The following is a 57,671-nucleotide window of genomic DNA, read 5'->3' as shown; positions in this document are numbered from 1 at the left end:
AGTATTGTTTATTTTGTGTTGGCATTTATTTTTGTAATGAATCGGAATAAAGCACTAAGCATACTTGGTACATACTTAACGCCGATAATTGTTTTAATCGTATTATCGATTATTGTTATTGGTGTTTTTTCTGCTGAAACAACAATAAATCCTTCAAATTTTGAACTTCCAATAATAAGCGGTTTGTTAGAAGGCTACCAAACCTACGACGCTATGGCAGGAATGGTTATGGGTGGTGTTGTGCTGGTTTCAATAAACAGCTCTAAAAATAATTTATCCTTTTTAGAAAAAAGAAAAATGGTTGCTAAATCAGGTTTGATTGCCATGACCGGCTTGTTTACTATTTACGCAGGTTTAATTGCCATTGGCGCATTTTACAATGGGCAATTTGATGCTGATATTTCTAGAACGGATTTACTTTCTGGTTTAGCCACCAAAACCTTAGGAAACATTGGGTCTACTTTTTTAAGTGTATTGGTAGCTTTAGCTTGCTTTACCACAGCCGTAGCCATAATTGTAAGCATTGCCGATTTTTTTAAAGCCTATTTTAAAGCCTCTAAAAACGCCTATTTAATTACAAGTATTATATGTTGTTTAGTGGGCATATTGGTTGGGCAAATGGAAGTTAAGTATATTATAGATGTGGCACTTCCTGCCTTAATGTTTATTTATCCGTTGTGTATCGTACTTATTTTGTTGAATGTAATTCCAGAAAAAATGGCAACAACACAAGTTTTTAGAGGCGTTGTTCTCATCACTTTTGTTTTTAGCATACCGGACTTTTTAGGATTTATTATTGATCCCATTTATCTTGAAGGTATTAAAAGCAGCCTGCCGTTAGCCAATCAAAATTTGGCTTGGGTGCTACCCGCATTAATTACATTTTTAGTGTTAAATATTAAAATTTTTACGACTAAAGGCCCAACTAATTAATTTGATAAATGGCTGTTCAAGAAATTTCAACCTATTCATATAAAGACATTTTTTCTTTAAGCATCATCCAATTTGAAGAGGCTTGTGTATTTAATAAGCCCGAACAAATAAACGCTTACAATATCTATTGGATTAAGGAAGGTAAGGGCGTTTATAATATCGATTTTGAAAGCTATGCCTTTAACGATAATGTATTGTTTTTTTTATCGCCGGGGCAGGTGTTTTCGGTTGAATCGGAAGAAATAAAAGAAGCTTACAAACTAACTTTTGTTCGCGATTTTTACTGCATTCAAACGCACGACCAAGAAGTGGCGTGCAACGGAATACTCTTTAACAATGTATACGAAACCCCTTTTGTAAGCCCTTGCGAAAGCGACACAAATAAGCTCAATTTTATTTTAGAAAGTTTGATAGATGAGTTTAAACGCGATGACGTTGCAGCGCAATACGATATGCTTCAGTCTTATTTAAAACAGTTTATCATTCATTCTGTTCGCATAAAAAAAGAAAACCATATTATAAAAGATGATGCCGAAACAAAACTCTTTAAAGATTTTAGTGTTTTGGTTGAGCAGAATTACAAAACCCTACATACGGTAACCGATTATGCCAATCGTTTGGGGCTTTCTCCAAAATCGTTAGCCAAACATTTTCAAAAAACAGGAAATCAAACACCAAGCGATTTTATAAAACAACGAATCATTCTTGAAGCTAAGCGTAAATTAATTTACAGCACGTTTTCTGTAAAACAAATCGCTTATACATTGGGTTTTAACGATCCTGCATATTTTACACGTTTCTTCAAAAAAGCGACTACAAAATCGCCTCTTCAATTTAAAAAAGACTATTAATTTTATTTGGACGTGCCCTTGCAGGTTAGCTGTAAGTTTATCTTGAGCGTAGCCGAAAGGTCGCATCTCATTCTCGTGCCTCAAAAAAAGGACGTCACTTCCATCCTTTTCGTAAAAAACCAGTGCTAAAGCGCAACAGTCCAAGCATAAGGAACCTTTGTCCATTTTTTCAGCCTACTATCGGTTGCATCTTTGCATTGTAATCAAAACAACGCATTATGAAACCAATACAAAACGAACAATGTCCAAATTGTTGGGGCTATCAAGAGTATGATGAAAACCATCCAGAGCGCCAATTGTGCGAATGCAAAAACATGAATAAATAAATTTAATAATAATTAATATATAGAAATTATGAAAACAAGAATTGAAACATTAAACCCAGAAACCACAACAGGTAAATCGAAAGAATTATTTAACGCCGTTCAAGACAAATTAGGCTTTATTCCAAATTTGGTTAAAGTATTTGGCAACTCACCGGCAACCCTTCAATCTTATTTAAGTTTAGGCGAGTTAACCGCAAGCGGGAACTTTAGCAACAAATTCAGAGAGCAATTGGCACTGGCCATTGCCGAAGAAAACGCTTGTAACTACTGTTTATCTGCGCACACTGCCATTGGTAAAATGAATGGTTTAACCATTGAGGAAACCGAACAAAACAGACAAGGTAACGCTGCCGATACTAAAACCCAAGCAGGCTTGCAATTTGCACAAGCGGTTACAAAAAACAGAGGACAAGTATCTACCGAAGCTATCCAAGCTGTTAAAGAAGCAGGTTACAACGATGGTGACATTTTAGAAATCATATTAAACGTGGTGTCTAATACCCTAACAAATTATGTTAACCATATTGCGGAAACCGAAGTGGATTTCCCAAGTGTTGAAGCTGGAAAATTTACAGTTACAACAAGCTAATATTCCAATAAAACAATAATTAAAATTGAATTAAAAATGAAGACAATGAAAAATTTAATAGTAGGATTATTTTTAGTCGCCTTTACGTTTACCGCTACGGCGCAAGACAAAATGTCAAAAGCTGATGCTGTAAAAACAATATCGTTAGAGCAAACAAAAGGTGAGTTTACCCAAAAAACATTAACACTTTCTGAAGGGACTTATATTTTTGAAGTATCAAATAACAATGCTGCCCCTGAAGTAGGTTTGGTTTTAATTGAAGATGGGAAAGATGGCACAAAACCAGAAAACCATATTACCGAGGCTTACGTGTCGCAAATGGTGAAACATGGCAAAACAGAATCTTCAAAAGAGGTCACTCTAAAAAAAGGAACGTATAAATATTTCTGTCCTTTTAACGAAACACCCGAATACACTTTAATTGTAAAGTAGGTTATTGACTGTGACTAATTTACTACCCAAAAGGCGTGCTGATTATTTAGCACGCCTTTTCTAGTTTTTAACTCTTTTTATGGCCGTAAATGCTTTATCGACATATTCATCTTCAACCAAAATGGTAAACTCGTTTGTGGTAGAAATTACCTCGTAAAGCACCACACCTTCCCAAGCCAATCGCTTAAAAAAGTGATAATATAAACCAGCAATTTTAGAGTTATCCTGTGGTAAGTTTATGGTTATTGCCGATAAATTATCCTGTACCGCAAGAAATGTTTCAAGTTGCAATTGTGTGGTAATGTAATCTTTTAAACTGCTCGAAATAATCATATTGCTTTCGTGGATACCCCTTGTAAAGGTGTAAAACAATTTAGATTCATCATCTATTTTTTCCAAAACCTTAGCGTGGTTGTGTATTAATGTATTCGAGTTTTTTACGGTAAAATCGGTTAGGTTGGAACGCACGGTAATATCGCCTAAATTCTGTAGCATCCGTTTCATTTTTACAGAATTTGACAAGGTTACCGGCGGATTGTAACGCCTTAACGCCATCATAATCGCACCAGGTTTTACTTCTTTTTTTAGCATCTCGCTAATGGGTTGGGTGAGCTCGATAGCCAACGCACTAAAATTTATAATGTTTCTCGACAGAGCTTCCTCTAAGTAAGGTTGCGAAATTAAAATGTCTTCTACACAGTTTGATACAGTTTTCATGTGATAGCTTTTATAGTCTTTTTTTAAGAACGCATGTAACATCAATATTATAAGTTTCCAAAAAGTAAACTTTCTATTTTTGATGCATCATGTTAATTATATAACAATTTGTGTAAATATAAACATTTTTTTCAAAAAATATCTTTATTGCAAGAATGAATTATAATTTTACACCATAAATAAATGAACAATGAAAGTATTAAAGTTTGGTGGTACATCGGTTGGGTCTATAAAAAACATGATAAATGTTAAGAATATAATAAACGACGGTAATAAAAAAATCGTGGTTTTATCTGCCATGTCCGGAACCACAAACGAGTTGGTTGCCATCGCCAATCATATCAAAGAAAGAAACTCGAACGAAGCGATTGATAAAATACATAAGCTTCAAGAAAAATACAGCCTTACCATTGATGAGCTTTTAACTAACAAAACTCTAAATAAAGAGGCCAAACTATATGCTTCAGATATTTTTAGTTTGTTAATTGGCTCAACGTACAAAGCGTTTTCGAAAGTGTTGGAAAACAAAATTTTAGCTCAAGGCGAATTGCTTTCAACCTTTATGTTTAATAGTTATTTGCAACAAGAAGGGATTCGTTCTACTTTATTGCCAGCATTAAGTTTTATGCGTATTGATGCTACTCACGAACCCGATTTGCCTTATATAAAAACCCGTTTTGAAACTGTTTTCAATTCCGCTGAAGCGTCAGATATTTATATCACCCAAGGTTTTATTTGTTTAGATGCCAATGGAGACATATCGAACTTACAGCGCGGTGGCAGCGATTACACAGCAACCATAATAGGCGCTACGATTAAAGCTGAAGAAGTACAGATTTGGACCGATATTGACGGCATGCACAACAACGACCCAAGGTATGTTGAAAACACCAAGCCCATTTCAAATTTATCTTATGATGAAGCCGCGGAATTAGCCTATTTTGGCGCTAAGATACTGCATCCGCAAACGGTTACTCCCGTAAGGGCAGATCATATTCCCGTGAGCTTGAAAAACACCATGAATCCTAATGCTCACGGTACTTTAATCTCTAGCCTCACATCAGAAAACGGCATAAAAGCCATTGCGGCAAAAGACAATATTACGGCCATAAAAATTAAATCAGGGCGCATGCTGCAAGCCCATGGCTTTTTAAAGAAAGTTTTTGAGGTTTTTGAGATTTACGAAACGGCTATCGACATGATTACAACCTCTGAAGTTGCGGTGTCGCTTACCATTGACGATGATAGAAATCTGGATAAAATTGTTGCGGAACTCGAAAAATTCGCATTAATTGAAGTCGACAAAAACCAGAGTATTGTTTGTTTAGTTGGACATTCGGTTGTAAATCATCAATATACGTATAAGCTATTCAAAATTTTAAAAGATGTAAAAATCAGGATGATCTCTTATGGCGGCAGTAACAATAACATCTCCCTTTTGATACATTCCAATGATAAAATTGAAACCCTAAAACGACTTAATAATTATTTATTTGAGTTGGTAACGGTATAAAAAAAGAGATACGGCTGTATAAAAAGTTGATTTCTACTTTAAATGTCACATTGAACGCAGTCGAAATGCTTTGGTTTTCACAATATTAAAACTTCGACTGCGCTCAGTTTGACACAGGATAATCACTATTATATAGCCTCATCCCATTTGTTTTACGAGTTCATTAAATCTTCAATTTCATCGGCCTCAATAGGAATGTTTCGCATTAAATTAAAAGGGGCACCAGTTTCTTGGATAACCACATCGTCTTCTAATCGAATACCAAAACCTTCATCCGGAATGTAAATCCCAGGCTCTACCGTAAACACCATATTGGCTTGCATTGGTTCTGTTAAAATGCCGTAATCGTGTGTATCTAATCCCATGTGGTGGCTTGTTCCGTGCATAAAATATTTTTTATAAGCGGGCCAATTTGGGTCTTCGTTTTGCACATCGGCTTTGTCGAGCAAACCCAACCCTAGCAATTCGCTCGTCATTAATCTACCTACCTCAACATGGTAATCTTCCCAAATGGTTCCGGGAACCAGCATTTTAGTCGCTTCATTTTTAACGCGATTAACAGCGTTATAAACGGTTTTTTGCCTTTCGGAAAATGTACCGGAAACCGGAATGGTTCGCGTCATATCGCTTGAATAGTTTGCATATTCGGCACCAACATCCATCAAAATTAAATCGCCCGCGTTACAAGGTTGATTGTTTTCTATGTAATGTAACACATTGGCGTTATTTCCGGAAGCCACAATGGGCGTATAGGCAAATCCTTTTGAGCGATTATTTAAAAACTCGTGCATAAATTCGGCCTCAATATTAAACTCATAAACCCCGGGTTTTACAAAGTTTAAAACACGTCTGAACCCTTTTTCGGTAATGTTACAAGCCTGTTGGATTAAATCAATTTCTACTTGATCTTTAACCGATCGAAGCCGTTGTAAAATTGGATTGCTTTTGGCTACCGCATGCGCGGGATATTTATCCTTTAACCATTTTGTAAAGCGCGCTTCTCGGGTTTCGGTTTCTATGGATGCGCGGTAATGCTCGTTCGTATTTATATAAACGGTGTCGCATTGTGTCATGATTTCAAACAGGATTTTTTCTAGGTCTTGCAACCAATAAACCGTTTTTATTCCACTGGTTTCAAAGGCTTTTTCTTTGGTCAATTTTTCGCCTTCCCAAACCGCAATATGTTCGTTGGTTTCTTTTAAAAACAGAATTTCACGATGCTTTTCCTTTGGGCAATCGGGGAACAAAACCAAAATGCTTTCTTCTTGATCGACACCGCTTAAATAAAAGATATCGCGATGTTGCTCAAAAGGCATGGTGCTGTCCGCCCCTATTGGATAGATGTCGTTGGAATTGAAAACGGCCAAGCTATCGGGCTTCATCTGAGCGGCGAAATTTTTTCTGTTTTTTATAAAAAGGTTTGAGTTAATTGGATGATATTTCATAATAAGTATTGAATTAAGTGGATAAATGTAGTAATTCTAAGCAAATTATTGGCTGTAATTTGCTATATTTGGTATTCTCCCCAGATTTTATTTTAAAATCTATTAGCTTGATTTTGAAGCCATAAGATTTAATTTACAGCATTTATATTAACACTAAAACTTAAGATGATGAAGAAAATTACTTTATTTATGGCATTGTTGTTTTGTTTAATAACTACCGGTCCATTATTGGCACAAGCCAGCCTCAGAGAAATACCGTTACAACAGCAAGTAGAAGCATCTGGTTTAATAGTGGAAGGAAAAGTTATATCACAAAAATCTTTTTGGGATTTAAAAAGTAAAAATATTTATACCTCTAACATTATTGAAGTATATAAAGTTTTTAAAGGAGAGAAAGTTGAATATGTTGATGTGATTACCTTAGGTGGCGTTGTAGGGCTCACTGCTCAAATTTCATCTCATAGTTTGCAATTATCAATTGGCAGACAAGGTGTTTTTATGCTCAATCCAACAAATAAAGTGGATTTAGCAGACAAAGGGACTACTAAAAGATATGAAGCCTACAGCGGAATTCAAGGGTTTTACAAATATAACATTAGGGCTAATTCCGCTAATAATGTGTTTAAATCTTATAAAAAGATAGAAAAAGGATTTTATACACATGTAGAAAATTTGACCCAACAGAAAATGGTTGAAGTAAAACCGAACGCTATTGTACTACACAATGGCAATAAAAACAATTCTGGTTTAGCAGTAGCGATTTCAAACATATCTCCTACTTCAATAGTAGCAGGAGAAAAAGCGATTTTAACAATCACGGGCACTGGATTTGGCACAGCTAAAGGAACAATTGGGTTTCCAAATGCAGATGATGGTGGCGCAACATTGACCAGTGAATTATTAGCTCCAGATAATTCGCCAGCACCTATACCAATAGCATCACAAATAATAACATGGAATGATACAACAATTGAGGTCGAGGTGCCTACTGAAGCCGGAACAGGCCCTGTGACTGTATTTCATAATTCCAATGCTACCCAAGCTACTTCTTCTCAAACGTTAACGGTAACTCACGCAGAATTAAATGTGGTTTCTGCCGGAAATGCCTATCAAGTACAGCATGTAAACGACAACGGAAGCGGAGGCTATACATGGGAAATGTTTACGGATTTTTTTAATGATACCGAACACCCTGGAGCAAAAGCGGCATTTGAAGCGGCTTTAGATAATTGGAGATGTGAAACCAAGGTAAATTGGATTGTTAGCGGCGTTGCTACCACCGTAGATGTAATTGGTGTTGATGGCGATATGCCACCAGACGGCAACCTTGATGCCGATGGGACCAACGTGGTAAGATTTGACAATGGAAGTGAACTAGAAGTTGGTGTTTTAGGGCGCTGTACGTCTTGGTACTCCGGTTGCGCAACTGGAGGAACACCTGATGCTAATTGGTTTGTAAGCGAAATAGATGTTGTTTTTGACGATGCAACCGATTGGTATTTTGGCAGTGGTTTTCCTGGGTTTTTTCAGTACGATTTCCATAGTGTAGCACTTCACGAGCTAGGGCATGCGCATCAATTAGGACATGTTATAGATAATTCTGCTCAAGTAGATAATAATAATGATGTTATGATTTATGCATTGCAAAACAGCGAACAACAGCGGGTTTTAAGTAATGACAATATAGCAGGAGGAAATAGTGTACAAGATAGAAGCACTTCTCTTGTACCTTGCGGAGGAACATCTGTTATGGTAGACTCTTCTATTTGTAACTTAAGTATTGAAGAAGATGAATTAAACAATGCCATAAGCCTGTACCCGAACCCAGCAAAAAATCAATTTTATATTAACAAAGCGTCTTATATCAATTTAGAAAAAGCCGTGATTTACGATATTAGCGGTCGATTGATTTCCGAACACGATATTTCAAATCAATCAAACACAAAAACCATTAAAATGAATGGTGCTTCAAAAGGTGTTTATTTTGTGAATATTCATTCTGATTTGGCAGTAATCACAAAAAAGATGGTGCTAGATTAATTCACGTTATTACATTGAAGAATTAACAAAAAAACTAGCATATGCTAGTTTTTTTGTTATTTTTGATAAAAAAATCTACTAAATTATGAATAAAACTACGCTGACAAGCATTGTTTTTACAATGCTTTTTTTTCTACCCTACACGTCCAAATTAATGGCTCAAGGCGCTTTAATTGAAATGCCTTTAAATGATCAAATTGAAAACACCCAAATAATTGTTGAAGGTAAAATTATTGCTCAAAAATCATTTTGGAATACCGATTACACAAATATTTTCACGAGCAATACAATCGAAGTTTACAAAGTGTTTAAAGGTGATGCACCTGGTCAAATAGAACTGATTACCAAAGGTGGTTGGGTAGGAGATATGGGGGAAACAGTGACACCCAGTTTGCAAGTAAAATTAGGAGAAACTGGTGTGTTTTTTCTGTATAATTCCAAAACGCAACTTGTAAACCACAACAGCCTGTTAAAAAAATACAACCCATATAGCGGGGCACAAGCATTTTACAAATACAACACACAATCAAATACGGTAAATAATGTTTTTAAATCGTTTAAAGGCATTGAGGATAATTTTTACACCTCCATTACCTCAAAAACCAAAACCAATTATAAGGAATTAGCAAGCAAAAGTTTTAAGCCTAAAGCAAACTCAACAAGTAAAGCAAAAGGGCCTACCATTGAAATTACCGGTGTATCTCCTACAACCATTACGGCAGGAACATATTCCGTATTAACAATTACAGGAAATGATTTTGGAGCAACTATGGGTAAAGTATATTTTCAAGATGCCAATTCAGTTTCTGGTCAAATTACTGCATTAGATACTCAAATAGTAAGCTGGACGAATACTGAAGTGCAAGTACAAGTACCAGGAGATGCAGGAACAGGATCCATCCAAGTAGAAGACGCCGAACCAACACCAAACAAATCCAACTTTAGTGGGCTAGCATTTATTACTGTGCCATATGCTCAAATAACGATTTTAAGTGGAGGTTTTGAATATCAAACACAACATGTAGATACTAATGGTTCTGGAGGCTATACATGGCAAATGTTTACTGATTTTGATGCCAATGCTGCCGCAAAGGCATCCTTTTTAAGAGCCTTTGATACTTGGAGGTGCGAAACAGGTGTAAATTGGGATATTGGCGCAACAACTATGGTAAACTCCCAACAAAGGGACGGCACAAATATTATACGATTTGATGTAGGAAGCGAACTTGAAGCCAGCACTTTAGGTGTTTGTTATACCTATCCATCAACCTGTTCGAGCACTGGGACCACTTATGTGATAGTAGATGAATTAGATATTGTGTTTAACGATGATACAAACTGGGAGTACGGAACAAAACCGGCTGTGAGTCCAAAAACAGATTTTGAATCTGTAGCCGTGCACGAGTTAGGTCATGGACATCAATTAGGGCATGTTATAAATTCAAGTGCCATAATGCACCGTTCAATAGGTGCTGGGCAAAATAATAGAACATTGAGTAGTGATGATATTAATGGTGGAAACGATGTGCAAAGCAGAAGTATATCGATCGATGCCGGTTGCAGCAGTAACTTAATGACCAACCACTCTTGTTCTTTGAGCGTTGAGGAAGATGAGCTAAACAATGCCGTTAGCTTATACCCCAACCCAGCAAAAAATCAATTTTATATCAATAAGGCGTCGTATGTTAATTTGCAAAAAGCCGTTATTTATGATATTAGCGGACGATTGATTTCAGAGCACGATATTTCAAATTCTTCAAACACGAAAACCATTAAAATGAATGGTGCTTCAAAAGGTGTTTATTTTGTAAATATCCATTCAGATTTGGCAGTAATTACAAAAAAAATAGTGCTAGATTAGTTAAGCTTATAAAATAAGATGAAAGCCTGTGAAGTCAAATTTACAGGCTTTTTTTTATCCCAACCCATCAGAACTTTTCAATGAAATATAAATAAAAACAGTTAAATTTTGCCACAACAATTAGAATAGTTAATTTTCATAACCATAAAAACCAATCAACATGCACATTATAAAAAAGCTTACTATTTGCTTCATTTTATGTTTCTATTTTGGCTTTAGTCAACAGCCATCAACATCATCAAAAGTTTTAGAAAAAGCGATTCAACAAAAGCAGGCCTCAACCCAAAATTCATTGGTTAAAAATGTGCCATTTGAAAATATAGGGCCAACCATTATGAGCGGGAGGGTTGTAGACTTGGATGTGAATCCTGAAAACCCCATAGAGTTTTATGTAGGTTATGCTTCTGGTGGCGTTTGGCACACAACCAATAACGGGTCTACATTTGAACCGATTTTAGATACTTCAAACACTCAAAATGTTGGCGATATTGCGGTAGATTGGAAAACCAAAACCATTTGGGTTGGCACCGGTGAGAATAACGCATCCCGCTCTAGTTATGCGGGAATCGGTATTTTAAAATCTTCAGATAACGGCAAAACCTGGGTGCATGTTGGGCTACCTGATTCGCATCACATTGGCAGGATTCTTATTAACCCTAATAACGCCGATGAGGTTGTAGTAGGTGTTACGGGGCATTTATATTCTCCGAATAAGGAGCGCGGCATTTACAAAACCACCGATGGCGGTAAAACTTGGGAACAAAAACTATTTGTTGACGATGTAAGCGGCATTATTGATGTGCAGCACGCGCCAAACAACTACAATATCATGTTTGCCTCGTCGTGGACAAAAGATAGAAAAGCGTGGAATTTTAATGGGAGTGGCAACCAATCCGCAATTTATAAAAGTACCGACGCCGGCAATTCTTGGGTTAAAATAACGACTTCAGAAAGTGGGTTCCCTACAGGCGATGGCGTTGGCAGAATTGGTTTGGCAGTGTTTAACGAAAACATTATTTACGCCTTGCATGACAGTCAATTCAGAAGGGCTTCAGAAAGTAAAAACGACAAAAAAAACGGTTTGACCAAAGAAGATTTTAAAACCATGACTGTTACAACTTTCTTAAATATTGAAGACAAAAAGCTTAACGAGTTTTTAAAAACCAATGGATTTCAAGAAAAATACCGTGCCGAAAACGTAAAACAATTGGTAAGAAGCGGTAGCGTAAAGCCTATTGATTTGGCTAAATATCTTGAAGATGCCAATTCACTCCTTTTCGATACGCCAGTAATTGGCGCCGAGGTGTACAAAAGTACCGACGGTGGAAAAACATGGCAAAAAACACACGAAAACTATATAGACGATTTGTATTATAGTTACGGGTATTATTTTGGGGAAATACGCGTGGATCCGCAAGACAAAGACGGCATTTATATTATGGGCGTGCCCATTTTAAAGTCTAAGGATGGCGGTAAATCATTTACATCCATTAACAAAGAAAACGTGCATGTAGATCATCAAGCGCTTTGGGTAAACCCTAACAAACAGGGGCATTTAATTGATGGAAACGATGGTGGATTAAACATTAGTTACGATGATGGCGAAAGTTGGGAGAAGCTAAATGTAACATCCGTTGGGCAATTTTATGCTATAAATATTGATCACGAAACACCATATAACGTATACGGTGGTTTGCAAGATAACGGTGTTTGGGTCGGTGCCCATAATGCCAAAATGGACAAACAGTGGCAGCAAGAAGGCAAACACCCGTGGCAAAGACTTATGGGCGGCGACGGTATGCACATTCAAATAGATAACAGAAACGCCAATGTGGTTTACACAGGCTATCAATTCGGGAATTATTTTAGAATCAACAGAAAAACTGGCGAGCAAAAATACATTCAACCGAAGCATAAATTAGGCGAAAAACCCTATCGTTTTAATTGGCAAACCCCTATTTTATTATCGCCGCACAATCAAGATATTTTGTATTTGGGCGGCAATAAATTAATGCGCTCCATGAATCAAGGTGATGATTGGACGGCCATTAGCAACGATTTGACCAACGGCGGAAAGCCTGGAAATGTTGCCTATGGAACCTTAACAAGCATTAGCGAATCGCCTTTTCAATTCGGATTGATTTACACCGGAAGCGACGACGGCTTAATTCACGTCACAAAAAACGGAGGTGGAAGTTGGGAGCATATTTCAAACAACCTGCCAAAAGATTTATGGGTGTCGCGCATTATAGCATCGCAACATAAAAAAGAGCGTGTTTACGTGACTTTAAACGGCTACCGTTGGGACGACTTTTCGGTGTATGTTTACAGCAGCGATGATTATGGAAAAACATGGAAAGACATCGGTTCAAACATTCCACTTTCACCAGTAAACGTGATTAAAGAAGACCCTAAAAACGAGCATATTTTATATTTGGGCACCGATAATGGCGCTTACGTAACCTTTAATAATGGTGAAAACTGGGAGGCTTTTAGCAAGGGATTGCCAGCTGTTGCCGTGCACGATATTGTGGTGCAACCAGATGCCAACGATTTGCTTTTAGGCACCCACGGGAGAGGTATCTACAAAACCAATATTGCACACTTTCAAACCGTGGATGCATCTAAGATAAACCAACCTATAGTGCTTTTTGATGTTGACGATATTAAACACTCCATACGTTGGGGAAGTGCCTATAGCGCATGGTCCAATGTTTTTGAACCATCAATCGGCATTAAATTTTATGCCAATAGTACAGGTGATCAAACCATTAAAATCTTTTCTGAAAACCAGTCTGAATTGCATCAAATAAATATAAAAGCAGATAAAGGATTTAATGTTACGGAATACGATTTAACCATTTCTGAAAAAGCTAAAAAAATGCTAATGAAAGAAAATACAAGTATTAAAATAAACAAAGCCGAAAATGGAAAATATTACTTACCAAAGGGAAAATACGGGGTTCAATTAGGGTCTGAAAAAACTATTATTTCAATAAAATAAAGGGTTACAGATTAAAACCATTCTAAATAGTAAAAACATGACATTTGTTATTTGTCTATAACTCCATCCATAACTACCTTTGTAAAACTATAAACTAACTTTAAAAATAATGAGCGGATTTTTTAAATCTTCGATTGGAAGAAAAGTAGCTATGGCACTTTCGGCTTTTTTCTTAATGTTTTTTTTACTTCAACATTTTGCAATTAATATTTTATCTGTTTTTAGTGCAGATCTTTTCAATGAGGTCTCTCATTTTATGGGAACCAATTGGTTGATTCAATTTGTAATGCAACCCATTTTAATTTTTGGCGTGGTATTTCATTTTGTAATGGGGTTTGTATTGGAAATTAAGAATAAAAAAGCCCAAGGCATTGCTTACGCTAGAAATAACGGTGCTGCAAATTCTTCGTGGATGAGTAGAAACATGATTTGGAGTGGCGTTGCCATTTTAGCTTTTGTTGTTTTGCATTTTATCGATTTTTGGTTCCCAGAGATTAACACCAAATTTATACAAGGCGACTGGTCTGGAACAATGCAAGGAGTGGAAGGCCTTCGTTATCACGAAGAACTAACGCATAAATTTCATAGCCATATAAGAACCATAGCTTATGTTATTGCCTTTGTGTTTTTAATGCTTCACTTATTGCACGGTTTTACATCGGCATTTCAATCTATGGGCTCAACGGTTTGGCGTAAAAAAACGCTTCAAAATATAGGTAAGGCCTACTCAATTTTAATTCCGCTAGGATTTATCTTTATAGCACTTTATCATCACCTTAAATACGTATTATCATAGATATGGCAACACTAGATTCAAAAATACCAAAAGGTCCATTACAAGATAAATGGACAGATTATAAAAATCATATCGATTTAGTAAATCCAGCCAATAAACGTCATATCGATATTATTGTTGTTGGCACGGGTTTAGCCGGTGGTTCGGCAGCAGCAACCTTGGCCGAATTAGGCTATAACGTAAAAGCGTTTGCTTATCAAGATTCTCCTCGACGTGCGCACTCTATTGCCGCTCAAGGCGGAATAAATGCCGCTAAGAATTATCAAGGTGATGGCGATTCAACTTACAGATTGTTTTATGACACCGTAAAAGGTGGCGATTACCGTTCGCGTGAAGCCAATGTTTATCGTTTAGCCGAAGTGTCTGGAAACATTATCGACCAATGCGTTGCCCAGGGCGTACCCTTTGCTCGTGATTATGGCGGGTTATTAGATAACCGCTCGTTTGGTGGTGTTTTAGTATCACGAACGTTTTATGCCAAAGGACAAACAGGTCAGCAATTATTGTTGGGTTGTTATTCTGCAATGAACCGACAAATAGCCCGTGGTAAAATTGAAATGTTTAACCGCCACGAAATGCTCGACGTTGTTATTGTTGACGGAAAAGCGCGAGGTATTATTGCCCGTAATTTGATTACCGGTGAAATTGAAAGACACTCCGCTCACGCTGTTGTTGTGGGTTCGGGTGGCTACGGTAATGTATATTTCCTATCGACCAACGCTATGGGCTCAAACGCCACGGCAGCTTGGAAAATTCATAAAAAAGGAGCGTATTTCGCAAACCCTTGCTATACACAAATTCATCCAACATGTATTCCGCGTTCGGGTGATTACCAGTCTAAATTAACATTAATGTCCGAGTCGTTACGTAACGATGGCCGTATTTGGGTACCAAAAAACATGGACGATGTGATGGCCATACGCGAAGGCCGAAAAAAACCAACCGATTTATCGGAAGACGAACGCGATTATTACTTAGAGCGTCGTTATCCAGCCTATGGAAACTTAGTACCTCGTGATGTCGCATCACGTGCCGCAAAAGAACGTTGCGATGCCGGTTATGGTGTAAATGCAACAGGTGAAGCCGTGTATTTGGATTTTGCTTCGGCTATTGAACGCTACGGAAAAGAACAGGCTAAAATTCATAATATTTCCAATCCTTCAAAAGAAAAAATAACAGCATTAGGTGAAGGTATCATTGAGGCGAAATACGGTAACTTATTTCAAATGTATGAGAAAATCATAGCTGAAGACCCTTACAAAACGCCTATGATGATTTACCCAGCGGTACATTACACTATGGGTGGTATTTGGGTAGATTACAATTTAATGACTACCATTCCCGGGTGTTACTGTATTGGTGAGGCTAATTTCTCAGACCACGGCGCAAATCGTCTTGGAGCATCGGCATTAATGCAAGGTTTAGCCGATGGTTATTTCGTATTACCATACACCATTGGTGATTATTTAGCGGACGATATCCGTACCGGAAAAATTTCAACGGACACTAAAGAGTTTGAAGAAGCCGAAAAAGAAGTTAGTGATAGAATTAATTTCTTTGTGAATAACAAAGGCACAAAATCTGTTGATTATTTCCATAAAAAACTAGGAAATGTGATGTGGAATAAGGCAGGTATGTCCAGAAATGCTGAAGGTTTAAAAGAAGCCATGGTAGAAATTAAAGCCATTAGAGAGGAGTTTTGGAAAGATGTTTATGTTCCCGGAACAGCAAACGAAATGAATCCTGAACTTGAAAAAGCAGGTCGTGTTGCCGATTTCTTAGAATTAGGCGAGCTGTTTGCTAAAGATGCTTTAATGCGTAATGAATCTTGCGGCGGGCATTTTAGGGAAGAATCTGCCGAAGAATCCGGACCACAAAAAGGCGAAGCCAAACGCGATGATGAAAACTTTGCATTTGTAGCCGCTTGGGAATATAAAGGCGATCCGGCCAATGCCGTTTTACATAAAGAAGAATTAGAATTTAAAGATATTGAACTTAAACAACGTTCATACAAATAAGATTGACATTATGAATTTAACACTTAAAATTTGGAGACAAAAAGACTCAAATGCAAAGGGTCAAATGGTCGATTATAAAGTTGCTGATATTTCAGAGCACATGTCTTTTTTAGAAATGATGGATGTTTTGAACGAGCAGTTAGTAAACTCTGGCGAAGAACCCATAGCATTCGATCACGATTGTCGTGAAGGCATTTGCGGTACGTGCTCCATGTACATAAACGGAGAACCGCATGGCCCAGACCGAGGCATAACCACATGCCAACTGCACATGCGTTCCTTTAAAGATGGCGATACCATTACTATCGAGCCCTTTAGAGCTGCAGCATTTCCTGTGCTAAAAGATTTGGTTGTGGATCGAACAGCTTTTGAGCGCATCCAACAAGCGGGTGGTTATATTTCTGTAAATACATCTGGGAACACCCAAGACGCAAACTCGCTTCCTATTTCAAAACACGCTGCCGATGAAGCCATGGATGCTGCGGCCTGTATTGGCTGTGGTGCTTGTGTAGCTACTTGTAAAAATTCAAGTGCCATGTTATTTGTTGGCGCCAAGGTGTCTCAGTACGCTTTACTGCCTCAAGGCCAAGTTGAAGCTGCCGATCGTGTTAAAAACATGGTGGAGCAAATGGATTTGGAAGGTTTTGGAAATTGTACCAATACTGGAGCTTGTGAAATTGAATGCCCTAAAGGCATCTCGTTAGACAATATTGCGCGTATGAATAGAGAGCTGATGAAGGCTAATATTTAGTGTTTTGTCATACTGAACTTGATTCAGTATCACATTATAATAAACAAAAAACTCTTAAAATATTCTTTTTTAGGAGTTTTTTTATGGCTTAAAAGTAGGCTTTTAATTGAATGGTTCCCGTGTGGATGGTTTTGCTGTTTTCCGTTTTCCTGCCAAAATAATTTAGGTTTAAATCCAAAAAGTCGGTCAGTTTCTTTTGTACCAATAAACTCCATGTAAAGTTTTTTCCGGGTTGTAAACCTTCTAACATTTGATACGAAACGGGTGTATTCGCATTACCATTAAACGCATTCGAAAAATAATTAAACTCACCACTTATCGCATGATTTTCTTTATTTGAAAATGCAAACGACACTCCGTATTTTTGTTGCTTTAAAGTTTCAAAACCACCAATGGTATTTTCTTTTTTAGTGTTTTGGTAAAAGATATCGAAGCGCGAATTATCATTAAACAAATAAGAAATCTTTGGGCTGAAAAGCGTTTCATCAAAATTGTAATTTTTACTTGTAAAATTTTCGCTGAGGCTTTCATTTTTATCAAAAGCCGTTTGAAATGAAAGCAACCAACTTTCTTCAATTTTATGATTAAAATTAAACTGATGGCTTTTCAGGCTATTTTCAATAAAACCGATGGACAAAATATTTCTGGATTGATTGGACAAATATGTGTACGATGTGGTGTAACGCTGTTTTCCGCGATTAAAAAACAACACGTTTCTAAAGTTTAACTGTAAACCCAATTGGTTCTCCGCATCGTTTTCAAAAGGATTTAGGTTAAAACCATGCCCTTCCCTTTTAATTTTTCTGTCGATTAAATAACTGGTTTGATTGTAAAAATGCGACCAAAATTTTCTAGACTTATTCTCACTAACCGACCACTGCGACGGATTAATAGTCAGTGTTTGGCTCAGCCTATTTTGATGTGTTTTTAAATAAATACGATTGGGCAATAAAACCCGAATGTATTTGCCTTGATCTTGAAATTGCGCCAATTCAAACTCTTCCAATTCTTGAATGCCATTGGCGTTATAATCAATCCAAGTATATGTGCCTTGTCCGGGTTCAACTTCCACATAAGTAAAATCTTGTTGCGGCAACGTGCCCGAATTGGTTTCAAAAACAGTATTCCATAAAATGATTTGTTTAAAAAGTTTTTGGTTGAACTGCAATCTGGAGTTTATAGATTGTTCGTCGCCTGCGCTGAGCGGAGTCGAAGTGGCAATCGTGTCGTTTTCGTTTTTAAGTGTTCTATAATTGGCGAAAAGCGACAAATTGGTGTTGCTGTTTTGAATAAGTTTTGAGTCTAAATAAAAGGTATTGGATGTATTAACCTTTTGCAATGCGTTGTTTCGGATGCTGTCGTTTACTCGGTTTTTGTATCCAAATTCTGCAAAAACCGCAGTGCTATCGCCAACGCCAAAAAACAGTTCGTACGATTTAAATTTCTGGCTTAAAGGCGTTAAAATTTGTGTGGTATTATCTTTTTGTTCATTATTTTCAATCGCCAATTTTGTACCAATCCAACTGCTTTGCATACCGTAAGTTATGCTGTTGTACGACCTTAAAAATGTAGATGAACTCTTATCTGACTGCGCCTTTAAAAAACTGGAATTAGAATGAATGTTGAATTTATTAAGGAATACATTGATGTTGGCAACATGCCGGTTTCCGTTAAAATTTTCAGAGAATTCCAAATGCTCAAACTGATAATTTACAATGCCCTTTTTAGGGTGAATGAGCTGCAGACCTGTTTTTGTAAATTGCTGATTGCCCAAAGGATTTTCAATATTCCAATCACGCGAAAATTCAGCATTGTACAAACGTTCAATGGTTTTAAAGTTTTTTTGAATATACTCGCCATCAATAAAAGCGTTTAAATTCCAAAGACTGTCTTTTTTAATGATGTTTTGGGTAATCTTTAGTTTGCCGGCAAATCCGTCGTTGTCTTCATCATTCAAATTGGAAAACAGGTTTAAATCGTTTTTACTACCGGCAGCTTCAAAATGAATGGCCGTTTTTTCGGTGGGATTATAGCTTCCGTTAACCACCGCAATCTGTAGTTTTGTGGGCGCAACCAATTGAATAATGGGCGCGTAATTCCCTTGATTAATACCCACATATTCATAAATATTATTGATGGCATTCACACTGCTTAAAATATAATCGCCTTGATTTTGGCCAACTTGCGTAAATGTAACCCGATACAGTTCGTCGTCCGGATTGTTTGAAAACACAAAGGCTTCGTTACCGCTAATGAGTTCCTTTTTATAAAGAATTCTATTCTCGTTTAAAGCCTCTAAAACCTCAGACGGTGCTACCATTTGCGCTCTATCATCACCGACATTTGCAAGAATTTGAACTTGTTCGGTCGATAAATTTTGTTGCAAAGGCTGATTTTTTGCATCATTTTCAGAATACACCGAAACACCAAGTTTGAGCTTATCACTTTCAAAACGGCCGCCACCAAAAGCCACCAAACGCGAATAATTGCGTTCGCTTACTTGATAATCTACCGTAATACGCATTTCGGAAGTGATGGGAAATGTGGAGTTAAAAATGATTTCGCCCGCGTTATAATCGATAATATAATCTTCGTTTTCACCACGTTTTGCGGCAACGCCATTTACGTAAACCGTTTCGCTACCCGATACAATAAGCACAAACAATTCGCCATTTTGCCCTTGCAATTTATACGGGCCTTGGTTGCCTTCTTGTGCTTTAAATTCGCTTCTTGTAAATTGTCCACGTACAAAGGCACCAGCGGCAAATAGGTTGGTTTGTGCATCGTCGTTGCCCAATTTCGCATGTATATTTAATCCTTGAACACGCTTTGAAAAACTTGCAAAATAAGAATCGGTATTTACCAAATCGATATCGCCCGCGCGAATGTTCCAATTATCGCTAAACAGTTCGATAAACACTTGGTCAAACTCATCCAAACGTTGCGAATAACCACTTTCTTGTAGCGGAATATTAGCGTCTTGGATGGATGCTCGCAAGGACACTTTGTCGTTTAACTTTCCTGTAATTTGTAAATCCAATTCGCTATTTAACACCGAATTTTGGTTGTTGCCAATAGTCACACCCCTCGAAATACTCCCGGATGTTGTTAGGCCATCAAAAGGAATAAAATTTTTGGAAGCGTTGGGTTGGGATAATTTGTATAGGGTTTGAGCATTACTGTTGTTTTCAACAATAATGTTTTCGTCTAATTGTTTATAGGTTTTGGTTAAAAAATCCGGAAATTTTAAATAATTTATAATGATAGAATCGGTTTCAATCGGCTTTTTAAACGTTAAAAGTGCTTTTGCAAAATCGACACTGTAATATATGGAATCGATTACAGAGCTATCCTTCCTTTTAATTGAAAACGAATGGGGATTAATACTTACGCTGTCAATTCTAATGGTATCTTTTACAGCAACTTTTTTAGTTTTGTAATTAGAATTTTGGTCTTGGGAAAACCCGCAAACACCAATCAAAATAATAAAAATGCATGTAAAAAACTTCATCAGATACTTAAACTGCAATACGCTTAAAATATTTTGTTAATAGCTTCGTTAAAACTCCTGCTAGATTTAATAGTGTAAATGTAACGCATTATTTATTTTAGCTGAAATTCTTATTAAGTTGATGAAAATTATATCCTATAACGTAAACGGTATTCGCGCCGCCATTAACAAAGGCCTTATTGATTGGTTAAAAAGCGCTAATCCCGATGTGATTTGCCTGCAAGAAATTAAAGCGATGAAAGAGCAGTTGGATTTAAGTTTGTTTGAAGATGCTGGTTACAAATACAACTATTGGTTTAGTGCACAAAAAAAAGGCTATAGCGGCGTAGCTATTTTAAGCAAAATAAAACCTAATCATGTGGAATACGGCACAGGAATTGAGTCCATGGATTTTGAAGGCCGCAACCTTCGTGCCGATTTTAATGGGGTTTCTGTAATGAGCTTGTATTTGCCATCGGGCACAAATGACGCACGGTTAAACCATAAATTGGAATATATGGACATGTTTCAAGCCTATATAAATACGCTGAAAAAAGACATTCCGAATCTGGTAATTTGTGGCGATTACAATATTTGTCATGAAGAAATAGACATCCACAACCCTAAAATGAAAGGCGTTTCGGGATTTTTACCCGTAGAACGCGAATGGATTGGCGCCTTTATAGACAGCGGATTTATTGATTCCTTCCGTTTTTTAAACCCCGAATTACAGCAATATAGCTGGTGGAGTTACCGCGCCAATGCCCGTGCCAATAATAAAGGTTGGCGATTAGATTACGCTATGGTTTCACTTCCGTTACAAGAAAACATCAAAAGAGCCGTTATACTCTCTGATGCCGTACACAGCGACCATTGCCCCATTTTATTAGAAATTGAAATTTAATATTTAACGAACAATAAATTTAACCCATAATCATGATAAAAAAAATTCCATTAGCAGTATTAACCTTAGTGTTGGTAGCTTCTTGCGTATCGCCTAAAGTATATAAAGAATTAGAAGGCAAGTATGCCAATTTAAAACAGGAAAACAGAAAACTTTCAGATGAAAACGATGCTCTTTTAAACGCAAAAAACACAGCTGAAAACGAACTGAAACAACTCACAGCGGCCTATAATGAAGCTGTTGCAGAACGCGATAAACTACAAGCCGATTACAATGCCACAAAATCCAATTTAGATAATTTAAAAGCCTCTTATAATGCTTTAGAGAAAAACAGTTCAGCTTCAATTGCCGAAAATTCCAAGAAAAACAGAGAATTATTAGCCCAATTGGAAGCCAAGGAACAAGCTTTGGCAACCGAAAACGCACGTTTGGCTAAGCTTAAAAAAGAGCTGCAAGAACGCTCAGACCGCGTGGCGGAATTAGAAAGTGTAATCGCCTCAAAAGATGCCGCCATGACCGCCTTGAAAAATGCCATTTCAAGAGCTTTAACCGATTTTGAAGGCAAAGGATTAACCGTTGAGCAACGCGACGGAAAAGTATACGTATCCATGGAAAACAAGTTGTTATTCGGCTCAGGAAGTTGGGCAGTTGGCGCCGAAGGTCGTAGAGCCGTTCAGCAATTAGGCAGTGTTTTGGGCGTTAATCCAGACATCGCCGTTTTAATAGAAGGCCACACCGATAATGCACCCTATCAAGGCAGCGGTAACTTAAGCGGTAACTGGGATTTGTCAACCAAACGCGCCACGGCCATCGTAAATATTCTTAGAGAAAACCCGTCTATAAATGCAGAAAATTTAACCGCTGCCGGTCGAGGTGAATTTGCGCCAATTGCATCAAACGATACACCCGAAGGCAAAGCAAAAAACAGACGAATCGAAGTTATTCTAACACCAAAGTTAGATGAGCTTTCTAAATTGCTAAATGAACATTAGTATTTGGGCGTTCCCTTTCAGGTCGGGCTTTTCGTTCCCAATCTTTTTGCTCGTGCCTCACAAAAAGGATTTCCACTGCAATCCCTAACGCATAAAAAACCTTTAAAAGCTATTAGGGCTTTTAAAGGTTTTTTATCTTTACATCTTAATTAAAATACGATCGATTTGTTATTCCTGCGCATGCGGGCATCCACAATAAACTTTTAAATTAAAAAGATCCGTCCCGATAACTATCGGGATTCTCGGGACTATCAAATGCATTATTTATGAAATACACAACACTACCAAACACCAAAATAAAAATCAGTAAAATATGCTTGGGCACCATGACCTGGGGAAACCAAAACAACCAAAACGATGGTTTCGCCCAAATGGACTATGCCTTGGAGCACGGTGTAAACTTTTGGGATACCGCCGAAATGTATGCCGTTCCCTCAAGTCCGGAAACCTATGGCACTACCGAAACCATTATTGGTAATTGGTTTGCAAAAACAGGCCACCGCGATAAAGTGGTTTTAGCCTCAAAAATAGCCGGGAATGGCGATTACACGGCACATATTCGTACCAATGGCTTTGCTCCCGAAGCCCTCAAAGAGGCCGTAAATAATAGCTTGAAGCGTTTGCAGACCGATTATATTGACTTGTATCAGTTGCACTGGCCCGAACGCGATACCAATTATTTTGGAGTTCGGGATTATAAACACAATTCGGAAAACAAATGGAAAGATAATTTTAACGAAATCCTGTACACCTTCGATGGCATCATTAAATCGGGTAAAATTCGGCACATAGGCATTTCAAACGAAAAAGCCTGGGGAACCATGCGTTATTTAGAAGAATCCAAAGCGCACAATTTACCAAGAATGGCAACCATTCAAAACCCGTATTCCTTATTAAACAGAACCTTTGAAGGCGATTTGGCCGAGGTTTCCATCCTTGAAAACATTGGTTTATTGGCTTATTCGCCCATGGCATTTGGCGTGCTCTCGGGGAAATATATAAAAGGAACGGCTGCAGATAATGCGCGTTTAAAACTGTTTCCAAGATTTGGACGATATACGAATCCGCAAGCTACAGAGGCTACAAAAAAATACCTAAAAATTGCAGAAGACAACAACATGAGTTTGGCCCAAATGAGTTTAGCTTTTGTAACCCAACAACCTTTTGTAACCAGCAATATTATTGGCGCTACCAATGTAGAGCAACTCAAGGAAAATATCGATAGCATTAATGTGGTTTTAAGTGATGAGATTCTGTCCCAAATAAACGAAGTGCATGATGCCATTCCCAATCCGGCGCCTTAAGCTTATATAAGGATTGTTTTTTTGTATCAAAAAAAGATAAAGAAGCCTAAACGTCGTACCTTAAAAACTGGGTTTGATGCAACTTTTAGTGTGTTGTTTTTCAAATACATAAAAATAGTGACTTCCTAAAGGCAAAACACAAACCCTGAGCGCAGCAGACAGGCTGAAACAGCGCTCAAATAATTATTTACACACCAAAACTTTTAAACCTCTAAACTTTACCTTATTTTTGCTTCTTTAAAATCAATCTAAATAAGCTTGCAAGACACAATAGCAAATTTAAAACGCGGAGAACGAGGCATAATCACTGATGTTTCGTCCATTCATATCCCTTTAAAACTTTTGGAAATGGGGTGCTTGCCAGGGAACCCTGTACAGCTATTACAGGTAGCTCCTTTTGCAGACCCTATGTATTTAAACATAAACGGTACGCATTTAGCGATTAGAAGAGAAACGGCTATTCATATTTTAATAGAAAAAATAGCAAATGAGTAAGCAAATAAATGTAGCTTTAATAGGTAATCCAAACACTGGTAAGACCTCGGTTTTTAATGCTCTTACCGGATTAAACCAAAAAGTTGGCAACTACCCGGGCATTACCGTTGAAAAAAAAGAAGGTATATGTAAATTACCGCGTGGTGTAAAAGCCCATATTATAGATTTGCCCGGAACCTATAGTTTAAACGCATCATCACTTGACGAAAATGTTGTCATTGAGCTTCTGCTAAATAAAAACGATAAAGATTTTCCTGACATTGCCGTGGTTGTTAGCGATGTGGAAAACCTTAAAAGAAACCTCTTACTGTTCACCCAAATTAAAGATTTAGAAATTCCAACGGTACTTGTTATTAATATGGCAGACCGCATGAATTACAAAGGTATTTCTTTAGATATCCCCTATTTGGAAAAACATTTAGAAACCAAAATTGCTTTGGTAAGTACTAGAAAAAATCAAGGCGTTGACCATTTAAAAGATTTAATTGCCAATTATAAAGAGCTTTCCGTAAACCCATGTATTGATGCTTCAGAAATTGACGCAGAATATTTCGACAACCTAAAAAAGGCCTTTCCAAACCAATTATTGTACAAACTATGGTTGGTTATTACACAGGATGTGAATTTTGGAAAAACGGACAGAAAGGAAATTGATGCCATTGCCGGTTTTAAAACAAAAAGTGAAAGCGAATTAAAACGATTACAGCAAAGAGAAACCATTAAGCGTTATCAGTTTATTAACAACGTCCTTAAAAAAGGACAAACCATTGATGCGTCTCAAGCTAAAGATTTGCGCGCAAAACTAGATAGGGTTTTAACCCACAAAGTTTGGGGCTATGTAATTTTCTTTATCATTTTACTCACTATTTTCCAAGCCATTTACGATTGGTCTAGCGTACCCATGGATTTTATTGATAGTGTTTTTGCATCCCTTAGCGAGTGGACTAATGATAAATTGCCTAGCGGGGCTTTTACCAATTTATTAGCTGATGGAATTATTCCCGGCCTAGGCGGCATCGTTATATTTATTCCGCAAATCGCCTTTTTATTTCTGTTTATTGCCGTGCTTGAAGAAAGTGGCTATATGAGTCGTGTGGTGTTTTTAATGGACCGTGTTATGCGTCGTTTTGGTTTAAGCGGAAAAAGCGTCGTGCCATTAATTTCGGGTACAGCCTGTGCCATTCCCGCTATTATGGCAACCCGTAATATTGAAAGTTGGAAAGAACGCTTAATAACCATTTTAGTAACGCCGTTTACAACCTGTTCAGCTCGACTTCCTGTATACCTAATTATTATTGCGTTGGTAATTCCCGATGGTCGATTTTTGGGTTTAAGCTTTCAAGCCTTAACATTAATGTTGTTGTACCTTATTGGTTTTGGAACTGCGGTGGTTTCGGCCTATATTTTAAATAAAATCTTAAAAATAAAAAGCAAATCGTTTTTTGTGGTTGAAATGCCAAATTACAAGCTCCCGCTAATTAAAAATGTAGCTTTAACGGTTGTTGAAAAAACCAAAGCTTTCGTGTTTGGTGCCGGTAAAATTATTCTTGCCATTTCTATTGTGCTTTGGTTTTTGGCATCTTATGGCCCCGGAGAGGATTTTAATAATGCTGAAAATATTGTAAAAGCGGAGTATGCGTCGCAAAATTTAAGTGAAGATGAATTGCATCAACACATCGCATCGTATAAATTAGAACATTCGTTTATTGGTATAACAGGAAGAGCCATAGAGCCTGCAATACGCCCATTGGGTTACGACTGGAAAATTGGCATTGCCATTGTAAGTAGTTTTGCGGCTCGTGAGGTGTTTGTGGGTACGTTGGCAACTATTTATAGCGTTGGAAGTGATGAAGAAGAAACCATTAAAAACCGAATGGCGGGAGAGGTTAACCCCATTTTAGGTGGGCCGTTGTTTAATTTTGCATCGGGCATTTCGCTATTGTTGTTTTATGCTTTTGCCATGCAATGTATGAGCACGCTAGCCATTGTTAAAAAAGAAACGAACAGCTGGAAATGGCCCATGTGGCAACTTACTATCATGAGTGCTTTTGCTTATATAGTTGCCCTAATTGCTTTTCAGGTTTTAAAATAATTCCGTTCCTACAAAAGCAGGAATCGTATGAAATGAAACTAAAATAATTACGACAAAATAAAATATGAATACCATCATACAAAACATACTAGCTTTTACGGTACTCGCTTTTGCGATTAGGTTTTTAGTGTTAAAGTTTGTTTGGAAACCAAAAAAGAAAACAGCCAAAGCTTGCGGTGGTACTGATGGCTGTGGTTGTCATTAAACTATTCATTATACTTTTCAAACCAAGCCAAAGTGTGCGCCACTTTGCTAATTAAGTTACTCGGTTTGTTGGCAATACCGTGAGATGCCCCGGGAATTTCAACTAAAACCGTTTCAATTTTTCGCAGCTTTAAAGCGTGATACAATTGTTTTGCTTCACTTGGTGGCGTACGCAAATCGTCCATACCAACCATAACCATAGTAGGCGTTTCAATATTGCCAACCAACGATATGGGTGAAAACTTCCAATAGGTTTCAAAATTTTCCCAAGGTTGCCCCGGATAACGCGAGTTCGCATAACCATAGTAATTATCGGCAACCAAGGTTTTACTAATCCAATTTATAACGGGTTTTGCAACCACAGCGGCTTTAAAACGGTTGTTTTTGCCAATAATCCACGTGGTCATAATACCGCCTGCACTTCCGCCAGTAACAAAAAGTTTTTGATTATCAACGATGCCTTTTTCAACCAAATAATCAACACCATCCATAACATCGTTATAATCTTCACCGGGATAATTATTGTAAAGCAAGTTTGCAAATTCCTCACCATAACTTGTGCTTCCACGAGGGTTCGGGTAAAAAACCACATAACCTTCGGCGGCATATAATTGAATTTCTGCGGTAAACCGATCGCCATAATTTAGAATGGGGCCACCGTGATTTTCAACCAACAAAGGATATGTTTTCGTAGCATCATAAAAAGGCGGTTTTACAATCCAACCTTGAATATCTCGACCATCGAAGGAGGATTTATACCAAACTTCTTCGGTCTGTCCTAATTGCCTATAATCTAAAACATCGGCATTCAAATTTGTTAATTTTTTTGCTGATTTTTTATTTTGAATAACAGCCAATTCCGCAGGATAATCCGGGGTGGATTCAGTAAAAACAATAGTGCCATTATCAGAAACCGAATATGAGCCAGAAGCATAAGGACGACCAATAGTTGTGCCGCCCATATTATCGGCGAGTTTTGTAACTCTTCCCAAAGTAGTCATATGGGCAATTTTAGAATTTCCTTTATCATCGTAAGTGAAATACAAACCTTTACCCGAGTTATCCCAAGAAATATTGGATACGCTACGGTCTAGATTTGAAGATATAATACGCCGATTGCTACCATCGGCATTCATAATATTTAATTGCATCGTTTGAAAAGCTTGCACTTTATCTTCATAGGACAAAAAAGCAATGGTTTTTCCGTCTGGAGAAACCTTTGGCGAAAAGTCCGGTCCGTTTTGGGAAGTAAGTGCCGTTATGCTTTTGGTATCAATATTAACTTTATAAACTTCGCTGTTCCTAAATTCATACTCCCAATTATCACTTCTATTGGCGGAAAAATAAATGGTTTTGCCGTTGGGTGAAAATGAAAAATTGCCACTATGGTTATAATTTCCCGAAGTGATTTGCCTTGCAGTTCCACCTTCAGCGGGGATTGTAAAAATGTGCGTAAACCCCGGTTCCATATACCCTTTTCCGTCTGCTTCGTGTTTCAATCTATCTGTTATTCTAGCTGGTTTTGCCCAAGTTGCCCCTTTTGGTTTGGTGGGCATTTTTATTACTACCGGTGCTTTTTGAGAAACAAACATGGTAAATGCAAGTTGCTTGCCATCGGGCGACCAAGTTAACGACCCCGGAGAATGTTCTAACTGAGACAGTTTTGCTATGTTACCGGAACTGACCCAATACATGTATAATTCCGAACCTTCTTCCGTGGAACTCGAAAATGCAATTCTATCACCGGTTGGCGACCAACTTGCTTGCGATTCGTTAACTTCTCTAGCGGTTAGTTTTCTATGAAACGTGCCATCCGTATTTATAATCCAAAGATTGCCTTTGGCGGCATCCTTCATGATATCAAACCCATTTCTTTTGTAAACAATTTGTGTTCCATCCGGTGAAATTTGAGGATCTGAGGCCCACTCCAACTCAAAAACATCCAAAGGCTGAAACAGTTCTTTTTTAATTTGACCACAAACGGCATTGACAAAAACGACTGAAACCAGAAAAACAATAACACGATTCATAAATATTTCTTTTTAAAAGTTTAAAGTTAATAATTATAGTGTTTGGTTTGAGAATTAATTTTTTTAGTTATATTTGAAAATTATTTAAGCTTACTTAAATTTTTAATTAACCAAGCAATAAATGTCTACAGCTATTGAAAATTTTGTAAAGGCCATTTACAAAAACGAAAAGAATGATAGTGATGATACCAAACCTGGAAACATCGCCAAAAAACTGGGTATATCTAATGCTGCCGCTACCGATATGGCTAAGAAATTAGCGACTAAAGATATCCTTCATTACGAGAAATACCAAGAGTTAAAGCTCACAGAAAAAGGCACAAAAATGGCACTTAATGTGGTGCGTAAACATCGGCTTTGGGAGTCTTTATTATTTAGAATGTTCGATATGTCGTTGCACGAAATCCATAGGGAATCTGAATTATTAGAGCATCAAACCTCCGATTTTTTAGCCAATAAAATAAGTGAATATTTAGGCAACCCTAAGTTCGATCCGCATGGCGACCCCATTCCAAATGCCCAAGGCGAAATTACGACTAAAGACACCTCGGTAGCCCTTGCAAACACCCAAGAAGGCAAGACGTACACCATTTCCAGATTGATGAGCGACGACAAAGAATTCTTTGACTTTTGTGCGTTAAACGGTTTGAAATACGGAAACACCATTGTGGTTACCAAACAATTTTCAAAAAACAAAATGACTCAAATTCTAATTAACAACAACACCATTATTTTAAACCAAGATTTTACAAATATTATTTATGTTAATGAAACCAACTAACAGCAACATATTTTTAGGCTTAACATTTTTTGCTTCCACTTTTTTATGGTCTCAAGAAAAAAAAGAACTTGAGCCATTAATTACGGACAGACCCGATCAAACTGAGTCGCCCAGTGTAGTGCCCAAAAACTTTTTGCAAGTAGAAACGGGAGCGTTTTACGAGTCGTTTAAAACCAACAATATTAAGACCGAAGATTTTACGTTTAATACAACTTTATTGCGATATGGGCTGTTGGATAACCTGGAATTGCGTTTAGGTTGGGATTTTGTTGAAGGCAAAACCAAGGTAAACGGAAACACTTTAAACAACGTATCAAGCGGATTTAACCCCTTATTATTAGGCGTAAAAACGAGCATTGCCAAAGAAAACGGATGCTTTCCGGAAATAGGTTTATTGGGTCATTTGTATTTGCCCTTTACCGCAAGTACAGATTATAAACCAGAAACAACGGGTGTGGATTTTAGGCTGGCGTTTGCGCATACACTCAGCGAAAACAGCAGTTTGTCTTATAATCTCGGTGCAGCATGGGGTAACGATTCACCCGAGGCTTCATATGTTTACACTATTGCCTTCGGACAAAGTATTACAAATCGTTTGGGCGCTTACGCGGAATTGTACGGTGACATGCCAGAAAACAGCGAAGCCAATCATTTATGGGATGCAGGCTTAACTTATTTAATAAACAACAATGTACAATTAGATGCCACCGTCGGCTCTAGTATCACTAAAGGACAAGACCTATTAATAAGTGCTGGGATAAGTTTCAGAATACCAAAAACCAATAATTAAATCCTACAAGGTTTTCAAAACCTTGTAGGTATAAAAAACAACCATGAAGAAAACAATATTAATCATTGCAATAACACTAGCTTTTTTCAACTGTAAAAACAACAAACAAGAGAACGGCAAACTAAACATTGTTACCACAACAACCATGATTACCGATTTGGTTAAAAACATTGGTGGCGACCTTGTTAATGTACAGGGTTTAATGGGAAGCGGTGTCGATCCGCACCTCTATAAAGCAAGCGAAGGCGATGTATCAAAATTGGTTAATGCCGATATTATTTTTTACAACGGATTGCATTTAGAAGGGAAATTGGTTGAAGTATTTGAAAAAATGGAAAGCCAAACAAAAACACCTATTGCTTTGGCCGAAGACATTGATAAAAGCACCTTAATTGGTTCTGATTATTTCGCATCGAATTACGACCCACACGTTTGGTTTAATATCGCATACTTCAAGCAATTTGCTAGTAAAGTAGCTGCGGTATTATCTGAAAAAGATCCAAAAAATTCAGTCTACTATTTCGAAAACGAAAAGCAATATTTAGCAAAATTAGATACGCTTCAGAACACCATTAAAAGCATCATTGAAACCCTTCCAAAAGAAAAAAGAATATTGGTTACAGCACACGACGCTTTTAATTATTTCGGGAAAAGCTATGGTTTCGAGGTGGTTGGATTACAGGGTTTATCAACAGCAACCGAGGCTGGAGTTCAAGATGTTCAAAAATTAGCCGCATTCATTATAAATAAAAATGTAAAAGCTATTTTTGTTGAGAGCTCTGTGCCAAAACGCACAATTGAAGCCTTACAAGCCGCAGTAAACTCAAAAGGGCATAACGTAGAAATTGGCGGGACTTTATATTCTGATGCCCTGGGAAATGCCGGAACGGTTGAAGGCACTTATATTGGTATGTTCGAATATAATGTGAATACGATTGTGAATGCTTTAAAATAATTCCTACGAAAGCAGGAATCCCAACAAAAAAATAGTTGAATCTTAAATGGAAAAAAAAACAAAGAAAAATATAAGAGACAGTAATTCTATTAATAAGACTCCTGCCTCCGCAGGAGTAATAGCAGTACAAGTAGACGATTTAACGGTTGCATACAACTACAAACCGGTGCTTTGGGATATTGATTTGGAAATCCCAGAAGGCGTACTTATGGCTATTGTAGGGCCAAATGGCGCAGGAAAATCAACCTTAATAAAAGCCATATTAGGCATTTTAAAACCCATTGCCGGTAGCGTAAGCATATATGGAAAACCATATAACGTGCAACGTAAATTAGTTGCTTACGTACCCCAAAAAGGAAGTGTAGACTGGGATTTCCCAACAACCGCCTTAGATGTTGTGATGATGGGAACCTACGGCAGTTTGGGCTGGATAAAACGTCCGCGGCAAAAAGAGAAAAAAGCAGCCCTTGAAGCTTTGGAAAAAGTAGGCATGCTATCGTTTAAAGGACGACAAATAAGCCAGCTTTCTGGCGGACAACAACAACGTATTTTTTTGGCGCGCGCCTTGGTACAAAATGCGGCTATTTATTTTATGGACGAACCCTTTCAAGGTGTCGATGCCTCAACCGAAATAGCCATTATCAATATTTTAAAAGCACTGCGAAAAGCCGGAAAAACTGTTATCGTGGTACATCACGATTTACAAACCGTTCCAGAATATTTTGACTGGGTAACCTTTTTAAATGTGAAAAAAATTGCAACAGGTCCGGTTAAGGATATTTTTAACGATGATAATTTAACTAAAACCTACGGTATTAATTACAAAGTAAGTATTCAGGAGTAATACAAGTTGGCAGTGGCAGTCGCGGTTTACAGTACTTACTCAAATGGTAAAAACAAAAAGGAACAATAAAGGAGGAAATAAACACAAACATTGCAAAAGTGAAAGTCCCGAGTTCGGACAGCATCCGAATCATCAATCTGCAAAAATAATGAACGAAGGAATGGAGATGCGTAACGAAGTTTCAAGCACGTCATTCCGAGAGTGAATGTTCCGCAGGAATTTCCTCAGATTAATATGATTTTGTATTTAGTTTGAAATGTCTGCTAGACCTTCCTAAAAAAAACTAAATAGTGTATCAAGACAAAATGAACAGAAATAGATTCAAAAAGGAAAAAATTAAATAAATAGGTTTCTGCTTAGCAGGAATAACAAAATGAATTTGCAAGAATATTTTTCTTTGGTATTCAGTGATTACACACTACGAACCATCACACTCGGAACAGCCATTTTAGGTGCAGTAACGGGTATGCTTGGAAGTTTCGCGGTGCTCAGAAAACAAAGCCTTTTAGGCGATGCTATTTCACACGCAGCGTTACCGGGCATTGCAATCGCTTTTTTAATTACGGGCGCAAAAGACAGCAACACACTCCTTTTAGGTGCTTTAGTAAGTGGATTGATTGGAACGTTCTGGATTCGGGGTATAATCACCAAAACCCATTTAAAATCTGATACTGCTTTGGGTTTAATACTGTCTTTATTCTTTGGATTTGGCATGTTACTACTCACCTTTATTCAAAAACAACCCAATGCCAATCAAGCGGGTTTGGATAAATATTTATTCGGACAAGCCGCTACTTTAGTGGTAAGCGATGTTTGGATGATGACCATCGTAACTGGTATTTGCCTCATCGTGCTTTTGCTTTTCTGGAAAGAATTTAAAATTCTTTTATTTGATGCCGATTACACAAAAACATTGGGTTTCAACACCAAGTTTATTGATGTTTTAATTACCACTTTTATTGTTTTGGCCATTGTTTTAGGCCTACAGACCGTTGGTGTGGTTTTAATGAGCGCTTTGTTATTAGCGCCCGCAGCCGCCGCTAGGCAATGGACAAACAGTTTAAGCACCATGATTTTTCTTGCTGCCGTGTTTGGTGCCTTTTCAGGGGTTTTCGGAACCGCCATTAGTGCGAGTCAAAACAACCTTTCAACGGGACCGATCATTGTTTTGGTCGCTGCCGTTTTTGTGGTGTTTTCGTTTGTGTTTTCCCCAAGTCGCGGGTTGTTATTTAAACAAATCCGATTTATAAAAAACAGACGTGATTTAGAGCTTCATAAAACCTTGGCTTTTATGTATCATATAGCTGAAACACACGAAAATATTTCGCATCCGCATGCCATTAAAATATTGAATAATTTTCAAGGCTACACCAAAGGAAGCCTTCAAAAATTAGTGAAAAGAAACTATGTAAAACTAGATGGAAGCATGTGGAGTTTAACTGAAGAAGGCTTTAAAACCGCTTCTAATTTATACAATCAACAAACTGATGAATAGCGCTCAAATCGAAATACAATTAATTGCGAGTTTGGTGGCTGTGGCTTGTGCTATTCCTGGCACATTTTTAGTGCTCCGTAAAATGGCCATGATAAGCGATGCCATTAGTCATTCCATTTTACCAGGTATTGTTATCGGGTTTTTCATTACCCAAGACCTCAACTCGCCTTTGCTCATTTTGCTCGCTGCTTTAACAGGAATTGTTACGGTTATTTTAGTGGAATATATTCAAAAAACAGGTTTAGTAAAAGAAGACACCGCCATTGGTTTGGTGTTTCCGGCACTGTTTAGTATTGGGGTAATTATGATTGCCAAAAACGCCAACGATGTGCATTTGGATGTCGATGCCGTTTTATTGGGCGAATTGGCTTTTGCGCCATTTGATAGATTGCTTATTTCGGGTGTTGATGTTGGCCCAAAATCTTTATGGATTATAGGCAGTATTTTAATAGTTACCGTAGTATTATTAATTACTTTTTTCAAGGAATTAAAAGTAAGCACTTTTGATGCAGGTTTAGCGGCCTCACTTGGTTTTTCACCAACCATTATCCATTACGGATTGATGTCGGTTTCCTCTGTAACCACTGTTGGTGCTTTTGATGCCGTTGGCGCTATTTTAGTGGTTGCCCTCATGATTGCACCCGCTGCAACCGCATACCTTTTAACAACCGATTTAAAGAAAATGCTCGCATTGGCCATAACATTTGGGGTTTTTGGCGCTATTTCCGGATATTGGTTTGCACATTGGCTCGATGCCTCAATTGCCGGCTCCATAACAAGTATGTTAGGTTTGCTGTTTTTATTCGTGTATTTATTTGCCCCAAGAAAAGGTATTATTGCTGTACTTTACAGGGAAAAGCAACAGCGCACAGAAGTATCCTTATTGACTTTTTTACTGCATTTAAAAAACCATAACGAAGAGGAAGAGCGTCATGTCAATCATTTAAACGAACATATTAATTGGCAAAAAATACGCTCTAAAACCGTTTTGGAATTAGCATTAAAAAACAATATGATTTTAATTAAAAACAACATCGTGTCGCTAACCGAAAAAGGCGACGATTTTACCTCGCAAGCCATCGACTATATTATAACCAATGAAGATGCCGAAATTGAACACATGAAAGACGATTTCTTTTTGTTTAGAGGGTAAAGTCTTTCATATTGAGGATGCAATTAAAATAAAAATACTAATTAAAGGCTGGAAAACACTGAAAATATAAAAAACACTAACTTTAGCAGCATGGCACAACACAACGAACTCGGTAAAAAAGGCGAACAATTGGCAGTCGATTTTCTGTTGAAAAACGGATACGACATTATTGAACGCAACTACCGTTTTGATAAGGCCGAGGTTGATATTATTGCCCGAAAAAAAGATGCTCTTGCCATTATTGAGGTTAAAACACGCTCGACGACCGATTTTGGAAATCCGCAAGATTTTGTAAAACCAAAACAAATCCAACGACTTGTAAAAGCTGTAGACGAATATGTTACGGTAAACGATTTAGATGTGGAAGTGCGCTTTGATATTGTCGCGATTGTTAAAGAAAAAAACAGCTATTCCATTGAGCATTTGAAAAATGCTTTTTATCATTTTTAATCGACGATTTTTTTGTCATTCCTGCGGAGGCAGGAATCAATTTTAAGTTGATTGCAATGTTATGGGTTCCTACCTTCGCAGGAATAATAAGCTTTTAGCAAACTATTCTTCTTCAAAAAACATTTTTAAGGTCTCGACGTCTTCAGGTTTTGCCACAATTTCCTTGGCTTTGTTTAAAATAAAATAAGTTGGTGTGGCAGTTACGCCATAAGCATCACCTATTTTATTTTCCCATTTGCCTTCACCGTAGACATGTATAAATTCCGGATAGTTATCAATTAGGTTTTTCCATGCCTGCGGTTCGTCTTCCAAACCTATGGCAATAACTTTCAATTTGCCCGCTTCTTGGGTTTTCACAAAGGTCTGTAATTGCGGGATTTCATCTAAACAATGTGAACACGAGCTGCTCCAAAATACGATGATGTAACGTTCGGCAGTGCTTATTTCGCTTAATTTTTTGTTGGTTTTTACACCTGATTTTTCAATTTGAAATGAAAAATCCGGAGCTTTACTTCCTATTGAGGTGTTCTTAAACAAGCGCAATCCTTTAACCAAGTCTTCATCATTCAGTGTTTTGGCAACATCAATTAAATGCGTTTCAGAAATATAATTGGCTACATTTTCGTATCCTAAATCTACCATTTGTTGCCATAGATCTACCAGTAAAACCCTTTTGGTTTCGGTTGGCGCGTTTTTCATCGCATTGCAAAAAGCATCAATATTGTTTTTGTAATTCGTAAATTCATCCACATCGTCATAAGATAACCCAAACACATAATTTAGCATGCGCTCATCAAAAAAATTGGAACTTTGCAGTGTTTTATTGGTAAAATCCACATGGTCAAAATAATGTGTTTTTAAATTATCGACATAGGTTTTTACATCTTCGAATGTTTTGGGGATATACGGTGTATTTGCTTTAATAAACTCTAATGCTATGGTGCCTTTGGCCAACGATTCGAAATTAGATTGTGCTTCGCGCTGGGTCTTGAAAATAGACTTTAAAGCCAAAGTATCTTTGCTTTGTTCTCTATAAAACTTGCCAATACTGTGCGTTATCATAGACATACTATTTTTATAGGATGCCAATAATTTGTTTTCTGATGAGGATTTAAATTCGACACCTGTTTCAGAATTAAACGCGAGTTCAATATCCTCTTTTCCGTTGTAGATTACATCAAAATTATAATCTTCTTGCGGAATCGCATAAACGATTCTGTACATGCCTTTTGTTGCAGTAGCCTCTAATTTAAACTCAAAAACTCCATCCTTAATTTCGGAATTTGTAACGTATTCTGAAACCGTAGGCGTTACTTTATATAACAATGCCACATTGTAATCTTCGGCGGGAGTAAATGTGCCTGTAATGGTGTGTTGCCCAAAAAATACATTTGGCAGTAAAACTGCTAAAGCAACAATTCGTTTTAACATGGGTTTTAATTTAATTTTAATAAAACAACAATTAAGCCATAATGGGTTTTAAAACTGCTAAGGCTTGTTTTACAGATTTTATGGATTCAAAAGTAAGTAATAAACGTAAACCATTTCGGGTTTGCTTTTCTTTCATCTTACAAATTCCAGGGTTTGATTGTACAAATTTAAGAACTTTTGTAAAGTTACCGCTTTGATAAAACGGACTTTGTTGGTCGTTTACAAAATACCCGACAAATTTGCCTTTTTTCATTATTATTTTTTCAAATCCTAACTTGGTTGCTATCCATTTTAATTGGACACTATTTAGTAAATCGGTCACTTGTGTGGGCAACTCTCCAAAACGGTCTATCAGTTCGGTTTCAAATTTTTGCAATTCCGCTTCGGTATTAAGGTTATTTAATTGTGTGTATAAGTTTAAACGCTCGGTAATATTGTTTACGTAATCGTCTGGAAATAGCAACTCAAAATCAGTGTCAATAGTTACCTCTTTTACATAAACCTTATCGGTTTTATCTTCATTGTACAAGTCTTTAAACTCGTTTTCTTTGAGCTCTTCAATGGCTTCGTTTAGTATTTTCTGATAGGTATCGAAACCTATTTCATTTATAAATCCGCTTTGTTCGCCACCCAATAAATCGCCAGCGCCACGGATTTCCAAATCTTTCATGGCGATATTAAATCCACTTCCAAGTTCTGTAAATTGCTCTAAAGCGGTGATGCGTTTTCTCGCATCATCGGTCATTGCAGAATATTCAGGTGTTATAAAATAACAGAACGCTTTTTTATTGCTTCGCCCCACTCGCCCACGCATTTGATGCAAGTCGCTCAACCCAAAATTATTAGCATTATTGATAAAAATGGTGTTAGCGTTTGGCACATCCAATCCACTTTCAACAATGGTAGTGCTCACTAAAACATCAAATTCGCCATCCATAAAAGCCAACATGAGTTGCTCCAATTTTTTGCCTTCCATTTGGCCGTGGCCAATACCAATTTTAGCATCGGGCACCAAACGTTGCAACATACCTGCAACTTCTTTGATGTTTTCTATGCGATTATGAATAAAGAATATTTGTCCGCCCCGTTGAATCTCATAACTCACGGCATCGCGAATGGTCTCTTCGTTAAACCGGATAACATGGCTTTCAATAGGGTAACGGTTTGGTGGCGGCGTTGTAATGACCGATAAATCGCGCGCCGCCATTAAACTAAATTGCAAGGTACGCGGAATGGGTGTTGCGGTTAGCGTTAGCACATCCACATTATCCTTTAAAGTCTTTAATTTTTCCTTTACGGCCACACCGAATTTTTGCTCTTCGTCAACAATCAACAATCCCAAATCTTTAAATTTGACGTTTTTATTGACGAGCTGATGCGTGCCAATAATAATATCGACAGACCCTTTTTCCAAACCTTCCAAAGTTTCGCGTTTTTCTTTGGCGGTTCTAAAGCGGTTTAAATAATCTACCGTAACGGGAAAATCCTTTAAACGCTGCCTAAACGTCCGGGAGTGCTGGTATGCCAAAATGGTGGTTGGTACCAAAACAGCCACTTGTTTGCCATTGTCCACGGCCTTAAATGCAGCTCTAATGGCTACTTCGGTTTTACCAAAACCAACATCGCCACACACCAATCGATCCATTGGGCGTTCGCTTTCCATATCGGCTTTAATATCAGCAGTTGCCGTACTTTGGTCCGGCGTATCCTCATAAATAAAAGAGGCTTCCAACTCATGTTGCAAATAACTGTCCGGATTGTACCGATAGCCCTTTTGTGTTTTTCGTTTGGCGTAAAGTTTTATTAAGTTAAAGGCCACGTGTTTTACACGGGCTTTGGTTTTTTGTTTAAGGGTTTTCCAAGCTTTACTGCCTAATTTATAAATTTTTGGCGGCTTGCCATCTTTACCGTTAAACTTCGTGATTTTATGTAACGAATGAATGCTTAAATACAGCACATCGCGCTCGCCATAAACCAACTTTATGGCTTCTTGTTTTTTACCCTCGACATCTATTTTTTGAAGACCACCAAAACGCCCAACGCCATGGTCGATATGTGTTACATAATCGCCAATACCTAAATTAGTAAGCTCTTTTAAAGTAATGGCCTGCTTTTTGGCATAACCGTTTTTAAGATGAAATTTATGATAGCGTTCAAAAATTTGATGATCGGTATAACAAACGATTTTGTTGTCGTGATCTATAAAGCCTTGATGCAACGATAAAATGATGGTTTGGTATTGCTTGACATCGAGATTTGAATCGTCAAAAATATCATGAAAACGTTTGGCTTGCTGCTCGCTAATACAGGCAATATAATTGGTGTAACCGTTTTCGTGGTTGGTGTTTAAGTCTTCTATTAAAAGATTGAACTGCTTATTGAATGATGGTTGTGGTGTTGTTTTAAATTCAATTTGGTTTACGTCATTTCGAGGAGCTTGCGACGTGGTATCCTCTTCCTTTGAAACAGATTGCGACGTTTCACTCGCAATGATGTTATTATTAAAAACCGATGTTGTTCCAAACTCAACAATAGAAAAATCCAATAATTGTTTTTTTAATACCGCTGAATGAGCAAACAATGCTTTGGGTTCGGCGTGTTTTAAATCTGAATTGAGCGCTTTAAAAGCGTCTTCGGCTTTCTCGTAAAAATCGTCTATTCTTGAAAAAAACAAGTCGGCATTTTTAAAACAAACCACAGTTTTTTGAGCGATGTATTTTAAAAAGCTTTGACGTTTTTCCTCAATGAGCTTATTGGCCACATTGGGAATGATATTGATTTTTTTAATCTGTTCGACAGAGAGTTGTGTTTCTACATCAAAGGTTCTGATGCTATCTACCTCATCGCCAAAAAACTCGATACGATAGGGCTGGTCGTGCGAAAACGAAAACACATCCACAATACCACCGCGTACCGAAAACTCACCGGGTTCGGTTACAAAATCGACGCGTTTAAATTGATATTCAAAAAGTACTTCGTTTACAAAATCGATGGATATTTTATCGTTTACCGATACTTTTAGTGTGTTGCGCTCCAACTCTTTTCGGGTGACCACTTTCTCGAAAAGCGCATCGGGATAGGTAACAATTATGGCCGGTTTTTTTTGCGAATTAATGCGGTTTAAAACCTCGGCACGAAGCAACACGTTCGCATTGTCGGTTTCCTCTATTTGGTAAGGTCTGCGGTAACTTCCGGGGTAAAACAGCACGTCTTTGGGGTTGCACAATTGTTCTAAATCGTTTAGGTAATGTGCCGCTTCTTCTTTATCGTTAAAAACAATTAGAAAAGGTTTTTCGGCCTGCTTAAAAACATTTGAAATAACAAAGGACAAAGAGGAGCCAACGAGCCCTTTTAAATGTGTTTTACCTTGATTTTGGGCAATAGCAGTTTGCAGATTTTGCATGTGCAAAGTCTGTGAATAGGTTTGGGAGAGGATGGATTTACTCACCTAATTGTTAGATTTTAAGATTGCAAATATACGGTTTAGAATTATTTTTATAAGGATTTGCCAAAAATTCGCGAATGTTTGTTTTTGAACGGCTCCAACGAATTTTTTGGGTACACATGTGTTTAGGATTTTTAATCCTGAACTTAAGATTACGTATGTTAGTTCTGAATTTGCGTTAGCGATTGAAACGGCATCCTTTTAAATAGAAAAAACTGTCTAAAAGCAGTTTTTTCTATTTAAAAGATATAGTGGAAAGCGCGACCCTTTTTATTTTTCTTAAAAAGGGTAACGCCCCAATAATTTGAAATTTATTCGCTTAAAAGCTGCAGCTTGTAATTTCGGTAACCCGAAGTGTGTTTACCATGCCCTTTTCTTTTATTGGCATTGCCGCTAAGCTTATTAACATATCGCCCGTTTCCAAATAGCCTTTTTTACAAGCTATGGCGTTTACGTCTTCAATGGTTTGGTCGGTGCTTACATACTTATCGTAATAAAAAGCCTGAACGCCCCACAGCAAACTAAGGCGTGTTAAAATACGCTTGTTTGAGGTGAATACCAAAATGTGCGATGACGGTCTCCAAGCCGAAATTTGAAACGCGGTATAACCACTATTTGTTAGTGTTGAAATGGCTTTGGCATTAATTTCGTTGGCCATGTTTGCCGCGTGGTAACAGATGGATTTTGTGATGTAGCGATTAGTACGGATGTGTGGCGGCAACTGCGGTACTTTAATTAAATCGGAGTTTTCTACGCTTATTAAAATATCTGCCATTTGCTTAATAACCTGCACGGGGTAACTACCTACCGAGGTTTCGCCCGAAAGCATAACCGCATCTGCACCGTCCATTACCGAGTTAGCAACATCGTTTACCTCGGCCCTTGTTGGGGTTAAGCTGGAAATCATGGTTTCCATCATTTGCGTTGCTATAATTACCGGAATTCTGGCTTTTTTGGCACGTAGCACCAATTGTTTTTGGATAAGCGGAACTTCTTCAGCCGGTACCTCAACGCCTAAATCACCACGGGCTACCATTAATCCGTCGCAATGCGCTATAATTTTATCAATGTTTTCAACTGCTTCAGGCTTTTCGATTTTAGCGATAATAGGAATTTTGTAATCGTTATGTTTGCTGATTAAATCGCGCAGTTGCATTAAATCTTCGGCATGACGCACAAATGATAACGCAATCCAATCGACACCCTGCCCAATGGCAAAAATGGCATCTTCGATATCTTTTTCGGTCAAAGCCGGTTGGGAAATATTGGTATTGGGAAGGTTTACGCCTTTTTTCGATTTTAACGGCCCACCTTGAATTACGCGTGCCTTAACCTCGGTTTTCTTATTGGTAGAAACCACTTCAAAAATTAATTTCCCATCGTCTAAAAGAATGCGTTCGCCGGGGTTTGCATCTTGCGGGAACCTATCGTAGGTCATATAAACACGTTCTTTTGTGCCTTCAAAACGCTCGCCGGTTGCAAATATTATTTCATCGCCTTCATTAACAACAACATCGCCTTTCATGACGCCCACACGAAGTTTAGGCCCTTGTAAATCGGCTAAAATTGCCGCCGTATAACCAAACTCTTTGTTGAGTTCGCGTATCATTTTTATACGGGCTTCTACATCTTTATATTTTGCATGGGAAAAGTTAATTCTAAATACATTAACCCCCTCTTCAAGCATCCCTTTTAAAATTTCTTTGGTGCTTGTGGCTGGCCCTAATGTGGCTACTATTTTGGTTTTTTTTCTTATCGGCATTAGTTAAAAATTAAATTATCTTTTGATTTTAGTTGATTAACATCAACGCTAAAGGCAGTGGCAACCTGCGGTATATTTAAAATACTATTTAAAATATAAGCTTCTTTACTGAAATTGTTGTCGTTATCTATTTTTAAAAAATAGTTTACACCTTTATGTTCTGGTATTAAATTAAATGTTTTTGTTATTTGCTCTTGTGTGTTAAATAATGATTGTTGGTTATTTTGTGGCACAGCTTCGTGAGTTTTACAAATATTAGACACTAAACTCCAGGTTGTAAGCTGTTTGTTGTCTTCCCATTCAAAAATGGAATACGTCGATTTATCTTTGCTATAATCCAAATCCAATGGCTTTCTAACAAGGCTTATTCCTAAATGTTTATTAAGTAAATAGGCTAACCTGTAATCTTCAATGGTGCAATGAATTGCAATTAAGGTGTACAGTGCTTCTTCAAAAACATCATCTGAAACAAGTTTGTGAACAGCCATAACTCTTCATTAATAACTGTAAATATAGTATTTATAATAGTTAATTGTAATAAGTTTATCTTAATCTTAACGATAAACGCTACTAAAACGTTGTAGTTGATTTTACTGAAAAAGTGTTTTTAAATCATTTTTGACATCCTTTTCTGAAACGCAAAAAAAGCACGCTTAGACGCTTTTTCTTCGGCCTTTTTCTTTGAAGTGGCTCTTGCTTTGGCTATAACTTTTTCGTCGATTGAAAGTTTTACCGAAAAATGCCTAACTTCATCATTCCCAGTATCTTCGTAGACATTATACCTAAATGTTTTCTTTTCTTTCTGGCACCACTCAATGAGTAAACTTTTGTAGCTAATCACTTTTCCTTCTAAGGTTTCAATATCTACATAAGGAATTATAACGCGTTTGAATATAAACTTCTCGCAGTATTTATAGCCCCTATCCAAAAAAATGGCGCCTACTAAAGCTTCAAATAAATTGCCGTGAATATTATCTCCAAATTGCCCTGACGGAATTTTGCTTTCTACCAAATCTATCAGGTTTAAGTCTCTCCCCAGTTCGTTTAAATGTTCTCTACTTACAATTTTAGATCGCATTTTGGTGAGATAACCTTCATCGCCACTGGGTACTTCGAGGTACAAATGCGATGCAATAACAGAGCTTAACATGGCATCGCCTAAAAACTCTAAACGTTCGTAATTTATAGCATTGCCCTTACCATCTTTTATGTTCATTGAACGATGCGTAAATGCCGTGCTGTAAAACTTTAATTTTTTTGGTTTAAACCCAAGGATTTTAGTTAATTGTATAAAAAAATTCCCGTTGCGTTTAAAACGGGAATTTAATATGTTACGAATGTTTTTCATTCGGGATTCAATCTAATTTCTTGAACAATACACAAGCGTTATGTCCGCCAAATCCAAATGTATTACTCATAGCTACTTTAACATCTCGTTTTTGAGCCTTGTTTAATGTTAAATTTAATTCAGGATCAATGTTCTCATCCACCGTTGTATGGTTAATGGTTGGTGGTACAATACCGTGCTCCATCGCCAATATAACCGATATGGCTTCAATGGCTCCCGCTGCACCCAACAAGTGCCCTGTCATTGATTTGGTTGAATTAATATTTATGGTTTTTGCATGACTGCCAAACACTTTTGAGATGGCCTTAAGTTCTGCCACGTCTCCTAAAGGTGTTGATGTTCCATGTGTATTGATATGGTCTACATCTACTGGTTGAAGCCCTGCATCTTTTAAACAATTTTTCATTACCTCAACAACCCCAATACCTTCTGGATGTGGCGCCGTCATATGATAAGCATCGGAAGATAATCCTCCTCCTGCTACCTCGGCATAAATTTTAGCACCTCTTGCCTTGGCATGCTCGTACTCTTCTAAAATTAAAGCCCCGGCACCCTCGCCTAAAACAAAACCATCTCGGGTTCCATCAAAAGGCCTTGAAGCTGTTTCTGGACTTTCATTTCTGGTAGATAGTGCGTGCATAGCATTAAAGCCGCCCATACCGGCAATGGTTACAGCCGCTTCACTTCCTCCGGTTACCACGACATCGCAATACCCTAAACGTATAGAGTTTAAAGCATCGAACATGGCGTTGGCTGAAGATGCACACGCTGAAACGGTGGTGTAATTTGGCCCCATAAAACCATGTTTTATAGAGATGTTTGCAGGCGCAATATCTGCTATCATTTTAGGAATAAAGAATGGGTTAAATCTTGGTGTGCCATCGCCTTCTGCAAAGTTTAAAACTTCTTGCTGAAAGGTTTCCAAACCACCAATACCTGCGCCCCATATAACACCAACACGCAATTTATCGACTTTCTCAAGGTTTAATTTGGAATCTTCAATGGCCTCGTCTGCTGCTACCATAGCATATTGTGCAAACTTATCCATTTTCCGGGCTTCCTTCCTATCAAGAAAATCTGTTGCGTTAAAGTTCTTAACCTCGCAAGCGAATTTGGTTTTAAACTTCTCGGTATCATAATATGTTATAGGCGCAGCACCACTTTTCCCACTAACTAAACCGTCCCAATATTCATCTTTGGTATTGCCAATTGGTGTTAAAGCCCCTAATCCTGTGACTACAACTCGCTTTATTTCCATAAATTTCAGTGCTTATTTTGCAGCTTCAATATAAGATATAGCTTGACCTACTGTTGCAATGTTTTCAGCTTGATCGTCTGGAATTTGGATATCGAATTCTTTTTCAAATTCCATAATTAATTCTACAGTGTCTAAAGAGTCTGCTCCTAAATCGTTAGTGAAGCTAGCTTCTGTTACAACTTCGTTTTCATCAACTCCTAATTTATCAACGATAATCGCTTTTACTCTTGATGCAATGTCTGACATAATATTTTAATTTTAAGTTTTAATTAGTTGGCAAAAATAAAAAACTTTATTTTTAAAACACACCTTTACTTTAAAAATGTGTCGGTAATTTACTAAAATTACTTTTAAGTATTTATATTTTCGCAGCTAATTGTTAATAATTATTCTTTTTTGTTTGAATAATATTAACATTATAAGCTATAATATGAAATGTGCTTGATAATTTTGCTGAACATTGTTGTAATTTCGATTTACGAATGGCACCCGATATTAATTTTAAAATAAAAACCAACAGATGAAACGTATTGTAATTTTTGCGTCCGGAAGTGGTACTAATGCTGAAAATTTAATTAAGTTTTTTCAAAACAGCCATAATGCGTCTGTTATTCAGGTACTTACCAACAATCCTCATGCCAAAGTTTTAGAGCGATGTAAAAAACTGAAAGTCAGTGCTTTATCCTTCAACAAAATAGCATTAACAAAAACTGAAGATGTGTTGAATATTTTAAAAGCTTCAAAACCAGATTTAATCGTGTTGGCCGGTTTTTTATGGAAATTTCCCGATAATATTTTAAATGCATTCCCTAATAAAGTGATTAATGTGCATCCGGCTTTATTGCCCAAATATGGTGGCAAAGGCATGTACGGTATACATGTGCACAACGCGGTGGTTGCCAATAAGGAAAAAGAAACAGGCATTACCATCCATTATGTAAATGAACATTATGATGAAGGCGCCATTATTTTTCAGGCGAGATGCGATGTGGATCCAAATGATTCAGCCGAAGATGTTGCGGCTAAGATTCATGAATTGGAGATGGAACATTTTCCGAAGGTAGTTGAAAAACTTTTAAATGGATAATTCAATGAATGCTGAAAGTATTAAGGGTAAGTTTAAGGTCATTGAAAGTTTTGCAATTAGAACTAAAAAGGAGTTTTACTTGATTGGGAATCTTACAGAAGGACAAATACGAAAAAAATGGTTTGTTTATGTTGTTTTAAGCGGTTCATTATCTTTGACATTAAGAGTTTCTAATATTGAAGAAGTAGAAATATCAGGTGAAAACGAAAAGTATAAATTTTTAACTGTTTCAGGAGATAATGAAACTTTAAATATACTACTTGGGCTTAAAATTGGTAATGAAAACCTTAATATTACGATAGAAGGTAACGATTAATAGATTCCCGCCTTCGCGGGAATGACAAAATGAGCAAAAAAAAGAAAAAATATTATACCGTTTGGAAAGGCCACAAAACAGGGGTTTTTGAAACATGGGATGATTGCAAAGCCCAAATAAAAGACTACCAAGGTGCGGTATACAAATCGTTTTTAACTTTTGATGCTGCAAAAAAAGCCTTAAAAGGGAACTTCAAAGATTATATTGGTAAAGCTTCAAAATTTAAAAGTGAGCTTTCTGAAGCGCAATTAAAAAAAATAGGGCTGCCCAATTACAATTCCATTTCAGTTGATGCCGCTTCCAGCGGAAACCCGGGAAAAATGGAATACCGAGGTGTCTATACCAAAACAAAAAAGCAGCTTTTTATTCAAGGCCCTTTTGAAGAAGGCACCAATAACATAGGTGAATTCCTTGCCATTGTTCATGGTTTGGCATTGCTTAAAAAAAACAATAGCGACCGCATTTTGTATACCGATTCCAGAACCGCGATAAGTTGGGTTAAAAAGAAAAAATGCAACACAAAGCTTGAACGCAACGAAAAGAACAAACCCCTGTTCGAACTTGTTGATAGAGCCATCGATTGGTTGAAAACCAACAGCTACAAAACCGTTATTGTAAAATGGGAAACCAAAGCTTGGGGAGAAATTCCTGCGGATTTTGGGCGAAAATAAATTCGTTTTTTAGCACTTAAAACACTTATATTTGCAAAAAATTATAACACCTTTTTATGGGTAAATTAGTAATAGTGGGCACCATGGCTTTTGATGCCATTGAAACGCCTTTCGGAAAAACCGATAAAATTCTTGGTGGAGCTGCCACTTTTATTGGTCTTGCAGCGTCTCATTTTAATGTTGATGCCACAGCCATTTCAATTGTTGGTGGCGATTTTCCTCAAGATTATTTAGATTTATTATCAAACAAAAACATCGATCTCACTGGAGTAGAAATTGTTGAAAATGGTAAAACGTTTTTTTGGAGCGGACGTTACCATAACGACATGAATTCCAGAGATACGCTTGTTACAGAATTAAATACGCTCGCCGATTTTAACCCCGTTGTGCCAAAAAATTATCGTAATGCCGAAGTGGTTATGTTAGGAAATTTACATCCTATCGTCCAATCTAGCGTGTTAGACCAAATGACTACCAAACCAAAATTAGTCATTTTAGATACTATGAATTTTTGGATGGATTCAGCTTTAGATGATTTGCACAACGTAATAAAACGTGTTGATGTGATTACTATAAACGATGAGGAAGCACGACAGTTAACTGGTGAATATTCGTTGGTTGTTGCAGCCAAAAAAATACACGAGATGGGACCAAAATACGTCGTAATTAAAAAAGGCGAACATGGGGCGTTGTTGTTTCATCACGACCACGTGTTTTTTGCACCCGCTTTACCGCTTAAAGAGGTTTTCGATCCAACAGGCGCTGGCGATACCTTTGCCGGAGGATTTGCCGGTTACATTGCAAAAACAGGAGACACCTCGTTCGACAACATGAAAAACGCCGTGATATATGGCTCGACATTAGCATCGTTTTGCGTTGAAAAATTCGGAACCGAACGTATGGTTAATCTAACGAATGAAGAAGTGCACAAACGCCTATTGCAATTTAAACAATTAACGCAATTTGATATAGAATTAGCATAAACAAACGCGCTCATAAATAGAGCGCGTTTTTATTTTAAGATAAAGCTTCAAAATAATTATATTTTTAAAACAATAAATTGTTATTCCTCCGAAAGCAGGAATCAAAACTCAAATAAAACGCAAAATGAGTGATGCATTAAAACACGAATGTGGCATAGCCATGATAAGGCTTTTAAAACCACTGGAATACTATAAAGAAAAATACGGCAGCGCATTTTATGGTGTGAATAAAATGTACTTAATGATGGAAAAACAGCACAACCGTGGGCAGGACGGAGCTGGTTTTGCAAGTATTAAACTAGACACCAAACCAGGCGAGCGCTACATAAGTAGAGTACGCTCGATAGCGCAACAGCCCATTCAAGATATTTTTGCACAGATTAACCAGCGAATTAATAAAGAACTTACCGAGCATCCTGAATATGCCGATGATGTTGCTGCACAAAAAAAGCACATTCCGTATATAGGCGAAGTTCTTTTGGGGCACGTGCGTTATGGAACTTTTGGTAAAAACAGCGCAGAAAATGTACATCCGTTTTTAAGACAAAACAATTGGATGCACAGAAACTTAATTATGGCTGGAAATTTCAACATGACCAATGTTAAAGAGCTATTTAGCAATTTAATTGAGTTAGGGCAACACCCAAAAGAATACACCGATACCATAACCATTATGGAAAAAATCGGTCATTTTTTAGATGATGCCGTAAGTAAAATTTATAAAGACCTAAAAAAAGAAGGCTATAATAAGCAAGAAGCTTCTCCGTTAATCGCAGAACGCTTAAAAGTAAGCAAAATATTACGACGAGCTGCAAAAAATTGGGATGGTGGTTATGCCATGGCAGGACTTATTGGCCATGGCGATGCATTCGTTTTAAGAGATCCCGCAGGTATTCGCCCTACCTATTATTATAAAGATGACGAAATAGTTGTGGTCGCTTCAGAGCGTCCCGTAATTCAAACGGTTTTTAATGTTGATTTTAAAGATGTTAAAGAATTAAAACCGGGGCATGCAATCATTACCAAAAAATCAGGAAAGGTATCCATTAAAAAAATATTAGAACCTTTAGAAAGGAAATCCTGTTCGTTTGAGCGCATTTATTTCTCCCGAGGAAGTGATGCCGAAATATACCAAGAACGCAAAACGCTAGGGAAGCTATTGATGCCTAAAGTTTTGGAAGCTATTGATGATGATACGAAAAACACCGTGTTTTCATATATCCCAAATACAGCCGAAACATCCTTTTTTGGAATGATAGAAACCGTTGAAGATTACTTAAACGAAAAGAAGACCGAAGCCATTTTAAAAGGTGGTGGTAAAATGTCTGCCCAAAAAGTCACCGAGATTTTAGAAGAAAGACCGCGCATTGAAAAAATAGCCATAAAAGATGTTAAGCTACGAACCTTTATAACCGAAGATAGTAGTCGCGACGATTTGGTGGCCCATGTTTACGATGTAACTTATGGCGTTATAAAACCAACCGATAATTTGGTAATAATTGACGATAGTATTGTACGTGGCACCACTTTAAAAATGAGTATTCTTAAAATGCTGGACAGATTGCATCCTAAAAAGATTGTAGTCGTTTCCTCGGCGCCGCAAATACGCTACCCAGACTGTTACGGCATTGATATGGCAAATCTTGAAACACTCATAGCTTTTAGAGCTGCATTGGCCTTGTTGAAGGACAGAAACATGTACCATATCGTTGAAGATGTTTATAATAAATGTTTGGTACAAACCGAATTGGACGATAAAGACGTTAAGAATTTCGTTAAGGAAATTTACGACCCTTTTACCGATGAAGAAATCTCGGATAAAGCTGCCGAATTATTAAGTGATGAATGTATAAAGGCGGAGGTTAAAATTATTTTTCAGCCTGTAGAAAATTTACATAAAGCTTGCCCAGATCATGCAGGTGATTGGTATTTTACGGGAAACTATCCAACCGTTGGTGGAAACAGGGTTGTAAACAGGGCTTTTATTAATTTTTACGAAGGCAATAAGGAACGGGCTTATTAAGTTATAAAAGTATAACCTACTAGTAGAGGATTATTGCATAAAAACATTTAATCTGAAAAAAACGACCGTTCGTCTAAAAAATAATCGTTTTCTATTAAATACGCATAAATTGGTATCACCATAACATAAGTAGGTTAAGTTCATGGTAGATTTGGGGCAAAAAAAGGTGAACTTCTGTTCGCCTTTTTTTATGCATTTTACTTTTTTATCACACTATAATTGCAACAAGTCTTTTTTCCTTAAACATTCAGTGTTATCTCATTTAAGCCAATATATAAGCCGTTTAACTAAAATATTTTAGCGGGCTGTTTCAACGTTATATATTTGTTCCACCATAACATAAGTAGGTTAAGTTTATGGTAGATTTGGGGCAAAAAGGTGAACATCTGTTCACCTTTTTCATTTTATATCGTCTCCAGAAAATTAGAAGTTTCTTTTTTATATTAATTCACCATTTTCAAATCGTTTATCCTACACTGAATTTAAAATATTGGATAACCTAGTAAAAAGGTCGAGAAACGATGATAATAATCGACTTCAAAAGATATCTATAGCAAAATGGAATGCATAGTCTTATTTTAGAAAGACTAAACCGATTAGATATGTAGCGTAATAGCAGGTAGCCCCGCTAAGGTTAATCCAACTTATCCGTTAGTTTAACAAACACTTTTTTAGGGTTTTTGTTTTCATATAAAACCTCATATACGGCATTTATAATAGGGATTTTTGCTTTTTTCCCGTTCTTTTCGTGAAGTAAATGTGCACTTTTTGTAGCATAATAACCTTCGGCAACCATATTCATTTCCATTTGAGCCGATTTTACGGTGTAACCCTTGCCAATCATGTTTCCGAACATACGGTTTCTGGAAAACACAGAGTAACCCGTTACCAATAAGTCGCCCAAATATGCCGAATTGTTAATGTTGCGTTTCATTTTGTGGCGCTTTTTTATAAACCGTTTCATTTCCCGAATGGCATTGCTCATTAACACACTTTGGAAATTATCGCCATAACCCAATCCGTGGGCAATTCCTGCGGCAATAGCATAAATGTTTTTAAGCATAACGGCATATTCAATACCAATAATATCGTCGCTAATGGTCGTTTTAATGTAATGGCTGGACAAATTATCGGCAATATTTTGAGCCTTTTCAGCGTCGGAACACGATACCGTTAAATATGATAAACGCTCTAAAGCAACCTCTTCTGCATGACAAGGACCAGCAATTACGGCAATATTATCGTATGGGATTTTATAAACATCATGAAAATGTTCGCCAACCAACAATCCCGTTTCGGGCATGATACCTTTTACGGCCGAAACAATGATTTTGTTTCCAATATTGGTTGTTAATTTCTCCAATTCCGAATGCATAAAAGCCGAAGGAATTACAAATATTAAAACATCGGCATAATCGGCAATTTCATTAATATCGTTACTCAGCTTCAATTGCTCTAAATGAAACTCTACCGAGCTTAAATAATTCGGGTTGTGTTGTTCTTTTAACAAATGTTCTTTGGTATAAACACTGCGCATGTACCAACCCACTTCATCTAAATTTTCGCAAAGCATTTTTACAATGGCTGTTGCCCAACTTCCTGCGCCAAAAACCGCATATTTTAAAGGTTTATCCATAAAAAACATAATTATTTGAATCTCAAAAATACGTAAAAAAACAATCATTTTTAAGCCCATAAAATATTCGCACTCGTTTTTTGGCACGCGTTTTGAAACTGTGTAAATAGAAACCCTAAAAATGTTTGATTATGAAGACTGTAAAAATACTTTTAACTTTTGCTTTATCAGCAACACTATTTACATCTTGTTATGTAGAAAATAATATAATTGATGAGGAGCCAACAATTTCGATAAACCAATTGTTAAGTTCTTACGAATTATGGTATGTAGATATTAATAGCACGAGTGGCTACGGCACCACACCGTTTTTGCAAAAAGCGTTTACCATTTCGTTTAAAAACGGCGTTATGTTTGCTAACAACAATTTGGTTGGTATTGGCAGCAGTGGCAGTGGTTACGGTATTGCAGTTGCCGATTACAATGCTTACGATATGATTTTAGATGTAAACCACGATGTGGATGGGTTTGAAACTTTTGATGTGTATCAAATAGATAATAATACGATTGAATTATACAATCCAAATAATGACACCTCGTATTTTTTAGACGGTTACCAACGTAGTAATTTCGATTACGATTTTGTGTTCTACGACAATATTCATTATTTCTTACAGGAATACGAAGCTTGGGAAAAAACTTATACCAGTGAGTTTGGTGCCATTAACGAATTTGACAACGAAAACTATTTGCAGTTTTTAGCCGGAGGAAGCGACGATACTTTTAGAAGCTCGCAGGACGAAAACGGGACAAGTCTGAATAATCTTGTTTGGGATTACACCGGGTTTTATGGCGTTGGAAATATTACCGGAAATTCAAAACTTAAAACTTTAACATTAGATTATGATTCCTTCGACAATGAACATTTCGAATTAAGCGTTTTAAATGATGCCAAGATAGAATTGTTTCACCCGGCATCTGAAACCGTTTACGAGTTTGAAGGTCGAGGGTACATTCAGTATCTAAAAAATGATGGTGTAAAGAGGAAAGAAACCCTTAAAAGAAACGACATGCGTAAGGAAAGAAAAAATAAAGTAGACAACCCAAGAAAAAACACTAGGGTTTAATAAAAATTTTGGTTGGTTATTTAGTTGAGAAACTGTTTAGGGCACTTTGCTTTAAGCAGTTTCTTTTTGGTTTAAAAACAAGCATGTTGACCAATTAAAATTACTCATATTAATCAGAAATAATTTCAATTTCGTGTTATCTATTTGTTCAATGGTTATAATCAAGTTTATATTCTTGGTTCTAAAAGGCGTAGCGATCTTAAATCTTTTTATACTTAATATGTGACTATTAAATTCTTACTGTGTCTTAACATATGTATCGATAAAATAATGTATTTTAACCTGAACAAAAATTAATTAGTAACACTTAAAAAAAACAAAACAAAAATGGGACTATTTTCATTCATTAAAAACGCGGGCGCCAAAGTATTTGGCATTGGGAAAACAGATGCTGAAGAAGCTGCCGAAGCAGCGGCTGCTAAACTTAAAGCTGAAGCAACGGCTGCGGCAAGTTTACAAGAAACAGTTGGAGATTTACAATTACAGGTAGAAAACCTTAATATTCATATTGCTGGCGATACAGCAACAATTACAGGAAAAGCATACAACCAAGCTACAAAAGAAAAAGTAGTTTTGGTAGTGGGCAACTCAAACGGTATTGCGACTGTGGACGACCAAATGACGGTTGAGCACGTTGAGCCAGAAGCACAATTTCACACCGTGGTAAGTGGCGACACGCTAGGGAAAATAGCTAAAAAATATTATGGCAACGCGATGAAATATCCAGAAATTTTTGAAGCTAACAAGCCTATGCTTACCGATCCGGATAAAATTTATCCAGGCCAAGTATTGCGCATACCTGCCTTAGACTAATTTAAAGTACCTACTTTATATGCAAAAAGCCAACTTAAAAAAAGTTGGCTTTTTTGTCTTTTTATCCTTTACTGAAATAAAGTAGCTGCTTTTTCTTTCTACAGAAGTGCTATCCTAATTTTGTGCTTGTTGCTTAGCCTCTTCAATCATTTTTTCGCTCGGTACAATAGCGACGTTTACACGACGGTTTTTTGCGCGCCCTTCGGCTGTAGCGTTATCGTGCATGGGCTGCGATTCGCCAAACCAATTGGTAGTAAAACGCCCAGAACTCAAACCTTTTCCTTTTAAGTAATTTGTAACGGCATAGGCCCTGTTTTTTGAGAGCACCATATTCGATTCATCGCTACCTACACTATCAGTGTGTCCAACCACAAGAATATTGGTATCTGGATATTCTTTAAATACATTCGCCAATTTATTCAAAGTTTCCTGCGAAGCAGAATTGATATTATATTTAGCGGTAGCAAAGTAAACGCCACTATTTTCATCAAAAGTAACTACAATACCGTTATCTACGCGCTCGACTTGCGCTCCAGGAATTTCTTCTTCAATTTTCTGAGCTTGTTTATCCATTTTGTTGCCAATTAGCACGCCTGCACCACCACCAACAACGCCTCCAATAACAGCACCTAATTCGCCATTACCGCCTTTACCAACATTGTTTCCGATAATGGCCCCCAAAATAGCGCCACCCGTTGCACCAATTACAGCGCCTTTTTGTTTGTTGTTTGCATTTTCAATAGCCTTACAGTTAACTAGACTAATAGCCAAAACCAAGCTTAAAAAAGTTATTCCTATTTTTTTTATATACATTTTCATCATTTTATATTTTATATTGTTTTTTTGAAATTAGACCGATTGAATTCAATCTATTATTGTGGGATAAAATTCATGGTAATAACAAATGGTGCACCGTCAAGCATAACGGTGTGCTCCCATTGCATTGAGGTTTCGGACAAGGCTTTCAGCTTTATTCTAAACCCTTGATTGTTCTCCGACTTTCCTTTTTCGTTGGTCGGTTTCAACAGAAAATCATAAAGTCCCGTTTGAGCATCAACTTCTTGAATTGTGAAATTAAAATACCTGTCGCCGGTGGCACATTCCGTATTGTTTATAGCATACGTTCCGGTGTTGTTGTTTGGTACAAATTGCCACGCGCTGCCTTCAAAACATGCTTTTGAGACATCGTTTAGCAAGGTAACATTGTAAGTGCCTGATTTATTATAGCTAACCGAGGTTAACGACCAATTTCCTTTAATTGTTTTATTGGCTTGTCGTACGGTTTTTGATGTTCCGCAAGACATAAAAGTGATTGTTAATAGTACTATTAGTAGGTTTTTCATAATGTTTATTGATTTTAATATGTCATCAAATCTAGATATAAGCGTTAAATTACATTGATGCTTTTGATTAAAATATTAATACGTTCACTAATACATACGATAAATAATGTGAAGTTGGATTTAATAAAATGCTTACAAACAGATTTTCTTGAAAACATTAATTAAACAAGTAAAAAGACAAGCTAAAATACTTAACTTATTTGCAATCCATTTGAAACTTTAGAATCATCAGGGTTTACAAACACCAGCTTTCCATCAGGGGTTTCGGTCATTAAAATCATGCCTTGGCTTTCTACACCTCGAAGCGCTCTAGGAGCAAGATTTACCAAAACGGTTACTCTTTTTCCAACCACTTCTTCGGCCGTAAAGCTTTCTGCAATTCCAGAAACTATGGTGCGTACATCAATACCCGTATCTACTTTTAGCTTTAACAACTTTTTGGTTTTGGGCATTTTTTCGGCTTCCAAAATCGTACCAACCCGAATATCCAATTTGGTAAAATCCTCGAAGGTAATTGAGTCTTTTTGTGGCTCGACAGTGGCATTTGCTTTTTCATTGGCTTTTTTACTGGCTACTAATTTATCCAATTGCTTTTGAATGGTGTCATCTTCAATTTTAGAAAACAGCAATTCTGCCTTTCCTATTTGATGGTTTGCTGGAAGTAATACGTCTTTGGTACTTACTTCGTTCCATGTGTTCTCGATACCATTCTCCGCTGTCGAATCACTCGAACTGAGATTAAGGATGCCTTTTAACTTATTTGAAGTAAACGGTAAAAACGGTTCGCTTAAAGTGGCCAATGCCGATGCTATTTGAAGCGCAACATACATGATGGTTTTGGTGCGCTCTTCATCAACTTTAATTACTTTCCAAGGTTCTTCGTCAGCCAAATATTTATTGCCTAATCGGGCTAAATTCATAAGTTCTTGTCCGGCTTCCCTAAATCGATACCGTTCAATAGAACTCGCAATCACATCTGGATAGGCTTTTACCGTTGCCAAAGTCTCGTTATCTATTGGCGATAACTCATTTGGCGCAGGCACAACACCGTTGTAATATTTATTGGTTAGCACCACAACACGATTGATAAAATTGCCAAAAATAGCCACCAATTCGTTATTGTTTCGTGCTTGAAAATCTTTCCAAGTAAAATCGTTGTCCTTGGTTTCTGGGGCGTTTGCGGTTAAAACGTAACGCAGCACATCTTGCTGGTTTGGGAAATCCTGCAAATACTCCGTTAACCAAACGGCCCAATTTTTGGAAGTTGATAACTTATTGCCTTCTAAATTCAAAAACTCGTTTGCGGGCACATTTTCCGGTAAAATATAAGAACCTTCCGCCTTTAGCATGGCCGGAAAAATGATACAGTGAAAAACAATATTATCCTTACCTATAAAGTGTACCAATTTTGTGTTTTCGTCTTTCCAATAAGGCTCCCAATCTTTCCCTTCGCGAGCGGCCCATTCTTTGGTTGACGAAATATAACCTATGGGCGCATCAAACCAAACGTAAAGCACTTTACCTTCGCCACCTTCGGCGGGTACGGGAATGCCCCAATCTAAATCGCGGGTTACGGCACGCGGACGCAAACCATCGTCAATCCACGATTTTACTTGTCCGTACACATTGGGCTTCCAATCTTTTTTGTGTCCTTTTAAAATCCATTCCTTTAAAAAATCCTCATGTTTATCCAAAGGCAAAAACCAGTGTTTGGTTTGTTTTAAAGTAGGAACATTGCCCGTTATTGCCGATTTCGGATTTATTAAATCGGTAGCATTATGGCTGGTGCCACAATTTTCACATTGGTCGCCATAGCTTTCCTCGTTGCCACATTTTGGGCACGTGCCTATAACAAAACGGTCTGCCAAAAACTGGTTGGCTTCTTCATCAAATAATTGCTCAGTGGTTTCTTCAACAAACTCTCCTTTATCATTTAAAGTGGTAAAAAATTCCGATGCAGTTTTATGATGAATTTTAGCCGATGTACGCGAATAATTATCAAAGGTTATCCCAAAATCCTCAAAAGATGCTTTGATTATAGCATGGTATTTATCGACAATATCCTGCGGAGAAACACCTTCGCTTTTTGCTTTAATGGTGATGGGCACACCGTGTTCGTCGCTTCCGCAAACAAAAAGCACATCGTTTCCGGTTAAACGTAAATAGCGTGCGTAAATATCGGCCGGTACATAAACACCCGCTAAATGCCCGATGTGAATGGAGCCGTTGGTGTACGGTAATGCAGCGGTAATGGTATATCGTTCTGGTTGATTCATTGTGAAATTAGAATTAAACTGCCATTGTGAGTTTTTTGGTAAAAACTATGGTAATCTGCTAAATTTTGAAAAGATTACCGCGTCGCTTCTCTCCTCGTAATGACGTTAGATTTTAACAAGCCGTAAAAGTACGCATTTTGAAGGCTATTTAGAAAAAAATATCTGCTTTTCGTGGTAGCAAAAAACCTGTTTTTTCAAACTTACATACATTGCTTTTTTTCCTACATTTGAAATAAAAAGGCTAATGAAAAACCAACTTCTTCTATTTTGTCTATTTATAATTTCATTTTATGGTATAGGCCAAAACGATGCTGATTCTACTCAGGTTAAACAGAACCCTATAATTTATGGCGATTTTATGATAGGTGGCGCTGGAGGAGAAGCTAGAGGATTATCTTTTGTGTTTGATTTAAATTATCAGTTTAACAAAGATTTAATCACGTTTAGAAGTTTACATCTACTCGATAAAAATGAAGATGTGAATTTTTTTGAAGCTATTTTTATATTTCCTATTTATATGGGCGGTGATTCTATGAACGAATTCTCTTTGCTTTATGGCAAGCGCTTTATTTTTGATGGGTCTGCACTCAGCATATCTGCCGGGGTATCTCAGAACTTAAGGAAATTCGAAGAAACAATTAACAATACTAAAGTTTCGCAAAGAAGTTCTTATATTGGAATCCCTTTTGAAGTAAACTTTAATTCCTTTAAGAGAGTTAAAAAGAGATACCGAATTGTTTATGGTTTAATCCCGATTGGAAAACCAACTTCTTTTGGAAGATCGATAGGGTTCAAGCTTTTTGGGAATTTTGGCAAGTTTAATTATTTTGGACTTGGTATTAATTTTGGTTGGGGCTGGCACAAAAAATATTAAATTATGAAATTAAAAAAACTAATGGTATGTTTTCTATTATTAATAGGAACATTTGAAGCGTTTTCACAAAACAAATTGATTCA

At 37.2% G+C, this 57,671-nt stretch carries 48 protein-coding genes (2 of these 48 running past the window's edge); 33 read left to right on the top strand and 15 right to left on the bottom strand.

What is annotated here, in order from left to right:
- From brnQ to RNZ47_RS03975, 4 genes are all read left to right on the top strand, one after another.
- On the top strand, positions 1–933 hold the 3' portion of the coding sequence (brnQ, locus tag RNZ47_RS03990; RefSeq protein ID WP_311936730.1) for a branched-chain amino acid transport system II carrier protein. 354 nt of this gene lie to the left of the window's left edge; 933 of the gene's 1,287 nt are visible here — the last part of the coding sequence; its start codon lies beyond the left edge, outside the window; it ends in the stop codon at positions 931–933.
- An 8-nt stretch (positions 934–941) separates the two neighbouring features.
- Entirely contained in the window at positions 942–1,784 is an 843-nt protein-coding gene (locus tag RNZ47_RS03985; protein ID WP_311936727.1) for a helix-turn-helix domain-containing protein, read from the top strand.
- Between the two features lie 354 nt (positions 1,785–2,138).
- Positions 2,139–2,699, top strand: a complete 561-nt coding sequence (locus tag RNZ47_RS03980) for a carboxymuconolactone decarboxylase family protein (protein WP_311936723.1) — start codon at positions 2,139–2,141, stop codon at positions 2,697–2,699.
- Between the two features lie 45 nt (positions 2,700–2,744).
- On the top strand, positions 2,745–3,131 hold the full coding sequence (locus tag RNZ47_RS03975; protein WP_311936720.1) for a cupredoxin domain-containing protein: 387 nt from the start codon (positions 2,745–2,747) through the stop codon (positions 3,129–3,131).
- Positions 3,132–3,191: 60 nt separating this feature from the next.
- Here RNZ47_RS03975 and RNZ47_RS03970 read toward each other — a convergent pair whose 3' ends face one another.
- Positions 3,192–3,848 (bottom strand): hypothetical protein, encoded by a 657-nt coding sequence (locus RNZ47_RS03970; RefSeq protein WP_311936717.1) that lies wholly within the window; start codon positions 3,846–3,848, stop codon positions 3,192–3,194.
- Positions 3,849–4,038: 190 nt separating this feature from the next.
- Here RNZ47_RS03970 and RNZ47_RS03965 point away from each other — a divergent pair, with 190 nt between their 5' ends.
- Entirely contained in the window at positions 4,039–5,361 is a 1,323-nt protein-coding gene (locus RNZ47_RS03965) for an aspartate kinase (protein ID WP_311936713.1), read from the top strand.
- Positions 5,362–5,513: 152 nt separating this feature from the next.
- Here RNZ47_RS03965 and RNZ47_RS03960 read toward each other — a convergent pair whose 3' ends face one another.
- Positions 5,514–6,806 carry an aminopeptidase P family protein gene (locus RNZ47_RS03960; RefSeq protein ID WP_311936710.1) on the bottom strand — a complete coding sequence of 431 codons (1,293 nt, stop codon included), beginning with the start codon at positions 6,804–6,806 and terminating at the stop codon, positions 5,514–5,516.
- 168 nt (positions 6,807–6,974) lie between these two features.
- Here RNZ47_RS03960 and RNZ47_RS03955 point away from each other — a divergent pair, with 168 nt between their 5' ends.
- The 6 genes from RNZ47_RS03955 (at position 6,975) to RNZ47_RS03930 (ending at position 17,276) form a co-directional block, all read left to right on the top strand.
- Positions 6,975–8,846, top strand: coding sequence for a T9SS type A sorting domain-containing protein (locus tag RNZ47_RS03955; protein WP_311936707.1), 1,872 nt, complete (start codon positions 6,975–6,977; stop codon positions 8,844–8,846).
- An 85-nt stretch (positions 8,847–8,931) separates the two neighbouring features.
- Entirely contained in the window at positions 8,932–10,707 is a 1,776-nt protein-coding gene (locus tag RNZ47_RS03950; RefSeq protein WP_311936704.1) for a T9SS type A sorting domain-containing protein, read from the top strand.
- A gap of 160 nt (positions 10,708–10,867) precedes the next feature.
- Positions 10,868–13,711, top strand: coding sequence for a WD40/YVTN/BNR-like repeat-containing protein (locus RNZ47_RS03945; RefSeq protein ID WP_311936701.1), 2,844 nt, complete (start codon positions 10,868–10,870; stop codon positions 13,709–13,711).
- A 109-nt stretch (positions 13,712–13,820) separates the two neighbouring features.
- Positions 13,821–14,507 (top strand): succinate dehydrogenase cytochrome b subunit, encoded by a 687-nt coding sequence (locus tag RNZ47_RS03940; protein WP_311936697.1) that lies wholly within the window; start codon positions 13,821–13,823, stop codon positions 14,505–14,507.
- A 2-nt stretch (positions 14,508–14,509) separates the two neighbouring features.
- On the top strand, positions 14,510–16,525 hold the full coding sequence (locus RNZ47_RS03935) for a fumarate reductase/succinate dehydrogenase flavoprotein subunit (RefSeq protein ID WP_311936695.1): 2,016 nt from the start codon (positions 14,510–14,512) through the stop codon (positions 16,523–16,525).
- 10 nt (positions 16,526–16,535) lie between these two features.
- Complete coding sequence (locus RNZ47_RS03930; RefSeq protein WP_311936692.1) at positions 16,536–17,276, top strand: succinate dehydrogenase/fumarate reductase iron-sulfur subunit; 741 nt, start codon at positions 16,536–16,538, stop codon at positions 17,274–17,276.
- Positions 17,277–17,364: 88 nt separating this feature from the next.
- On the opposite strand, the gene RNZ47_RS03925 is transcribed toward RNZ47_RS03930, so the two are convergent.
- Positions 17,365–20,787: a DUF8818 domain-containing protein gene (locus RNZ47_RS03925; RefSeq protein WP_311936690.1), complete on the bottom strand. Its 3,423-nt coding sequence runs from the start codon at positions 20,785–20,787 to the stop codon at positions 17,365–17,367.
- 121 nt (positions 20,788–20,908) lie between these two features.
- Here RNZ47_RS03925 and RNZ47_RS03920 point away from each other — a divergent pair, with 121 nt between their 5' ends.
- From RNZ47_RS03920 to RNZ47_RS03895, 6 genes are all read left to right on the top strand, one after another.
- On the top strand, positions 20,909–21,670 hold the full coding sequence (locus RNZ47_RS03920; protein ID WP_311936687.1) for an exodeoxyribonuclease III: 762 nt from the start codon (positions 20,909–20,911) through the stop codon (positions 21,668–21,670).
- 32 nt (positions 21,671–21,702) lie between these two features.
- On the top strand, positions 21,703–22,662 hold the full coding sequence (locus tag RNZ47_RS03915) for an OmpA family protein (protein ID WP_311936684.1): 960 nt from the start codon (positions 21,703–21,705) through the stop codon (positions 22,660–22,662).
- A 266-nt stretch (positions 22,663–22,928) separates the two neighbouring features.
- Positions 22,929–23,966: an aldo/keto reductase gene (locus RNZ47_RS03910; protein WP_311936681.1), complete on the top strand. Its 1,038-nt coding sequence runs from the start codon at positions 22,929–22,931 to the stop codon at positions 23,964–23,966.
- Between the two features lie 258 nt (positions 23,967–24,224).
- Positions 24,225–24,461, top strand: coding sequence for a FeoA family protein (locus RNZ47_RS03905; protein ID WP_311936677.1), 237 nt, complete (start codon positions 24,225–24,227; stop codon positions 24,459–24,461).
- Positions 24,454–26,553 carry a ferrous iron transport protein B gene (gene feoB, locus RNZ47_RS03900; RefSeq protein ID WP_311936674.1) on the top strand — a complete coding sequence of 700 codons (2,100 nt, stop codon included), beginning with the start codon at positions 24,454–24,456 and terminating at the stop codon, positions 26,551–26,553. Before RNZ47_RS03905 ends, feoB begins: the two co-directional genes overlap by 8 nt.
- A gap of 64 nt (positions 26,554–26,617) precedes the next feature.
- Positions 26,618–26,758 carry a FeoB-associated Cys-rich membrane protein gene (locus RNZ47_RS03895; RefSeq protein WP_311936672.1) on the top strand — a complete coding sequence of 47 codons (141 nt, stop codon included), beginning with the start codon at positions 26,618–26,620 and terminating at the stop codon, positions 26,756–26,758.
- Position 26,759: 1 nt separating this feature from the next.
- Here RNZ47_RS03895 and RNZ47_RS03890 read toward each other — a convergent pair whose 3' ends face one another.
- Positions 26,760–28,787, bottom strand: a complete 2,028-nt coding sequence (locus tag RNZ47_RS03890; protein WP_311936669.1) for a S9 family peptidase — start codon at positions 28,785–28,787, stop codon at positions 26,760–26,762.
- Between the two features lie 121 nt (positions 28,788–28,908).
- Between RNZ47_RS03890 and RNZ47_RS03885 the strand changes: the two genes are divergently transcribed.
- The 7 genes from RNZ47_RS03885 to RNZ47_RS03855 all read left to right on the top strand — a co-directional run bounded on the left by RNZ47_RS03885 (position 28,909) and on the right by RNZ47_RS03855 (position 35,255).
- A complete protein-coding gene (locus tag RNZ47_RS03885; RefSeq protein WP_311936668.1) occupies positions 28,909–29,568 on the top strand; it encodes a metal-dependent transcriptional regulator in 660 nt (219 codons plus the stop codon).
- The gene (locus tag RNZ47_RS03880) at positions 29,555–30,358 is read left to right on the top strand and encodes a transporter (protein WP_311936665.1); all 804 of its coding nucleotides are present in this window, start codon (positions 29,555–29,557) and stop codon (positions 30,356–30,358) included. Before RNZ47_RS03885 ends, RNZ47_RS03880 begins: the two co-directional genes overlap by 14 nt.
- A 43-nt stretch (positions 30,359–30,401) precedes the next feature.
- Positions 30,402–31,313, top strand: coding sequence for a metal ABC transporter solute-binding protein, Zn/Mn family (locus tag RNZ47_RS03875; RefSeq protein ID WP_311936661.1), 912 nt, complete (start codon positions 30,402–30,404; stop codon positions 31,311–31,313).
- 46 nt (positions 31,314–31,359) lie between these two features.
- The gene (locus RNZ47_RS03870; RefSeq protein WP_311936659.1) at positions 31,360–32,157 is read left to right on the top strand and encodes a metal ABC transporter ATP-binding protein; all 798 of its coding nucleotides are present in this window, start codon (positions 31,360–31,362) and stop codon (positions 32,155–32,157) included.
- A 373-nt stretch (positions 32,158–32,530) separates the two neighbouring features.
- Positions 32,531–33,652, top strand: a complete 1,122-nt coding sequence (locus RNZ47_RS03865) for a metal ABC transporter permease (protein WP_311936656.1) — start codon at positions 32,531–32,533, stop codon at positions 33,650–33,652.
- The gene (locus tag RNZ47_RS03860; RefSeq protein WP_311936654.1) at positions 33,645–34,805 is read left to right on the top strand and encodes a metal ABC transporter permease; all 1,161 of its coding nucleotides are present in this window, start codon (positions 33,645–33,647) and stop codon (positions 34,803–34,805) included. Before RNZ47_RS03865 ends, RNZ47_RS03860 begins: the two co-directional genes overlap by 8 nt.
- A gap of 90 nt (positions 34,806–34,895) precedes the next feature.
- Positions 34,896–35,255 (top strand): YraN family protein, encoded by a 360-nt coding sequence (locus tag RNZ47_RS03855; RefSeq protein WP_311936651.1) that lies wholly within the window; start codon positions 34,896–34,898, stop codon positions 35,253–35,255.
- Positions 35,256–35,357: 102 nt separating this feature from the next.
- Here the strand turns inward: RNZ47_RS03855 and RNZ47_RS03850 are convergent, their stop codons facing one another.
- The 7 genes from RNZ47_RS03850 to RNZ47_RS03820 all read right to left on the bottom strand — a co-directional run bounded on the left by RNZ47_RS03850 (position 35,358) and on the right by RNZ47_RS03820 (position 44,745).
- Positions 35,358–36,686 (bottom strand): TlpA family protein disulfide reductase, encoded by a 1,329-nt coding sequence (locus RNZ47_RS03850; RefSeq protein WP_311936648.1) that lies wholly within the window; start codon positions 36,684–36,686, stop codon positions 35,358–35,360.
- Between the two features lie 31 nt (positions 36,687–36,717).
- Positions 36,718–40,134: a transcription-repair coupling factor gene (gene mfd, locus RNZ47_RS03845; protein WP_311936645.1), complete on the bottom strand. Its 3,417-nt coding sequence runs from the start codon at positions 40,132–40,134 to the stop codon at positions 36,718–36,720.
- A gap of 316 nt (positions 40,135–40,450) precedes the next feature.
- Positions 40,451–41,893: a pyruvate kinase gene (pyk, locus tag RNZ47_RS03840; RefSeq protein WP_311936643.1), complete on the bottom strand. Its 1,443-nt coding sequence runs from the start codon at positions 41,891–41,893 to the stop codon at positions 40,451–40,453.
- Entirely contained in the window at positions 41,893–42,381 is a 489-nt protein-coding gene (locus RNZ47_RS03835; protein WP_311936640.1) for an IPExxxVDY family protein, read from the bottom strand. Before RNZ47_RS03835 ends, pyk begins: the two co-directional genes overlap by 1 nt.
- A gap of 119 nt (positions 42,382–42,500) precedes the next feature.
- Complete coding sequence (rnc, locus tag RNZ47_RS03830) at positions 42,501–43,241, bottom strand: ribonuclease III (RefSeq protein ID WP_311936637.1); 741 nt, start codon at positions 43,239–43,241, stop codon at positions 42,501–42,503.
- Positions 43,242–43,248: 7 nt separating this feature from the next.
- Entirely contained in the window at positions 43,249–44,499 is a 1,251-nt protein-coding gene (gene fabF, locus RNZ47_RS03825; protein ID WP_311936634.1) for a beta-ketoacyl-ACP synthase II, read from the bottom strand.
- A 12-nt stretch (positions 44,500–44,511) separates the two neighbouring features.
- Positions 44,512–44,745, bottom strand: coding sequence for an acyl carrier protein (locus RNZ47_RS03820; protein WP_007647141.1), 234 nt, complete (start codon positions 44,743–44,745; stop codon positions 44,512–44,514).
- 274 nt (positions 44,746–45,019) lie between these two features.
- Here RNZ47_RS03820 and purN point away from each other — a divergent pair, with 274 nt between their 5' ends.
- The 5 genes from purN to RNZ47_RS03795 all read left to right on the top strand — a co-directional run bounded on the left by purN (position 45,020) and on the right by RNZ47_RS03795 (position 49,579).
- A complete protein-coding gene (purN, locus tag RNZ47_RS03815) occupies positions 45,020–45,586 on the top strand; it encodes a phosphoribosylglycinamide formyltransferase (RefSeq protein WP_311936601.1) in 567 nt (188 codons plus the stop codon).
- Complete coding sequence (locus RNZ47_RS03810) at positions 45,579–45,902, top strand: hypothetical protein (RefSeq protein WP_311936597.1); 324 nt, start codon at positions 45,579–45,581, stop codon at positions 45,900–45,902. Before purN ends, RNZ47_RS03810 begins: the two co-directional genes overlap by 8 nt.
- A gap of 29 nt (positions 45,903–45,931) precedes the next feature.
- On the top strand, positions 45,932–46,573 hold the full coding sequence (locus tag RNZ47_RS03805; protein ID WP_311936594.1) for a ribonuclease H1 domain-containing protein: 642 nt from the start codon (positions 45,932–45,934) through the stop codon (positions 46,571–46,573).
- A 56-nt stretch (positions 46,574–46,629) separates the two neighbouring features.
- Positions 46,630–47,556, top strand: a complete 927-nt coding sequence (locus RNZ47_RS03800) for a PfkB family carbohydrate kinase (protein WP_311936591.1) — start codon at positions 46,630–46,632, stop codon at positions 47,554–47,556.
- 124 nt (positions 47,557–47,680) lie between these two features.
- Positions 47,681–49,579, top strand: a complete 1,899-nt coding sequence (locus RNZ47_RS03795; protein ID WP_311936587.1) for an amidophosphoribosyltransferase — start codon at positions 47,681–47,683, stop codon at positions 49,577–49,579.
- Positions 49,580–50,213: 634 nt separating this feature from the next.
- Here the strand turns inward: RNZ47_RS03795 and RNZ47_RS03790 are convergent.
- Complete coding sequence (locus tag RNZ47_RS03790) at positions 50,214–51,215, bottom strand: NAD(P)H-dependent glycerol-3-phosphate dehydrogenase (RefSeq protein WP_311937490.1); 1,002 nt, start codon at positions 51,213–51,215, stop codon at positions 50,214–50,216.
- A gap of 131 nt (positions 51,216–51,346) precedes the next feature.
- On the opposite strand from RNZ47_RS03790, the gene RNZ47_RS03785 reads away from it, so the two are divergent.
- On the top strand, positions 51,347–52,282 hold the full coding sequence (locus RNZ47_RS03785; RefSeq protein ID WP_311936584.1) for a nicotinic acid mononucleotide adenyltransferase: 936 nt from the start codon (positions 51,347–51,349) through the stop codon (positions 52,280–52,282).
- Positions 52,283–52,609: 327 nt separating this feature from the next.
- Positions 52,610–53,095, top strand: a complete 486-nt coding sequence (lysM, locus tag RNZ47_RS03780) for a peptidoglycan-binding protein LysM (RefSeq protein WP_311936581.1) — start codon at positions 52,610–52,612, stop codon at positions 53,093–53,095.
- A gap of 114 nt (positions 53,096–53,209) precedes the next feature.
- Here the strand turns inward: lysM and RNZ47_RS03775 are convergent, their stop codons facing one another.
- From RNZ47_RS03775 to metG, 3 genes are all read right to left on the bottom strand, one after another.
- On the bottom strand, positions 53,210–53,914 hold the full coding sequence (locus tag RNZ47_RS03775) for a YiaD family glycine zipper/OmpA-like lipoprotein (RefSeq protein WP_311936578.1): 705 nt from the start codon (positions 53,912–53,914) through the stop codon (positions 53,210–53,212).
- A 53-nt stretch (positions 53,915–53,967) separates the two neighbouring features.
- Complete coding sequence (locus RNZ47_RS03770) at positions 53,968–54,438, bottom strand: lipocalin family protein (protein ID WP_311936576.1); 471 nt, start codon at positions 54,436–54,438, stop codon at positions 53,968–53,970.
- A gap of 191 nt (positions 54,439–54,629) precedes the next feature.
- Positions 54,630–56,714, bottom strand: a complete 2,085-nt coding sequence (gene metG, locus RNZ47_RS03765; protein ID WP_376717813.1) for a methionine--tRNA ligase — start codon at positions 56,712–56,714, stop codon at positions 54,630–54,632.
- Positions 56,715–56,958: 244 nt separating this feature from the next.
- Between metG and RNZ47_RS03760 the strand changes: the two genes are divergently transcribed.
- Entirely contained in the window at positions 56,959–57,588 is a 630-nt protein-coding gene (locus RNZ47_RS03760) for a hypothetical protein (RefSeq protein ID WP_311936574.1), read from the top strand.
- A 3-nt stretch (positions 57,589–57,591) separates the two neighbouring features.
- Positions 57,592–57,671 carry the start of a S66 peptidase family protein gene (locus RNZ47_RS03755; protein ID WP_376717812.1) on the top strand. It continues 907 nt past the right edge of the window, so 80 of the gene's 987 nt are visible here — the first part of the coding sequence; it begins with the start codon at positions 57,592–57,594; the stop codon falls past the right edge of the window.

This window comes from Hwangdonia seohaensis, from assembly GCF_031932625.1.
GTDB lineage: Bacteria > Bacteroidota > Bacteroidia > Flavobacteriales > Flavobacteriaceae > Hwangdonia > Hwangdonia seohaensis.
This window is presented reverse-complemented; position numbering and strand designations above follow the sequence as displayed.

Bases quoted from the DNA above. Each gene is read 5' to 3' on its own strand.
- RNZ47_RS03980 (WP_311936723.1), top strand. From the start codon at position 2,139: ATGAAAACAAGAATTGAAACATTAAACCCAGAAACCACAACAGGTAAA.
- rnc (WP_311936637.1), bottom strand. From the start codon at position 43,241: ATGAAAAACATTCGTAACATATTAAATTCCCGTTTTAAACGCAACGGG.
- fabF (WP_311936634.1), bottom strand. From the start codon at position 44,499: ATGGAAATAAAGCGAGTTGTAGTCACAGGATTAGGGGCTTTAACACCA.
- pyk (WP_311936643.1), bottom strand. From the start codon at position 41,893: ATGCCGATAAGAAAAAAAACCAAAATAGTAGCCACATTAGGGCCAGCC.
- RNZ47_RS03770 (WP_311936576.1), bottom strand. From the start codon at position 54,438: ATGAAAAACCTACTAATAGTACTATTAACAATCACTTTTATGTCTTGC.
- RNZ47_RS03945 (WP_311936701.1), top strand. From the start codon at position 10,868: ATGCACATTATAAAAAAGCTTACTATTTGCTTCATTTTATGTTTCTAT.
- RNZ47_RS03885 (WP_311936668.1), top strand. From the start codon at position 28,909: ATGTCTACAGCTATTGAAAATTTTGTAAAGGCCATTTACAAAAACGAA.
- RNZ47_RS03810 (WP_311936597.1), top strand. From the start codon at position 45,579: ATGGATAATTCAATGAATGCTGAAAGTATTAAGGGTAAGTTTAAGGTC.
- RNZ47_RS03790 (WP_311937490.1), bottom strand. From the start codon at position 51,215: ATGGATAAACCTTTAAAATATGCGGTTTTTGGCGCAGGAAGTTGGGCA.
- RNZ47_RS03760 (WP_311936574.1), top strand. From the start codon at position 56,959: ATGAAAAACCAACTTCTTCTATTTTGTCTATTTATAATTTCATTTTAT.
- RNZ47_RS03920 (WP_311936687.1), top strand. From the start codon at position 20,909: ATGAAAATTATATCCTATAACGTAAACGGTATTCGCGCCGCCATTAAC.
- RNZ47_RS03965 (WP_311936713.1), top strand. From the start codon at position 4,039: ATGAAAGTATTAAAGTTTGGTGGTACATCGGTTGGGTCTATAAAAAAC.
- feoB (WP_311936674.1), top strand. From the start codon at position 24,454: ATGAGTAAGCAAATAAATGTAGCTTTAATAGGTAATCCAAACACTGGT.
- RNZ47_RS03960 (WP_311936710.1), bottom strand. From the start codon at position 6,806: ATGAAATATCATCCAATTAACTCAAACCTTTTTATAAAAAACAGAAAA.
- RNZ47_RS03800 (WP_311936591.1), top strand. From the start codon at position 46,630: ATGGGTAAATTAGTAATAGTGGGCACCATGGCTTTTGATGCCATTGAA.
- RNZ47_RS03915 (WP_311936684.1), top strand. From the start codon at position 21,703: ATGATAAAAAAAATTCCATTAGCAGTATTAACCTTAGTGTTGGTAGCT.
- RNZ47_RS03870 (WP_311936659.1), top strand. From the start codon at position 31,360: ATGGAAAAAAAAACAAAGAAAAATATAAGAGACAGTAATTCTATTAAT.
- RNZ47_RS03795 (WP_311936587.1), top strand. From the start codon at position 47,681: ATGAGTGATGCATTAAAACACGAATGTGGCATAGCCATGATAAGGCTT.
- RNZ47_RS03860 (WP_311936654.1), top strand. From the start codon at position 33,645: ATGAATAGCGCTCAAATCGAAATACAATTAATTGCGAGTTTGGTGGCT.
- RNZ47_RS03775 (WP_311936578.1), bottom strand. From the start codon at position 53,914: ATGAAAATGTATATAAAAAAAATAGGAATAACTTTTTTAAGCTTGGTT.
- RNZ47_RS03985 (WP_311936727.1), top strand. From the start codon at position 942: ATGGCTGTTCAAGAAATTTCAACCTATTCATATAAAGACATTTTTTCT.
- RNZ47_RS03835 (WP_311936640.1), bottom strand. From the start codon at position 42,381: ATGGCTGTTCACAAACTTGTTTCAGATGATGTTTTTGAAGAAGCACTG.
- RNZ47_RS03890 (WP_311936669.1), bottom strand. From the start codon at position 28,787: ATGAATCGTGTTATTGTTTTTCTGGTTTCAGTCGTTTTTGTCAATGCC.
- RNZ47_RS03855 (WP_311936651.1), top strand. From the start codon at position 34,896: ATGGCACAACACAACGAACTCGGTAAAAAAGGCGAACAATTGGCAGTC.
- RNZ47_RS03875 (WP_311936661.1), top strand. From the start codon at position 30,402: ATGAAGAAAACAATATTAATCATTGCAATAACACTAGCTTTTTTCAAC.
- RNZ47_RS03970 (WP_311936717.1), bottom strand. From the start codon at position 3,848: ATGAAAACTGTATCAAACTGTGTAGAAGACATTTTAATTTCGCAACCT.
- RNZ47_RS03820 (WP_007647141.1), bottom strand. From the start codon at position 44,745: ATGTCAGACATTGCATCAAGAGTAAAAGCGATTATCGTTGATAAATTA.
- RNZ47_RS03950 (WP_311936704.1), top strand. From the start codon at position 8,932: ATGAATAAAACTACGCTGACAAGCATTGTTTTTACAATGCTTTTTTTT.
- RNZ47_RS03880 (WP_311936665.1), top strand. From the start codon at position 29,555: ATGAAACCAACTAACAGCAACATATTTTTAGGCTTAACATTTTTTGCT.
- RNZ47_RS03805 (WP_311936594.1), top strand. From the start codon at position 45,932: ATGAGCAAAAAAAAGAAAAAATATTATACCGTTTGGAAAGGCCACAAA.
- RNZ47_RS03955 (WP_311936707.1), top strand. From the start codon at position 6,975: ATGAAGAAAATTACTTTATTTATGGCATTGTTGTTTTGTTTAATAACT.
- RNZ47_RS03925 (WP_311936690.1), bottom strand. From the start codon at position 20,787: ATGAAGTTTTTTACATGCATTTTTATTATTTTGATTGGTGTTTGCGGG.
- RNZ47_RS03910 (WP_311936681.1), top strand. From the start codon at position 22,929: ATGAAATACACAACACTACCAAACACCAAAATAAAAATCAGTAAAATA.
- RNZ47_RS03850 (WP_311936648.1), bottom strand. From the start codon at position 36,686: ATGTTAAAACGAATTGTTGCTTTAGCAGTTTTACTGCCAAATGTATTT.
- RNZ47_RS03785 (WP_311936584.1), top strand. From the start codon at position 51,347: ATGAAGACTGTAAAAATACTTTTAACTTTTGCTTTATCAGCAACACTA.
- RNZ47_RS03940 (WP_311936697.1), top strand. From the start codon at position 13,821: ATGAGCGGATTTTTTAAATCTTCGATTGGAAGAAAAGTAGCTATGGCA.
- RNZ47_RS03975 (WP_311936720.1), top strand. From the start codon at position 2,745: ATGAAAAATTTAATAGTAGGATTATTTTTAGTCGCCTTTACGTTTACC.
- RNZ47_RS03895 (WP_311936672.1), top strand. From the start codon at position 26,618: ATGAATACCATCATACAAAACATACTAGCTTTTACGGTACTCGCTTTT.
- lysM (WP_311936581.1), top strand. From the start codon at position 52,610: ATGGGACTATTTTCATTCATTAAAAACGCGGGCGCCAAAGTATTTGGC.
- purN (WP_311936601.1), top strand. From the start codon at position 45,020: ATGAAACGTATTGTAATTTTTGCGTCCGGAAGTGGTACTAATGCTGAA.
- metG (WP_376717813.1), bottom strand. From the start codon at position 56,714: ATGAATCAACCAGAACGATATACCATTACCGCTGCATTACCGTACACC.
- RNZ47_RS03865 (WP_311936656.1), top strand. From the start codon at position 32,531: ATGAATTTGCAAGAATATTTTTCTTTGGTATTCAGTGATTACACACTA.
- RNZ47_RS03930 (WP_311936692.1), top strand. From the start codon at position 16,536: ATGAATTTAACACTTAAAATTTGGAGACAAAAAGACTCAAATGCAAAG.
- RNZ47_RS03935 (WP_311936695.1), top strand. From the start codon at position 14,510: ATGGCAACACTAGATTCAAAAATACCAAAAGGTCCATTACAAGATAAA.